The 47,068-nt window shown below is 56.7% G+C and carries 34 protein-coding genes and 1 pseudogene; 19 read left to right on the forward strand and 16 right to left on the reverse strand.

Features of this window, described 5'->3' with window-relative positions; genetic code table 11:
- Positions 1-172 precede the first annotated feature (172 nt).
- The 5 genes from QCE49_RS32925 to QCE49_RS32945 all read left to right on the forward strand — a co-directional run bounded on the left by QCE49_RS32925 (position 173) and on the right by QCE49_RS32945 (position 6,602).
- A complete protein-coding gene (locus QCE49_RS32925; protein ID WP_309806842.1) occupies positions 173-1,531 on the forward strand; it encodes an MFS transporter in 1,359 nt (452 codons plus the stop codon).
- Positions 1,532-2,114: 583 nt separating this feature from the next.
- Complete coding sequence (gene paoA / locus QCE49_RS32930) at positions 2,115-2,810, forward strand: aldehyde dehydrogenase iron-sulfur subunit PaoA (RefSeq protein WP_284508447.1); 696 nt, start codon at positions 2,115-2,117, stop codon at positions 2,808-2,810.
- Positions 2,807-3,754, forward strand: coding sequence for a xanthine dehydrogenase family protein subunit M (locus QCE49_RS32935; protein ID WP_250460145.1), 948 nt, complete (start codon positions 2,807-2,809; stop codon positions 3,752-3,754). The genes paoA and QCE49_RS32935 overlap by 4 nt, the downstream gene beginning before the upstream one ends.
- Positions 3,755-3,757: 3 nt before the next feature.
- Positions 3,758-5,959 (forward strand): aldehyde oxidoreductase molybdenum-binding subunit PaoC, encoded by a 2,202-nt coding sequence (gene paoC / locus QCE49_RS32940; RefSeq protein ID WP_250460143.1) that lies wholly within the window; start codon positions 3,758-3,760, stop codon positions 5,957-5,959.
- Positions 5,960-6,281: 322 nt separating this feature from the next.
- Positions 6,282-6,602 carry a hypothetical protein gene (locus QCE49_RS32945; protein ID WP_250460151.1) on the forward strand — a complete coding sequence of 107 codons (321 nt, stop codon included), beginning with the start codon at positions 6,282-6,284 and terminating at the stop codon, positions 6,600-6,602.
- Positions 6,603-6,900: 298 nt separating this feature from the next.
- Here QCE49_RS32945 and QCE49_RS32950 read toward each other — a convergent pair whose 3' ends face one another.
- Positions 6,901-7,158: a hypothetical protein gene (locus QCE49_RS32950; protein ID WP_250460140.1), complete on the reverse strand. Its 258-nt coding sequence runs from the start codon at positions 7,156-7,158 to the stop codon at positions 6,901-6,903.
- A gap of 351 nt (positions 7,159-7,509) precedes the next feature.
- Here QCE49_RS32950 and istA point away from each other — a divergent pair, with 351 nt between their 5' ends.
- From istA to QCE49_RS32975, 5 genes are all read left to right on the forward strand, one after another.
- Positions 7,510-8,733 (forward strand): IS21 family transposase, encoded by a 1,224-nt coding sequence (gene istA, locus QCE49_RS32955; RefSeq protein WP_250460131.1) that lies wholly within the window; start codon positions 7,510-7,512, stop codon positions 8,731-8,733.
- Positions 8,730-9,596: an IS21-like element helper ATPase IstB gene (istB, locus tag QCE49_RS32960; protein ID WP_053572918.1), complete on the forward strand. Its 867-nt coding sequence runs from the start codon at positions 8,730-8,732 to the stop codon at positions 9,594-9,596. The genes istA and istB overlap by 4 nt, the downstream gene beginning before the upstream one ends.
- Before the next feature lie 1,315 nt (positions 9,597-10,911).
- A complete protein-coding gene (locus tag QCE49_RS32965; RefSeq protein WP_250460129.1) occupies positions 10,912-11,586 on the forward strand; it encodes a hypothetical protein in 675 nt (224 codons plus the stop codon).
- A complete protein-coding gene (locus QCE49_RS32970) occupies positions 11,583-13,094 on the forward strand; it encodes a lysozyme inhibitor LprI family protein (protein WP_250460127.1) in 1,512 nt (503 codons plus the stop codon). Before QCE49_RS32965 ends, QCE49_RS32970 begins: the two co-directional genes overlap by 4 nt.
- 100 nt (positions 13,095-13,194) lie before the next feature.
- Complete coding sequence (locus QCE49_RS32975) at positions 13,195-13,464, forward strand: hypothetical protein (RefSeq protein ID WP_250460125.1); 270 nt, start codon at positions 13,195-13,197, stop codon at positions 13,462-13,464.
- Between the two features lie 211 nt (positions 13,465-13,675).
- On the opposite strand, the gene QCE49_RS32980 is transcribed toward QCE49_RS32975, so the two are convergent.
- Both QCE49_RS32980 and QCE49_RS32985 read right to left on the reverse strand, forming a co-directional pair.
- Positions 13,676-14,818 (reverse strand): FAD-binding oxidoreductase, encoded by a 1,143-nt coding sequence (locus tag QCE49_RS32980; RefSeq protein ID WP_250460149.1) that lies wholly within the window; start codon positions 14,816-14,818, stop codon positions 13,676-13,678.
- Complete coding sequence (locus QCE49_RS32985; protein ID WP_250460122.1) at positions 14,818-16,206, reverse strand: MFS transporter; 1,389 nt, start codon at positions 16,204-16,206, stop codon at positions 14,818-14,820. Before QCE49_RS32985 ends, QCE49_RS32980 begins: the two co-directional genes overlap by 1 nt.
- 122 nt (positions 16,207-16,328) lie before the next feature.
- Between QCE49_RS32985 and QCE49_RS32990 the strand changes: the two genes are divergently transcribed.
- Positions 16,329-17,201, forward strand: a complete 873-nt coding sequence (locus QCE49_RS32990) for a LysR family transcriptional regulator (RefSeq protein ID WP_250460120.1) — start codon at positions 16,329-16,331, stop codon at positions 17,199-17,201.
- 349 nt (positions 17,202-17,550) lie between these two features.
- On the opposite strand, the gene QCE49_RS32995 is transcribed toward QCE49_RS32990, so the two are convergent.
- The 4 genes from QCE49_RS32995 to QCE49_RS33010 form a co-directional block, all read right to left on the reverse strand.
- The gene (locus QCE49_RS32995) at positions 17,551-18,015 is read right to left on the reverse strand and encodes an HU family DNA-binding protein (RefSeq protein ID WP_250460118.1); all 465 of its coding nucleotides are present in this window, start codon (positions 18,013-18,015) and stop codon (positions 17,551-17,553) included.
- Between the two features lie 671 nt (positions 18,016-18,686).
- Positions 18,687-18,845 (reverse strand): hypothetical protein, encoded by a 159-nt coding sequence (locus tag QCE49_RS33000; RefSeq protein WP_250460116.1) that lies wholly within the window; start codon positions 18,843-18,845, stop codon positions 18,687-18,689.
- A 652-nt stretch (positions 18,846-19,497) separates the two neighbouring features.
- Positions 19,498-19,809: a DUF4148 domain-containing protein gene (locus QCE49_RS33005; protein ID WP_250460113.1), complete on the reverse strand. Its 312-nt coding sequence runs from the start codon at positions 19,807-19,809 to the stop codon at positions 19,498-19,500.
- A 95-nt stretch (positions 19,810-19,904) separates the two neighbouring features.
- On the reverse strand, positions 19,905-20,222 hold the full coding sequence (locus tag QCE49_RS33010) for a hypothetical protein (RefSeq protein WP_250460106.1): 318 nt from the start codon (positions 20,220-20,222) through the stop codon (positions 19,905-19,907).
- A gap of 467 nt (positions 20,223-20,689) precedes the next feature.
- Between QCE49_RS33010 and QCE49_RS33015 the strand changes: the two genes are divergently transcribed.
- From QCE49_RS33015 to QCE49_RS33030, 4 genes are all read left to right on the forward strand, one after another.
- Entirely contained in the window at positions 20,690-21,346 is a 657-nt protein-coding gene (locus QCE49_RS33015) for a hypothetical protein (RefSeq protein ID WP_250460105.1), read from the forward strand.
- Between the two features lie 209 nt (positions 21,347-21,555).
- Positions 21,556-24,573, forward strand: coding sequence for a DEAD/DEAH box helicase (locus QCE49_RS33020; protein ID WP_250460098.1), 3,018 nt, complete (start codon positions 21,556-21,558; stop codon positions 24,571-24,573).
- 131 nt (positions 24,574-24,704) lie between these two features.
- Positions 24,705-25,973, forward strand: a complete 1,269-nt coding sequence (locus QCE49_RS33025; RefSeq protein WP_250460096.1) for a serine/threonine-protein kinase — start codon at positions 24,705-24,707, stop codon at positions 25,971-25,973.
- 413 nt (positions 25,974-26,386) lie between these two features.
- Positions 26,387-27,358 (forward strand): H-NS family nucleoid-associated regulatory protein, encoded by a 972-nt coding sequence (locus QCE49_RS33030; RefSeq protein WP_250460094.1) that lies wholly within the window; start codon positions 26,387-26,389, stop codon positions 27,356-27,358.
- Positions 27,359-28,566: 1,208 nt separating this feature from the next.
- Here QCE49_RS33030 and QCE49_RS33035 read toward each other — a convergent pair.
- Positions 28,567-29,517, reverse strand: coding sequence for a dienelactone hydrolase family protein (locus QCE49_RS33035; protein WP_250460091.1), 951 nt, complete (start codon positions 29,515-29,517; stop codon positions 28,567-28,569).
- Between the two features lie 766 nt (positions 29,518-30,283).
- On the opposite strand from QCE49_RS33035, the gene QCE49_RS33040 reads away from it, so the two are divergent.
- Positions 30,284-32,293 (forward strand): hybrid sensor histidine kinase/response regulator, encoded by a 2,010-nt coding sequence (locus QCE49_RS33040; RefSeq protein WP_250460089.1) that lies wholly within the window; start codon positions 30,284-30,286, stop codon positions 32,291-32,293.
- Here the strand turns inward: QCE49_RS33040 and QCE49_RS33045 are convergent.
- Positions 32,256-32,954: a response regulator transcription factor gene (locus QCE49_RS33045; protein ID WP_309806845.1), complete on the reverse strand. Its 699-nt coding sequence runs from the start codon at positions 32,952-32,954 to the stop codon at positions 32,256-32,258. The two genes, QCE49_RS33040 and QCE49_RS33045, sit on opposite strands and share 38 nt — an antisense overlap.
- Before the next feature lie 1,687 nt (positions 32,955-34,641).
- Between QCE49_RS33045 and QCE49_RS33050 the strand changes: the two genes are divergently transcribed.
- Positions 34,642-36,261 carry an alpha/beta fold hydrolase gene (locus QCE49_RS33050; RefSeq protein WP_250460084.1) on the forward strand — a complete coding sequence of 540 codons (1,620 nt, stop codon included), beginning with the start codon at positions 34,642-34,644 and terminating at the stop codon, positions 36,259-36,261.
- An 838-nt stretch (positions 36,262-37,099) separates the two neighbouring features.
- Here the strand turns inward: QCE49_RS33050 and QCE49_RS33055 are convergent.
- The 4 genes and pseudogenes from QCE49_RS33055 to QCE49_RS33070 form a co-directional block, all read right to left on the reverse strand.
- Positions 37,100-37,492, reverse strand: coding sequence for a hypothetical protein (locus tag QCE49_RS33055; protein ID WP_309806846.1), 393 nt, complete (start codon positions 37,490-37,492; stop codon positions 37,100-37,102).
- 80 nt (positions 37,493-37,572) lie between these two features.
- Positions 37,573-38,256 carry a hypothetical protein gene (locus tag QCE49_RS33060; RefSeq protein WP_250460082.1) on the reverse strand — a complete coding sequence of 228 codons (684 nt, stop codon included), beginning with the start codon at positions 38,254-38,256 and terminating at the stop codon, positions 37,573-37,575.
- A gap of 1,294 nt (positions 38,257-39,550) precedes the next feature.
- Complete coding sequence (locus QCE49_RS33065) at positions 39,551-40,150, reverse strand: hypothetical protein (protein ID WP_250460076.1); 600 nt, start codon at positions 40,148-40,150, stop codon at positions 39,551-39,553.
- 2,414 nt (positions 40,151-42,564) lie between these two features.
- Positions 42,565-42,780, reverse strand: a pseudogene (locus QCE49_RS33070) (transposase); the annotation flags it as partial.
- Between the two features lie 564 nt (positions 42,781-43,344).
- Between QCE49_RS33070 and QCE49_RS33075 the strand changes: the two are divergent.
- Positions 43,345-43,824, forward strand: a complete 480-nt coding sequence (locus QCE49_RS33075; RefSeq protein WP_250460073.1) for a hypothetical protein — start codon at positions 43,345-43,347, stop codon at positions 43,822-43,824.
- Positions 43,793-44,437, forward strand: a complete 645-nt coding sequence (locus QCE49_RS33080; protein WP_250460070.1) for a hypothetical protein — start codon at positions 43,793-43,795, stop codon at positions 44,435-44,437. Before QCE49_RS33075 ends, QCE49_RS33080 begins: the two co-directional genes overlap by 32 nt.
- A 192-nt stretch (positions 44,438-44,629) precedes the next feature.
- Here QCE49_RS33080 and QCE49_RS33085 read toward each other — a convergent pair whose 3' ends face one another.
- The 3 genes from QCE49_RS33085 to QCE49_RS33095 form a co-directional block, all read right to left on the reverse strand.
- Complete coding sequence (locus QCE49_RS33085) at positions 44,630-45,046, reverse strand: hypothetical protein (protein ID WP_250460068.1); 417 nt, start codon at positions 45,044-45,046, stop codon at positions 44,630-44,632.
- 105 nt (positions 45,047-45,151) lie between these two features.
- Complete coding sequence (locus tag QCE49_RS33090) at positions 45,152-45,580, reverse strand: putative phosphothreonine lyase domain-containg protein (RefSeq protein ID WP_250460066.1); 429 nt, start codon at positions 45,578-45,580, stop codon at positions 45,152-45,154.
- Between the two features lie 253 nt (positions 45,581-45,833).
- The gene (locus tag QCE49_RS33095) at positions 45,834-46,451 is read right to left on the reverse strand and encodes a hypothetical protein (RefSeq protein WP_250460064.1); all 618 of its coding nucleotides are present in this window, start codon (positions 46,449-46,451) and stop codon (positions 45,834-45,836) included.
- Positions 46,452-47,068: the final 617 nt, after the last annotated feature.

Raw genomic sequence — 47,068 nt, forward strand, 5'->3', positions numbered from 1 at the left:
GGGTTTTTGTTTGGGGGGTTGGGGGGTTGTGGTCCCCCCTGGGGGGGGTGCGTCCCGCCCCCACCCCGCCCCTTTTTTTTTTGGGGGGGGGGGGGGGGGGGGGGCCGGCCCCCCCCCCCGCTACCCTTCACGCCGATGCTCAGTCCTGCAATCTTTCAATACGGAGTGAACCATGCCATCTGTTGTACAGGGAAGCGCCGGCGAAGTAGCGCTTGGCACACAAGGTAGTGCGGTGGAACGTGCGCAAACAGAGTCCTTGTATCGGAAGTTGACGGTACGCCTGATCCCGTTCCTTTTCGTTTGCTGGGTCATTAACTACATTGATCGCGTCAATATCGGCTTCGCAAAGATCCCACTATCGAAGGACCTTGGCCTAAGCGACGCTGCATATGGCCTTGGCGTCGGGCTATTCTTCGTCGGCTATATACTCTTCGAGGTACCGAGTAATGCCTTGATGGAAAAGATTGGCGCGAAAAAGACAATTGCCCGGATCATGGTGCTGTGGGGCGTCGTCTCGTGCAGCATGGCATTCATCACCACACCGACTCAGTTTTACATCGCCCGCACACTTTTGGGAGCGGCTGAGGCTGGGTTTTACCCCGGTATCATACTCTACCTCACATATTGGTTTCCTTCGGGTCGTCGGGCACGCATCACCTCGCGCTTTCTCCTGGCCATTGCCGTTTCAGGCATCGTTGGCGGTCCAATTTCCGGATGGATCTTGAACAACATGGTCGGAGTGCTCGAGTTTAGGAACTGGCAATGGCTTTTCGTGCTTGAGGGTATGCCCGCCGTAATTGCCGGTATCGTCGCTTATTTCTTTCTAGACAATAGGCCTCGAGATGCCAGGTGGCTGACCGAAATCGAACGCGAAATCATATTACGCAACCTAACGCTGGATGAGTCGGTGAAAACCAAGGCGCACGGACACCGCTTTCTTCATCTTCTTCGCGATCCCCGTGTATATCTGGTCATTCTCGGTTACACGACCGTGCCTCTTCTGGGAACGGTCCTAAATTACTGGACTGCGACGATTATTCACCAGTCTGGTATCGAAAACATATGGCATGTAGGACTCTTATCTGCGATTCCGTTCGTCGTCGGGGCGACGGCCATGCTCATCAACGCCTGGCACTCGGATCGAACACTGGAACGGAGATGGCATTACTTTTTCGCTACATTCATCGGCGCTACGGGATGTGTCCTTCTTACCTATTTCAGCAATGATTGGGTAATGGCGATTTCGTGTCTGTGCTTAGTAGGCGTGGCGTATTTTTGCGGGACCGGTACCTTCTGGACGATACCGCCAGCGTACTTCAGCGGGGCGGCCGCAGCAACCGGAATAGCGATGATTAGCAGCCTCGGACAGTTTGGTTCGTTACTCGCCCCGATGTTGCTCGGATGGCTTAAAACACATACGAACAGTATCTCGACGGGTCTGTATGTCATAGCGGCGATTAGCATCCTTGGTGGCGTAGCTATCGCGCGCGGTATTCCCAAGCAAGCATTGCGGGAGCGTCGACCAGACTAGAGGTCTTCTCCATCGAGAAGAGACAGGAAAGTAGTTGGCTATCTTCATTCGGGCAAGCCGACCGGCACGTCGTCGATACAGTGTCGGCAACCGGAACCGCCATTCTCGGACGATGCGATAAAGTAGCCGCTTTGGGCATCGCATATTCGCGGGCCCTCCAGCCTGGTGGCCCGTTCCCTGTTGGCGGCGGCGCCCGGCACACGCGAACAGCCGACGTCTCCGTCGCGGTGGTGCTCGACTTGCACCGTGCGCTTCACAGAGTCCGCGGCGCTTTCTAAGGGGTGAACCGCCGGCAGGTCGTTGCCATGCCGGATTTATTCTCGCCCCTCGAGGCAGAACCGAGGTTCGACCTCCACGTTGTCTTGTCCTGAGTCCCCGGTAAAACATTACTTGTACTTCAGCGCACCCGCGATCGGGGGCTTCCGCGTGCGCTGGTCGTGCCTTTTATCAGGTCAACTTTGTTCTGACTTTCAGTGCAATTGACTCGCTTGGTTCATCAGACCTATGCATGTGTCTCACTAATCTGCGCCTATTGCGGCCTTATAGTATGTGTTTCGCTCCCGCAGCTTCCAAGGGGAAATTCATGACCGACAAGGTAGGAAACACGAAACCAGTCGATGACGACGCTGCAGAGGAAAATGGCGGCTTCCGAATTAGTCGACGGGCTCTTCTCAAAATGGCCGGCTCTGGCGCGGCATCGGTAGGCATTATGTCCGTAACGAATGGATCAGGAGTGGCCCAAGAACAGCGCGGCGAAACAGACGCAGTTGTCTCAAGTGTCTCGCTGTTCATCAACGGGCAACAGCATCGACTTTCTTTGGACACGCGCACAACGCTACTCGACGCGCTGCGAGAGCATGTGCATCTAACCGGCACCAAGAAAGGCTGCGATCACGGACAATGCGGCGCTTGCACGGTCATTGTCGACGGCCGTCGCATTAACTCCTGTCTATCTCTTGCGGTTATGCACGAGGGTAATCACGTAACGACCATTGAAGGTCTTGGTACCCGGACGACGCTTCATCCGATGCAGGCCGCGTTCGTTAAGCATGATGGCTTCCAGTGCGGCTACTGCACGCCCGGGCAAATCTGCTCGGCCGTAGGCGTACTTGACGAGATCAAGGCCGGAATCCCCAGCCATGTCAGCGCGGACTTGGTCGCTGCACCTCGTGCGACAAATATGGAGCTCCGAGAGCGCATGAGCGGCAACATCTGCCGCTGCGGCGCTTATTCGAACATCGCGGAAGCAATGGCGGAAGTCGCGGGAGGTCAGTCATGAGGCCATTTACCTACGAGCGTGCGAGTACACCGGCGGCCGCTGCCGCCGCTGCCCGTCAACCTGGCGCTAGGTTCATCGCCGGGGGAACGAATCTTCTTGATCTCATGAAACTGCAGATCGAAACGCCGGTTCATCTCATTGACATTAATGGGCTGGCGTTCAACCGTATCGAAACAACGGCAGACGGGAGTTTGCATATCGGCGCACTAGTTCGCAACACGGATCTGGCGGCCGATTCGCGTGTGCGTCGAGACTATCCGCTGTTGTCGCGCGCATTGCTTGCCGGCGCATCGGGTCAGTTGCGCAACAAGGCGACAACTGCCGGTAACCTGCTGCAGCGTACACGATGCCCCTACTTTTACGATACCAATATGCCGTGCAATAAGCGCGCACCGGGCAGCGGTTGCTCTGCTATCGGCGGCGTGAGCCGTTCGCTCGCGGTTATTGGTGGTAGTGACGCTTGTATCGCGACGCATCCTAGCGACATGGCAGTGGCGATGCGGGCGCTGGATGCGACCGTTGCCACCGTGAGCGCCGATGGCTCTACGCGTGTGATCCCGATCGCTGACTTTCATCGATTGCCGGAAAACACTCCGCATCTCGAAGACGCGCTTCGTCCAGGGGAGCTCATTACAGGTGTCACGCTGCCGAAGCCAATAGGTGGCAAGCAGATATACCACAAGGTGCGCGACCGAGCCTCATATGCGTTCGCTTTGGTGTCGGTCGCAGCGATCGTGCAGAACGACGGAACAGGACGTGTCGCGCTTGGCGGGGTCGCTCCCAAACCTTGGCGAGTGGAAGCTGCTGAGGCACAGATGCCGCAGGGTGCGCGCATTGTTGCATCGCACCTTCTGTCTGGTGCCAAGCCGACTGACGACAATGCCTACAAGCTAAAACTCGTCGAGCGCACGCTTGACGCCGTGATGACCGAAGCAAGGAGCTGATTTATGAAGTTCGATACGCCCGCCGGGCAAAATCCGATAGATCAGCTCACACACGTTGGCCGCGCCACCGATCGCATCGACGGGCGCCATAAAGTCACAGGTACAGCGACGTATGCGTACGAATGGCACGACGATATGCGCAATGCTGCATACGGATTCATAGTTGGCGCCGCGATTGCCAAAGGCCGTATTGCATCTGTAGATCTTCGAGCTGTGAAATCGTCGTCGGGTGTCCTTGCGGTTGTGACTGCGGATAACGCCGGGCCGCTGGATAAAGGCGACTACAACACCGTGAAACTGCTTGCCGGACCTGATGTCGATCACTACCATCAGGCAGTCGCTGTCGTTGTCGCCAAGACATTCGAGCAGGCGCGCGACGCTGCACAAAAAATTGTAATTCGCTATGTCAGAAGCGAAGACGGTGACTTTGACTTAGCTGCTGCCAAGGATTCCGCGCCGATAGCAGGTAGCGGGTACTGGGGCAAACCTGCGACATCCGTAGGTGACTTCGACGGCGCATTGGCCGCCGCGCCTGTACGGCTCGACGCCACCTATACGACCCCCGACCAGGGCCACGCTATGATGGAGCCGCATGCGTCAATTGCCGCGTGGAACGGCGACAGACTGACCCTTTGGACGTCCAATCAGATGGTCGCGTGGGGTGCTGGGGACGTTGCGAAGACGCTCAAAATCCCACGTGAGAACGTGCGTTTGATCTCGCCCTTCGTTGGAGGAGGTTTCGGCGGTAAGCTGTTCGTGCGGGCCGACGCGATTCTTGCAGCGCTTGGCGCGCGAGCCGCAGGACGACCAGTAAAGGTTGCGTTGACACGGCCACTGATGTTCAACAACACCACGCACCGCCCTGCAACGATCCAACGAATCCGTATTGGTGCCACCAAGGAAGGACAGATCACTGCGATCGGCCATGAAAGTTGGTCTGGAGATCAGCCGCACGGCAATCCCGAGACCGCTGTCGGCCAGACCCGATTGCTTTACGCGGGAGCAAACCGAATGACTGCCATGCGTCTGGCAACGCTTCATCTGCCTGAAGGCAATGCCATGCGCGCGCCAGGTGAAGCGCCAGGATTAATGGCCCTCGAAGTGGCGGTCGACGAAATGGCGGAAAAGCTAAACATGGATCCGATCCAGTTCCGCTCAATCAATGACACCCAGGTCGATCCGGAAGACCCGAATCGGCCATTTTCGCAGCGCCAGCTTGTCGAATGTTTCCGGGTAGGTGCTGAGCGATTCGGCTGGAGCAAGCGCAACCCTGTACCCGGGAAGACGCGCGATGGTCGATGGCTGGTAGGGGTCGGGACTGCCGCCGCGTTTCGCAACAATATCGCTATGAAGTCGGGTGCAAGGGTACGACTTGATCGGCGGGGAACCGTCACTGTCGAGACCGACATGACGGACATCGGCACTGGGAGCTATACCATCATCGCGCAAACTGCCGCCGAAATGATGGGCTTGCCGCTCGCAAAGGTCGCGGTCCGACTCGGCGACTCGACATTTCCAGTCTCGTCGGGTTCTGGCGGCCAGTGGGGTGCCAACAGCTCGACCGCAGGCGTTTACGCGGCGTGCGTAATGCTTCGAGAAGCGGTTGCCAAGAGACTGAACATGTCAAGCGCCGATGCTGTGTTCGCTGACGGCTACGTTCGCGCGGGTGGTCGCCGCGTCGCGCTCGCTGAAGCTGCAGCGGCAGGTGAGCTCGTCGCTGAAGACTCGATGGAATATGGTGACCTCTCCAAGCGCTATCAGCAGTCCACATTTGGCGCGCACTTCGTAGAGGTGGGCGTCGACGCTGCGACGCTGGAGATTCGGGTGCGACGGATGCTGGCCGTGTGTGCGGCTGGACGAATTCTCAATCCGAAGTCGGCACGTAGTCAGGTAATCGGCGCAATGACTATGGGTGTGGGTGCTGCGCTAATGGAAGATCTAGTAGTCGATAAACGTTATGGTTTTTTTGTGAACCACGACCTAGCCGGCTATGAGGTTCCGGTTCATGCCGATATTCCTCACCAGGAGGTCGTATTTCTTGATGAGATCGACCCGACTTCCTCACCCATGAAAGCAAAGGGCGTCGGCGAACTTGGTCTCTGCGGAGTCGGTGCCGCGATCGCTAACGCAATTTACAATGCGACGGGTGCCCGAGTTCGTGACTACCCTATAACGCTCGACAAATTGCTGTCCCAAATGACTTAATGGGGAGTGACCGGGGCTCGTCAAACGGTCACTGGCGACGCTGAAAAGTTCTCGCCTCGCCCTGTGGATTGCTTGCGGGACGTCCTTAGCTGCAACGACCCGGTCGAGCGGCCGAAAAACTTAAGGTTGGTTGCCGGCGGCCCCATTGTCCGGGGCCGTGGAGTTTCGGTCTTCGGTGGCAGTTGAGCCTCGCTGCAACCCAGCTCGCCTATCTGATTCCTAGCCCGTTACGGTAAAGGTTCGATGTCAGATATAAGACTTGGCTGAGAGCTTTCCAGACCGGTCGGTGACCTTGCTGGCATTTATACGTGTACTCGAATCCATGCTTAAGGGGGATATTGTGAAAACGAAGATCGCAACCGTTGCTCTGTCATTGATCGTGGCCGCTGTGGGCACTTCAGCAGCCCAAGGCTCGTATGCGCAGGATACCGGGTCGGCCGCCACTGACACGGCGCAAGCTGCGCCGGCGACAAGAGCACAGAAAAAGGCCGCGCGAAAGCAGGCACGCGCGAAGAAAAATGCGGAACTGAAGAAGCTTGAGGACGCTGGCTACAATCCGGCGAGGGCTAACGACCCGAATTATCCCCAAGATATACAGAACGCGCAGAAGAAGGCTGGGGTGGGCGCCGGTGCCAGTCAATAAGCCTTTGAGCGGTCCGCTAAAAAGCTAGAAGAGGTTGCAATGAGGGGCGAATGACGAGACACGCCATCGGCGTGGAAAGAGTAAGCTCTCGACGATCGGTCCCAAGGCAAAAATCTGAGCAGCCTTGCTGGCTTTTTCTCCCACGGCGCGGTCGCGTTCATTGAGCGTGTACGCCTTGCGAGGTGCCCGCCAACCCAAGTCGCATGTCAACATCGGTGCCTCGATTTTCCGGCGAGCACCCGACCTTGGGCATCTTCGATACTCGACGCGGGCGGGGCGGATCGACGGTTGGACCAGATTATGGCGCTTCGCTTTGCTGCAGCGAAACCGCGTAAGCTTCCAGGTAGGCCTTCAGATCAGCCTCGGCAGGGTGCGTTCCCCATCCGCTCGACTGACTAACAGATGCGATAGCAAGCCAGGAGTCGGGAGGATCAAGCTTATGCAGCACCTTCGACCCGTCGGTGACACGCAACTGCCCTTTTGACGGGTCGAACTTCGCACAAATCAAACGTTCGGCAACATTGATGCACGACATAACGGAGCTAGAGGGGCGCATCACAACCTCCTATGGGTGGTGATGCTGCAACGCAGCAAGGTTCACGCCCACCTTCGCGTCAGGTGGATCACGCCGGCGTCCAAGTCCTCGACGATATTGCTAGTTGGCCACGCACAGTAAGCAGGACGTAGCTGCGCTTCGAGCGCAAACAATATCAAGTCTTTTCACGGTCGAAAGATCAGTTCAACCGATGGTGTCAGCGTCGGATAGATACTCCTCATTTTCGTCGAAGTAAATTTCCCCAGTTTTTTGTTTGGCGCCGCCGCGTAAGCGGTGGCGCCCCGTCGATCACCGACCATATATGCCTTCGCATCCGTCGGGGAGATATCGGTGGTCGAGCTGGGAGAGGTTATGACGATTCTGGAATTGCATCGGCAGGGGCTGAGCATATCGGCTATCGCCGCTCGACTACATATGGATCGCAAGACTGTTCGCAAATACATTAAGAATGGTGTGCAGGCGCCTCGTTATGGTCCGCGTGCGCCGCGTCCTTGTGTCGTCGATTCGTTTGTCCATTACGTGACCGAGCGTATGCGTGAGTACCCCGAGCTGAGCATCGAACGAGTTTTTCGCGAGGTTCAGGCGATGGGCTACGTCGGCGGTCGCACAGCATTGGGTGATTTGATCCGAGAAGTTCGTCCACCCAAGCAGCGTGGCTTCGAGGTGCGCTTCGAGACGCCGGCTGGAGCTCAAGCACAGGTGGACTTTGCTCACTTCAATGTCGAATTTGATGACGTCCCTGGACAGCGGCGCTCGATCTGGTTGTTCTCGCTCGTGCTTGGACACAGCCGTTATTTGTGGGGCCGCTTCGTCGAGCACCAAGACCTTCAAACGGTTTTGCGCTGTCACATGGAAGCGTTTGAGCACATCGGTGGTGTTCCTCGAGAGGTGCTTTACGACCGCATGAAGGCGGCCGTGCTGGGCGAAGTCGAGAAGCACATCGTCTACAACGCAAAGCTAGTCGCATTCGCGCAGCACTATGGCTTTGCTCCGCGCGCATGCAAGGCATATCGCGCAAAGACTAAGGGGAAGGTCGAACGCCCATTTCGATACATCCGTCAGGACTTCTTCCTCGCTCGACGATTTCAGAATCTTGCCGATATGAATCGCCAGTTACGTGAGTGGCTTGACTCAGTAGCCAATGTTCGTGTGCATGGCACGACGCACCGAGTTGTCGCGGAGCATTTTCTTGAGGAGCGCCCGACGTTGCAAGCGCTTCCCGCCGGTTTGTTTAATGGCGTGATCCGACTCGAGCGGCGTGTGAGTCACGAAGGACTCGTCTCAGTCGGCGGAAACTACTATAGCGTGCCCGATCGAACTCGCAAACGCACCCTCGAAGTTCACAGTCTGGCTCACGAGATCCGGATCTACGAGCAGGGCGAACTGCTGGCAGTGCACCCCGTGCTGGAAGGCCGACGACGAACGTCACTGCTGCCTGGCCACAGGCGCTCCGGTAAGCGCAAGCCGCAAACCGGACGCGCGCTGCCGTCTTCAAATGCAGGCGTCGCACGCCGGCCCCTATCGTTCTATGATCAGGTCGCAAAGCGCCTAGCTGACGTTGGGAGGCACGCATGAACAGCGTTCCAAGCTCGACTGTCGAGCGGATACAGCGTTACCTCGTTGGCTTGCGCATGCCACGCGCTCTCGAAGCTCTAGATGCCACTCTGAAGCGCTTTGAGCAGGGCGACAGCTCAATGCTGGAAGTGCTCGAGACGCTGCTGGGCGAGGAATTCACTACGCGCGAGACACGGCGTATTCGGATGGCACTACAGACAGCAAGACTGGGCACAATCAAGACGCTCGCCGGATATGACTTCAGTTTCCAGCCGAGCCTCGATCGTGATCGGATCATGACGCTGGCGCAACTGGATTTCATCGAGCGGCGACAGGCGGTTCATTTTCTCGGGCCGCCTGGAACCGGTAAATCACACCTTTCCATCGCGTTGGGTGTCGAAGCGGTTCGCGCCGGCAAGAGCGTGTACTTCGGCTCGCTCGCTGAAATCGTCAACTCGATGGCGAAGGCCGAGCGCGAAGGCAATCTGCCGCAACGCGTGCGCTTCCTCGCGCGCAACAGCCTGCTTATTGTCGACGAGATCGGATATCTTCCCATCGGCTCAAACGGCGGCAACCTGTTCTTCCAACTGATCAACGCCTGCTACGAGCGGTGCGCGATCATCTTGACTTCCAATCGCAGCTTCGGTGAATGGGGCGAGGTATTCGGCGACAGTGTCGTTGCAGCAGCACTGCTCGACAGGTTGCTGCATCACGCGATCGTGGTGCAGATTGAAGGATCTTCCTACCGTCTGCGCGAGCACGCCGATTTACTCCCTGACCATCTACGCAACCGCCCATCATCTCTACACTCGGCGTCCGCCGAAACGCCGCGCCGGCGCCCAGGCCGCCCCCGGAGGAGCTCACACGATCCTGAGAACGGCTGATCACCACGCAAATACAGGGTGGGGAACTTTACTCCGACAGTTTTGGGGAAACTAAGTCCGACGTTGACAGATGGTTTTGCGCAACGCCGATTCGTATCCCCCCCGGCACCTTCCCTGAAACCTGAGCCCCAGAAGCGACTGTTATCGCACAGAAGCCGTGCATTGGCCGAGGTCGTGAACTTTGAGTCACGACTCAGTTCGCAAAGACCGTTCGGCCCTGGCAGCCCGAAAAGACTGCCATACATGGACGGCTCTGTGAGCATGGGCCGTGGGCACGGCATTTCTGCTGTGTCGATGCACCGTGCATCGATGAACACACCAGCGTGTAGCCTGAGTCTCTCGTTCGCGGCGAACGACCTAGTCGCGTAGCGCCTCAGCAGGAAACCGTCATGAGCCGTCGTTTGCCTACCAAAGTCGGGTGGTGGAGGCAAGACATAGAGCTTCCATCGATGCTTCGTGCTGTTAAGAGTACGCGACAAGATTCATCGATGATAAAGCGCGACCGCTTGCTGCAAATCGAAGCACTCATGCTCAGTAGCCACCCGGCCTCGACTCGGCAGATCTCAGTCCGCATCGGGACCCGTCTGCCGCGATCTGCCAGTCGTATTGGCAATTGCCTTTGTACGAGTTGTCGTTCGTGCCACCGCCCCCGCCACCATGAGCCGCGAGCGCAACGACCCCGACGACGGCGACCACCGCGCCTACCGCTTGTGCGACGTGCACACGATTCAGACATTTTTCGCGGTCGTCACTGTTGTCGCACCAACTCGCGCACCCCGTCAATGACGCGACCAGCGCAATAATCACAACATGCTTCAAGGAGACGCTCCTCTCGTTACCGTTCGTCGGTCTAACGGCTGCGCATGGCGAACCTTGAGATCAAACCCAGGCTCCTTGAGTTTTGCCTCCGCGAACGGGAGTCCAACCGGTACTAGCGTTCTCGCGCACGTCGAAGCCAAGTGGTGCTCGGAGAGACGCTCGTGGATTGCATCTGCCGCGCCATCATCGGGTGTGGTGTCTCTCCCGCTCGGACCTTAGACCGTGAAGGAAGCGAACAGAAGGTCGCAGATCCTGTCGAGACGGGGCCTGCGTCGTGTTCTAAACGAGATGGTTTACGGCATTGGCTCGAGAAACTTTAGAGATTTCGAGAAACTTCGCTCACTGCGGCACGCAACATTCAAGGAATCGAAATTTTCTCAGTACATCGTTGGAAAACTGCCACGTGCACCGGATAGCCAGTTGGTCGCAGTGGATATATTATTTGCGCGCTGAATGCGCTTCACACTGAAAATTAAAAATTTATCCGAGGTAGACCATGAGTATCGTCGAGGGCTTCGAGCGAAAAGCGCTCTTTAATATCACGCGTGGGGTCGCATTAATCTGTGTGACGGCCTTTCTCCTCATCATCGCCGGAGGCGTCATTTACGGCTTGTCTGTTTGGCAGGAGCAGATTGACACAAAGGTACAGCCACAAGAGATTGTCGAACCGTTGAAGGCGCCACAGACCACGCCAGAGGAGGTCGCTGGCCCGAGGGGAGCACAGCCACCGGGACAGCAAGGACCGGAAGAAAGTCCGCTCGCAGGTTACAAGATTCCCTTCGCGCTCCAGAAGTACGTTTCCGGCGACAATGCCAAAGTGCTCAGGCGTCACCTCGACGACGCGCCTGTTGCTGAACGCCAAGCGTATCTCGACGAACTGGGCGCGGTCGTTACCGAGGCGGAGGCCAAGAAGGTTGACGTCGTTGCTGCGATCAACTCATACATGGAAGTGAAAAGCGAACGGTACAAGGCGGCTGCTGCGAAGAATGTGCAGAAATGGGAGACGTTGAAGGTCGTCGCAGAGGTTACGGCTGGCGGGCTCCTTCTCGTCGCGCTTTTCAGTCTGGTTCTTGTTCTTCTCGCGATTGAACGGAACACACGGTCACTGCGGCAATCGGACGAAAGAATTCGCGCATCCGCGGAACGTAAGCACGAGGTGGCGACGGCATGAAGCTGCTCTCTTCGTCGCGTCCAATCGCTCGTCTTGGTTGGGCCATTGTCGCGATCACATTTGGACTAGCTGCTTGTGGGAAGGAGGGGAGCAAATCGGCATCCGGTTCATCGAATGATGCGTATCCGGGATACCAGCAGGTAGGTGCCTCTGGAGATGCTGCGCAGTTGTGGTTTAACTCTTCTGACATCGCCCGAAGCGGGAGCAACTATGTCATCCATGCGTTGAAAGCCTTTCCGCAGGGCTACGCCCGCTTTGACGTCGCCACTAACTGTCGAGACGCGACTCGGAGGCTTTCGGGTACCCAGTATCGCGCCGATGGCACGGCGGAGAAGGAGTATCCCGGTAACGACGGCACGGTTAGCGCGAAGTCGGAGCCAGGCATGGCCGAGTTGATGTCAACGGCTTGCGGAATCGCGATGGCTTCGAGGTCGATCGCAGGTAACTTCAATGTACCTGCGGCGCTCGAATTGCTGTACGGTCCGTACGATCAGTCGAGCGGTTCTGCTCGATGGGAAGATGCGGCTGTTCCGTCCGATCTGGCGTGGCGGGAAAACCTCCAATTGCCGGCCGGAGGCGTGATGCGCGTGAAGGGCGTTGCAACGTTCGACTTCTTAGAAGCGGGGAAAACCAAGAAGGTATTGGTAACCGACTCGATGCCCGAAGACGGCGGCTGTCACGCGTGTACGGGCCTACTCGGTGTCGCCGTCTTCGCGAAGGACGGCGACAAGTGGAAGGTTGAGTCCAATCAACCGTACGTCGCTTCGATGGGGGCATTGGGCTCAGTAGGAGACCGTTTCGATTGGGTACCAGCCGGAGATGACTTGTATGCACTGGTGGTGGGCGGCGACGACATGCATCAAGGCTACCAAACAGTATCGACAACAGCGTTCGTGCGAACAAAGGAAGGTCGCTTTGTTAGCGCGATAGACGATGGCGATACCGGCACGTCTGATCAGGAAACGTTGCTAGCACAGACAACCTTTATCAAGGGCAAGAATCCCTCACATTACGATGTGAAGGTTGCGATTTCCTATCGCCTGCCAGGAAAAGCCGTGTACGTGGCGGACCACGTTTATCAGTATTCGGGTGGCAAGTACGTGCTCACGAAGAAGGACGATCCGCCGAAGTTCGTCGAAACTGCGGGGCCCGTCTCGGATGGTTCTGTTCAATCGGTGAACTTTAGCCCGTCTTCCTCGATCGGTCCAGCACCCGCTGTCGCAATTGCTGCTGCGATCGCTCCCAGCTTTGACTGCGCGAAAGCGAAGTCAGACGCGGAAAGGCTGATTTGTTCGGACGGCGACCTTGCGTCTCGTGACGTCGAGCTCGCGTCGCTTTTCGTCAAGGCAAAAACGGTGGTGAATGACAAAAGCGCGTTCAAGGAACGCACGCGGCAGCAATGGAACTATCGTGAAAATGTGTGCCACGACCGTGAGTGTCTTGTTCGTTGGTACGTTGACCAACTAACAGAGCTTTCCCACATTGCGGATACTGGTCGGATAGATTGACGAGGGAGTAGCGGTTTTAGTGTAGTTGACATGGTGGGAAAAGCCGTCGGTAGTTTATTGAAGACCGACAAAGAAAACTTATAGTTCGATGGGGACCAATATGATTTCGAAGAACATAATCGCTTTTGCGCTGTGCGTGATTTCGGTGACTTCGTTTGCGCGCGGCGGAGGCTACTCGGGAGGTCACAGCAGTTATCACTCGAGCGGGACCGGGGAGCACTACGTGAACGGGTACACGCGCAGCAACGGGACATACGTGGCCGGCCACCACCAGACAAATCCGAACGATACCAAGTACGACAACTGGTCGTCGAAAGGAAATGTCAATCCGTACACGGGCAAGGAAGGGACGATCGATCCGTCCAGGTGAGTGTTTCCTGTTAAGCACCGACGATCGAAGTCTTGATACGCACGCCGTTGAACAATTGCTCATGCTAAACGGCGTGAGCGTACTTATTCTCAAAGAGGAACAAATTGTGTCTTTGACCGCGAAGGTGCGGCGCGCCCGGGAGCCGCAATCCAGTGTGGCGTCGTTCACAAGCCTGGCAGCCAAAGAGATAGGACTAGAGGGACCGCCCGAGTCACACTGTTGCGTTCGCTACCGCTGCCTGATCGAAGCGTCCGGCGCGATACGGGTCTAGCTGACTGACGCTCACCCCATCGAGCAACTCGGTCGTGATAAGTTGCGAAAGTCCCGCAGCGAGGCTGATACCCGCGTTCGTCGTGATCGACAGGATGCCCGGCAACGAGGTCGAACGGCTCACGACAGGAAGGCCGTCGGCGGGAATCACACGCCGCGTCTCCGTTACTTTCTCGACGGACGCATCCTTCAGGCCCGGCAACACGCGCGCCGCGATGCGCACAAGCTCCTCCGGATCCGGGGCGCTCGGGTCGCCGACGGGCGAGCCCGAGAAATGCTTGGCGATCACCACACGGCCGTCGATTCGCTGGATCGCGTGGACATGCGCGCCGAGGATGACCGAATCGAAAAGACGCGGCAATGGGGCGAGATGTACAACGCTGCCCGTGCTGTGAGTGAGCGGTGCTCTCAATTCCGTGCCCTCGACGAGTTCCGGATTCGCGATGCCGCCCGCAAAGATCAAGATGTCCGCCTCTCGCTTGCCGCTCCTACTTGTGATCTCGTAGCCAGCCGCGATTTTCCGGAAGCCTTCATACGCATCGTGCGGTGAATAGTGCGCGCCGCGTGCGATGGCGGCCTCAAGCATCCTCGATGTGAGTTGTACCGGCGACATCATCCCTTCGTCGGGCGTGTAGAAGATGAACGACTCATCACCGGGCTCGAAGCCTGGCTCAATTTCCCGCGCTTCATCCGCGCTCACCCGATACGACGGGCTTCCCCAACGAATACGCCGGTCGAGCTCGGCCGCCAGCTCGTTGGCTTCGTCGCTGCCGGGTTCCGCGCTTTGGAAGCAGCCGGACCAGCGAATCGGCAGGTCGTCGATGACATCTTGCAAATAGCGCCAGCGCAAATGCGATAGCCGGTGCAAAGTGAAGTAGTCCCGTGCGGCTTCTTCGCCCAGCGAGTCAGCGTTGCGGAATTTCGTCTGGTTCGTAATCCACGCGAAGGAACCGGACGTTGCGCCTTTGGCAACTTCGTCCTTGTCGAGTACCGTTACGCGTGCGCCGCGGCTCGCGAAATCGTGAGCGAGCGTGGTTCCAATGATGCCTGCGCCGACGATGACAACCTTAGGTGCGGATTCGATCATGTGCGTGCCTCGTTTTCGTTAATGCCAGTGGTGGTGTTCGGAGCGTTCTGCACTCGATGCGATTGGCCGAGCGACATCCCGCGCGTCTCAGGCGCCATGCGCACGGATACGAGCAGCCCGACGACGCTAATTGCGCCGGCGATCAGTAGGCCGTTGGCGCTACCAAAGCGGGCCAGCGTCATCGGCAAAAGGAATGTGCCGGCCGCAGCGCCGATGCGGCTGGCAGACATCGCGAGGCCCATGCCGGTCGCACGAAGGTCAGTCGGAAAGACTTCGTTCGGATAGACGAACTGCAGACTCAAGCCGGCGGCTTCTGCGACCGTGAATAGGACGAACAAGCCGATGGCGACTGTTGCCATATTCGACAACGGCGTCGCGAGAAGGGTCAGCGAGAGGGTGGCGAGCACATAGGAAACAATGAGCAGCGGTCGGCGTCCCATCTTGTTGATGACAAGCATTCCGAGCGCAGTGCCGACGATCGCGAACGCGATGATGACGAGCGATCCAGCGAGCGCCTGCGTCACGCCGAGGGATTTGAGCAGCATCGGTTGAAAAGTCTTGATGGCGAACGACGGGGCGATCTGGCACATCCAGAAGATCGAGCAGAAGACGAGCATGCGTCCGTATCCGCGCTCCAGCAGTTCGCGGATACTCGACAGTCCGAGCCCGCGACGGTCCGAAGCGACGCGCGTTTCGGCGACTAGGCCATCGAAATCGGCGTGCTCGCCGAGATATTGCGCGACAACTCGGCGCGCTTCCTCCTTACGTCCCGCAGAGATCAGCCAGCGCGGCGACTCTGGAATGTTCATGCGCAGCAGCAGAAAGATTGCCGATGGAATTGCCGCACTCGCCAACACGTAGCGCCACACTCCGCTTCCCATACCGTTCAAGAACAGCCCGGTTGCGAGACTAATTGTGTAGCCGACCCACAGAAATAGCACGAGGCTCGACAGAATCGGCCCGCGCAGCTTATTCGGCAGGAACTCGGAGGCGAGGGCGGTGGCAATCGGATAGTCAGCCCCAAGCGCGACGCCCATCATGAGGCGCAGTAAGAAGAGAGTCGTGACGTCGTGCACGAACAAGTGCGCGATCGAGCACAACACGAACACCGCGAGATTGAGCACATACATCGATTGTCGGCCGAAGCGGTCGGTCATCGGCCCGAAAACGATGCCGCCAAGGAACATGCCGATAAGACTCGCTGCGCCGATGAGCCCCATCTGCACGGCGTCCAGATGCAAATCCTGCGCGATGAATGGCAAGGCCACGACTATGATGCCGAGCAGATAACCGTCGCAGAAAGGACCGCCGGCGGCGACCAGCGCAATCCTTTTGTGGAATGGACTGGTGGGCAGTTCGTCGATGCTGATTCGCGTAGTAGCCATGGAAGCTCCGGTGAGCAGACCGTTGAACAGGGACGACTTTCTTTGGACTTGCTTCTAGGCTAGAGACGCGCTAAATATCGGTCAATGCGTGTCTTTATTGACCAGATATCGAGGGCTTCGATATGTTGTTCAGCGATGAGATCAACACGTTTCTTGCCGTGGTCCGCTCGGGAAGCCTGTTGCAAGCAGCGGAGATCGTTTGCGCCACGCAGTCGACGGTCTCGTACAGGATTCAGTCGCTCGAGCGGCGCATTGGCCATCCGCTGCTTCTGCGGTCGCGCGGATCGCGCGGAATTTCGCTGACCACCGAGGGCGAGCGCTTCCTGGACATTGCCGAGCGCTGGAGCATGCTGGAAATTGAGGCTGAACAGTTGAAGGCGAGCAATGACCGCCATCTGGCAATCGGCGCAGTTGATGCCGTCGCGATTCACGTACTACCGCCGTTTTTGACGGCACTAGCAGATCAGCGACCTCCAGTTCGCCTACATCTGGAGAGCAGCCGGTACTTCCAGCTTTTCAACCGGGTGGCATCCGGGCATCTCGACGTCGCTTTCACACTGACGCCCGCTGATCACGTCGACCTCGTGTCGATGGAGATTCGTGACTACGCGATGGTTATCGCATATGCGGGCGACAAGCAGCTAGACGAAATGGTCGACCTGACGGACTTTGATCCTTCGCGGGAAATCTACCTGCCATGGTCGTCGACGTTCGATTTGTGGCGGGCGCGCCGCGGACTATCGCGAATCACCACGACCGTCGACAAGGGGCATATGCTGGCGCCGATTCTGAGCAATGGCGCCTGGGCGATCGTCGCAAACTTTCTCGCGCCGTCGCTGCAAGAGGTCACCGGCTGCACTGTGCATCGTATTGCGCTCGATGCTCCCGCACCCGCGACGCTGTACAAGATCACCCGGAAGGACGACAACTCAGTTCAAGAGCGACAGCAAAGGTTGGTCGATGCCGCGCTGGAGACATTGCGCCTAGTGGCGTGACCGATGGGTCGGGATGGCCAACATCACGACATCGCTACGCAAAGGCCTGCAAAGCAAATCCAGTGCGGAACGGACACAAAGGATTCGACCCACCGTGCTGTATTGGCTGCAGCGAACTCTCATGATTCTTGCTCGGCCCAAGGCCCTGGTTGCAGGACCGCGGGAAAGCGCCACGAACGCTGAGAACGAAAGCACGATAGACACTGCGCTGCATGAAAATTCAATATCTGCCATCGACCGCTGTTTGAGCCGAGGCCTTGATAGGGACTTTTAACGCGAGGCACGTGCACTGTGCGACAGACGAAAAAAAGGCCCGCACGAAGCGAGCCCTTGAACGCCGCGATCGTGCTTACGCCGCTGCGTCCTTCAGTTTCTTGAGCGCGCGCACCTTCAACTTCACCGTGGCGGGCTTGGCGTCAAACCAACGTTCCTGACCTGTGAACGGGTCCTTGCCGAACCGACGCTTCTTCGCCGGCACCTGCTGGACGTTAATCTTAAGCAAGCCCGACAGGGTGAACTCTCCGAGGCCCTTCTTGTGCACCGAGCCGAGAATCGTTTCTTCCAACGCAGCGAGCACGGCCTTCACCTGCTTTGGCTCAACGCCTGCTTGGGTTGCAACGTGGGTCGTGAGCGAAGACTTCGTGAACTGATCCTTCACAGGCTTGAGCGTGCCGGCAGTGACGACGGCCTTCTTCGCCGGCACAGTTTTTGTAGCTGCGGCCTTCTTCGGTACAGCGGCCGAGCGAGCAGTAGCAGCTTTCTTGGTGGGTGGGGGGGAATTCTTCGGTGCAGCAGCAGCTTTCTTCGTTGCCATTGAGACTCTCCTCGGGAATGAAATGCTGCTTAAGACGAAGCACCCCGGAGCGTCTAGGCCCAGCACATGCGCCGTCGTAAGCTGTCGGCTAGCGTAGCAACCGTCACGGCAATGTGCAATCGGAAGAGCCCTTAGAGCAAGGCACGTGTTTCATTTGTCTCTCAAAAAACAACGCCGTGGCCAAGGCGCCGGAAGAATAAGAATGCGGAGCTAACGACCCTTGCGAACGAATTACGGGCTGCGACCAGTAGCCTGAGGGCGCTCGCCAGTACGCACAGGAGCGCTTCGATGGGTTGTTTCGCCTAGTTGTCGAACTTCCCCGGCAGGGCCGGACAAGATACAAGCTAGATATTCGGATGGCTGCTGTCTTCTTATTCCAGTCGGCAAGCGCGAGACGTCGAAGCCGCGCTCAGCTACTAGGTTAGCAACGTGCTAGTCTCTTGGTGCAGCGCGAACGCCCGGTGCACGCGATCAAGGCGCATTTCTCTTGATGTGGCGGCGCCGGGGCTGCAAATAAGCAGAACGACCCGTCGCGAGGATGGGCCGAAATGGTTCAGAAGGCTGAGCACTATGCAAATGCGCTCGGAGACATGCTCGCTGGATCCGAGTAGTAAAACAAGATCCAACGCGACTTGTTTTTTTCGATGCGCGAAGCGCACTCTGAATGTCGCTTAGCGACGCTTTTCGTAGTGATCGCCGGTGCGCGAATTCTTGTAGTGGCCGCCCTTGTGCGACGAGCCGTGTCCGCCGGCATAGTGGCCACTACGCGCTTCCGCGATAACCGGCGCGACGAACGATATGCAGATCAGCGCGGCGATAAGTTTAGTCATTGAGTCTCCCCGGATGGTCGATTGCGCCGCCGACATCCGCGACAGTATTGTTGTCGGCAAACCGCGGCGTGACTTGATCGGTGGAAACCCGGCGAGCACTCTGCGGACTGCCGGAGGCTCGCGCAACCGAACAACTCGACTCGGCCCAGTGCTTGCAAAACGTTAGCGCCGAGACCGCCCTGCGGCGATAGCAACGCTCCACCGCCTTCGACAGGCGATTCAAAGCCGGTTGCCGCGCCATCGTATGCGGATGGTCGGGCAGTCGGGTCCCATGCAGCGCACGAACGGAGGGGCTCATTCCTTCGGGCGCTGGAAGCGATTGCGAGAACTGTTACCGTTTTCACGCGAGACTTGCCCGAAAGGCGTAACGGAGGCCCGCTTCCCGCGCTGCCTCGAGCCGCCTTTTGGAATGCCGGTGACCCAATTGCATGGCCACATGCAATCGCCGAGTTGCAGGAAGCAGCCATGCGAGGACCGAAAGCGCTTGCAAACGTCATATACGGGTTTATACTAAAGCCGTCTCCTCCATGTCTCACCGATGTGTATTCAGCCCGCCGAATGAGCGGGCTTTTTTCTGTGCTCGGCCGCCGGACCCGTGTATCGAGTTCACCGGAAGCGTGAAGCCATTGCTGTCCCGCTTCACGTGTGCCTTTCAGTTGGGTTGAGGCTGCTGGCACTCTGTCTGGAACCAATAGTCGACAAGTCGCTGTGCCGCCTGCAGATCGTCAGGATAGTAAGGGTCGTCATACCACGGCGACGGGTCGTAGCCAGCTTTTCGCAGCGCCCCTAGTTCACTTTGGTGTTGCGCCATGGTCGGCGGTGAATTGCTCCTCAGGGTGGCCAGGTCGTGACACTCTGTCGGACTTAGATGCCTGCCGGTGTATGGCACCCCGTCGGCGACGCATCCGGCGAGCAGAAGCGCGAAGGCGGGAAGGGTTAGTCGATGTATCGGAAGCGCGTCCACGATGCTTTCCTTTAGTCGATTGCCGCAGCCCAATTCGCTGGGCTTACGCGAATGGGTGCTCCACGCCTAGATGCATGAAGCGTACCGCTACCGCTTCATGTCGGCGGAAAAGGCTCGGCCTCCTCACAAGTACCCTCTAAACCTGACCGGCTGTCGCTTTCCTTTCGTGGCGCGACAGGTGCAGGAGGTGTTCGCCTTTTCGCCGGGTTCTTGGTATTGGCCATCTCTTTCACCCAGCGCCGTTTGAACAACACATAGCCCCGGTTAGCCGCGGTGCTGCCACAAGAGGTGAGCTTTTCCGGGATTGCTTCGATGGTCCTTGTCGGACCAACGGTGTCCCACTCGAGGCCTTTTCTGTCGCCGGCGTTGCAAAGGTGAACGAGAAAGAACCGCCGTCGTTCGAATTCGAGCATGAGATCCCGCCGGTCGAGAAAGCGGGCCGTCGCATGAAGGCGAGTAGAGGCCCTGGACGTCGAAGCACGCAAGCAGAACCGGGGCGACAAAAAACCGATGATTGTAGTTTCTATCGAAATAGTCGATCCATGCTTTTTGACTATATACACTATATATTGTGCTTTACTAGCGATTCACGTCAAAGTGTTGTGGACATTCGATCCGATCTGTGTTTATATACAGTGCCAAACAAGCGAACGCCTGACTCTGCTTAGCGCGGGTCAACCGAGAAATTTTTTCGAGATGCGACGATGACGAAGTTGCCGATCTTTGTGTTGCCTGTAGGTAAAGGGCGAGGCCTCCAGGCCCCGACGCGAACCGTTCACGGCGGAGTGACTGGCCAAAAAATGCAGCCCATCACTCGAGGAGCTGGTAATCCGAATGGCGATAAGCAAGGCGGCGAGAACTCGAAATAGCAGGCCGAGAGATGTACGAAGACCTTTGTGAGCCGGCGGACGATACCGCTGAGCGCAAACGCCTGTACGAGCGTAACCGGGACGATTTGTCGAAGCGCCAGATCTCGAACGCGGAGAATCTCGACAAGTCCATCCTGACGTATTCGGGTGCGGGCCTCGCTCTTTCGCTCGGGTTTTTGAAGGACTTCATTCCGATTCGTCAAGCTGAGTTCGCATGGGCGCTATACGGCTCTTGGTTCTTCTTCACGTTGGCGATGGTGCTCGTTATTGCGTCCTACGTCTTGAGCTTGCGAGTCGTGACCTTGCAATTGGATAGAGCTGAGAGGTACTACCTCAAGTCCGAAGACGAAGCGATGAACGAGCAGACGTGGTGGGATCATTGTGCGAATCATGTGAACCATTGGATGTCCGCAACTGCATTCGCTGTCGCCTTGATCTTCACGACATTTTTTGTATCAACAAATCTTCGAGGTGCGAACGCGGCCGGAACAAACAAGCTTATCTACGACGGAGTAACGGGAATGGCAATGCAAAAGGTACAGGGGCCGACAGGAACGGTGCAGCGTGGTTTGACTGGACTTCCGATGCAAAGTGTTAAACCCACACCGCCGAGCAGTCCCGCGCCGGCAGCGCCGGCGACAGGAAATACCAGCAAGAGTGGAAGCTAGAAGCCGTGGCAAAGTTCGATGACCCGGATAGTAGTTTCATCGAGGGGCCCGGTCGGTACCTGATAAGTGCTCTGAAGCGGCCTGTTGAGACCGCCTATAACCGTGTAGCAGTTACGAAACCGGAACAGCACGCCTTTCTTTCCGCATTCAGAATCCGCGTGATCCAGTCGGGCCGCGTCTAACTCTCAAAAGGCGAAGAGGAGCCCATCATGTCCATCAAAGGAATCTTCGTCGGCATCAACAAGCAACTCGATCCCAACATCGACGAACTCACTGGAGCAGTGCGTGACGCTACAGCGCTCAACGCACTGTTTCTTGATTCTGTACCTGGCTTCCGCGCAAAACTTCTGGTGGACGAACACGCTACCAAAGCTAACGTATCGGAGTCGATATTCGGTACTTTAGCAAGTGCTGCGGATGACGACGTCATCGTTATAAGCTTTGCAGGGCATGGATCGCCCGATGGAGGAATCGCGGTTTATGACACGCTCTGCTCCAACTTGCCGGGTACCACGCTATCAATGGCAGAGCTTGGAGATGCCTTCAAAGCCACACAGGCGCGAGCGGTACTTTGCATCCTCGATTGCTGCTTCAGTGGACACGCGCCGGCTCGCGTGCTAGAGGTTCCAGCACAGCCGAGGAGCGTCTTCGCACTCGAAGCTGTCGCCGGGGAAGGCAGGATTCTGCTCGCTGCATGCACCGCGCGCCAGGTTGCATGGGAGCAGCCAGGGACCGGCCATGGGCTGCTCACGCACGCCGTGATTTCAGCGATGACAGCGAACATGGTTGAGCAAGTCAGCTTTCCCGCGGTAGCAGATGAGATCGTGCAGATCGCACGTGTTGAGGCTGACCGAATCGGCGTAACGCAGACCCCCGTGTTCTTGGGCAGCATCCAAGGAGGACTTGTCTTTCCGCGACTCGAGTTTGGCCCGAACTACAGGGCAGCCTTTCCCACGCATGCCGTTGAGCAGATGGCTGGGCCCTTTGAGCAGCTGCTTGATAGCGGCTTTCCGTCATCGATCGTGGACCAATGGGTCGCGCGCTTTCCGGGCGGACTTAACGCCTTGCAACTGCGCGCGGTCAACGACTATGGCGTTCTTGCGGGTCGTTCGCTCATGACCGTTGCGCCGACGAGTTCGGGCAAAACGATGATCGGCGAGCTCGCCGCTGTCCAGTCCGTGATCGCGGGAAAGAAGGCCGTTTTTTTGCTCCCGTACCGTGCGATCGTCAACGAGAAGTTCGAGGAGTTCAGCGAGCGGTACGGCGCAGCTGGGTTACGCGTTGTCCGCTGCACCGGCGATGCGACCGATTCCATCGGGAACGTGCTGGCCAGTCGATACGATCTGGGCTTCCTTACATATGAGATGTTTCTGAATCTCGTCCTCGGCGCCCCGCACCTTCTCAATCGGCTCGGGCTCGTGGTGGTCGACGAAGCACAATTCATCACGGATCCTCGCAGAGGCATCACCGTCGAGTTAATCCTGGCGTTCCTTTTGAGAGCACGCGTTCAAGGAATTCGTCCGCAATTGATTCTCTTGTCCGCCGTCATTGGTCGCCTCAATGGTTTTGATCAGTGGCTCGACATTCCGGTGCTACTTTCACGGGAGCGTCCGGTACCTTTGATTGAAGGCGTACTAGACCGGCATGGGACATTTCAGTACCGCGACGTTGACGGCATGACCAAAGTTGACGCGATTCTGGCGCCGCACAGCATCCGCATACGGAAAGAGAAGCCCGGTTCACAAGACGTCATTGTTCCGCTGGCGCAAAAGCTTGTTGCCGCTAACGAGAAGCTTATCGTCTTCCGGAATCAGCGTGGGAAAGCTCAAGGGTGCGCTCGATACCTCGCCGACGAGTTAGGAAAGCGCCCCGCTACAGCGACCCTCAATGCGCTGCCAGCACAAGATCTTACCTCGGCGTCTCGTGACCTGCGGCGGTGTTTGAGCGGTGGTACGGCGTTTCACAGTACGAACCTGTTACGAGCGGAAAGAGAAGCAATCGAGCACGGATTTCGGGATCCAAACGGCGGCATTTGGGTCTTGGGATCGACGACGACCCTGGCGGCGGGGATAAACACCCCGGCGTCGACTGTTATTCTCGCGGAGCAGGAGTTCCGTGGTGAAGACGGACGACCGTTCACCATTGCCGAATACAAGAATATGGCAGGCCGAGCTGGTCGGTTGGGCTTCAACGAAATCGGTAAGGCCATTATCCTCGCGGCTACCCCGATTGAGAGGGTCCGACTGTTCCGCCATTACGTTGAAGGCGCGCCAGAAGACGTCACGTCTTCGTTTGCTGAGGCAGCGCTGTCGACCTGGGTACTTCGTCTGCTAAGCCAGGTTCGTGGTGTTAAGGCAACCGACATCCCGACTTTGCTCGTAAACACTTTCGGAGGCTATGCGGCAGCTCGCGCGAATCCAACCTGGGTTGCGATGGTCGAACCACGAATCGCAAGCTTTGTACGACACCTTTTGCAAACTGGGCTCGCTGAGCAAGAGGCCAACGACACCCTCCAGCTGACGATGCTTGGACAAGCTGTCGGTGGCTCAACACTCTCGTTCGAATCTGGACTGCGGTTGGTGGAATTGCTCCGCAGTGTTGACGTTACGACGACACCTCCGCTGCACATCTTGGCACTTGTGCAGGTTCTGCAAGAGATGTCGGACATCTACACGCCGCTGTTCACGCGAGGAAGGTCAGAAGCCGCACGAGTCAACGATGTCATCGTGCGATACGGCAACTCCATTCTGCGGGCACTGCAACGATTTGCAGACGGCGAGCACGAATTCTGGCGTCGATGCAAGCGTGCCGCTATTCTCTATGACTGGGTAGCGGGTGTTTCGGTTGATGCGATAGAGCAGCGCTACACGGCCAACCCCTATGTTGGGGCGATCCGGTACGGTGACATCACGAGCATTGCGGATGGGGCGCGGTTCCACTTGCGCTCGGCTCACCGCATCCTCGCCGCGCTCTTCCCCGACCAACCGTCATATCTCGAGGGAGTGGACGTCCTACTTACTCGGCTTGAGTTTGGGCTCCCGGAGTCTTGCTTGTCCCTCCGCAAGATTGATGCGGCATTGACACGTGGGCAGTGCCTTGCGTTGGCACAGGCGGGGGCCCAGACGCCCGAAGCCGTGCTCGGAATGAACGATGACGTGCTCGCAGCTTGCGTTGGCGATACCATGCTGCAGCGTCTTCGTTCGACTCGAGCCGAAGAGTCGATCTAACACAAAAAGCGAGTTGTCCCGATGGCGCGGCGACTTTCTGCTAGCCGCGTGTTGCAGCAGTAGATTGCTGGAAAAAAGTCGATCACTCTGACGCAAAGCCCCTTTTGGGGCGGAAAACCGTAATTTCACAAATGGCTAAAAATTCGAAAGAGACTGTCTTCGAGACGACATTCGCGCAATACACGACAGACAAAGTGTTGGGCGAGGGCGGGGCGGGCCGCGTTTTCCGAGTGAGGGATGAGGAAGGCAACGCTTTCGCGCTTAAGCTGTTGCATGGTCAAGGAGTGACCAGCGACAAACGCCGACGGTTCAAGAACGAGATTGGTTTCCTCCAAAACACCCGGCATGAAAATGTAGTGCGCGTGCTGGATCACGGAGTGCGGTCGGACGAAAAGGAAAGCGCGCCTTTCTATATCATGGACATGTACGATGGGAGCCTTCGATTGCTCATGGAGCAACGCAATGGTGTTCCCGCGGCGGAGGTATTGCCTTTATTCTGTCAGATTCTCGACGGCGTGGAAGCAGCGCATCTGAAGGGAGTCGTGCATCGCGACCTGAAGCCTGAAAACGTTCTTTACCGTTCGGCGACCCGACGGCTCGCGGTCGCCGATTTTGGCGTCGCCCGGTTTAGTGCTGAGGACTTGCTCACTGCGGTCGAGACAAAGCCGACGACTCGCCTGGCCAACTTTTTGTACGCCGCACCGGAACAGCGAGTACGAGGACAGGAAGTCAATATTCCAGCGGACTTATATGCCCTGGGACTGATGTTGAACGAAATGTTCACCGGCCAGGTCCCGCACGGTACCGACTATCGAAAAATCGGTGAAGCTGCGGTGGAATTCGCGTGGCTCGATCCGATCGTCGAATCGATGCTCCGTCAAGACCCGGCGAAACGTCCATCATCAATCGATGCACTCAAACGTGAGATTCAATTTCAGAACAGTGCGTTCGTTGGTCGCCAGAAGATCAGCCAGATCGACCAGACGGTCGTTCACGTAGATGAACTCGATGATCCGATTGCCGCAAAAGGAATGCAACTGACCGATGCGAAGTACGAGAACGGAGTCTTGAAGCTCCAATTGAGTCAGCCTGTCAATCAGACGTGGATAAATGCGATCAGGAATATGGGAAACTACTCATCTGTTATGGGGAAGGGGCCGGAGAGCTTCAATTTTACCGGCACCGAGGCCAGGATCGGCGCAAGGGAAGCTGAGATTTCTGATATTGTTCAGCACTTTAAGACTTGGCTTTCTAAGGCAACACAGGTGTACGCACAGATGCTGCATAAGGAAGCTCAACAGAGGGCTGCTGCAGAGCGCGCTAATTTGGAGAAGCAGCGCAAAGATGAAGAAGAAAGGCTGCGAATTCAGGATACCCTTAAAAGGTTAATAGATTCCTGAAGTTCCGGGACCTAGTCCGAGGCGGTGAGTATCGATGAACAGCATGGGTCCATCCCGATTCTCGCTACCGAACCAGCAATCGACGAGTGGACCTTCGGTGATTGGCCCGGGTGTTAGTCACGTGCCTTAGCTCCACTTTAGGGGTTTTCCAGTTTGGTATTGTTCCCGGCAGTATCTACTACTTGCCTTTGTCGTGATTCCACGCGTTCAGTGTCCCAAGAGGGGATGCCGATCCCTGTGGCGAGTCGTCAACATTCCCCACGACTAGTTGAAAGCTCGTGCAGTGGCAGCAGAGCCCACTGTCTAACACAGTGCGCAGCGCTTAGAGATACTGTCTTGGTTTGTCTCTATTAAAAGGGACTTACTGCCTTAGGTGTGGCATAGTGCTACCACAAATTTCCTGAGGAGCAGCCATGGTCACTTTGAAAGACATTCAGTCGAAGATTGCTAAGCTTCAGGCGCAAGCGGAAGCCCTTGCGAAGAAGCAAACGTCGGGCGTAGTAGAGAAGATTCACGACTTGCTTGAAAGGCACGGACTTACGCTCGCCGACATTGAAGACAGCTTGCGAAATACGAGTCGAAGTCGCAAGGCAGGTACTCAAAATTCTGCGAAGAATGCAGGCGCTGCAAAATACGCGGACCCAAAGACTGGAGCGACTTGGAACGGCCATGGACGCGCGCCCGCTTGGATCGCCAGCGCAAAGGACCGTAGCAAGTTCCTGATTGATGCCGATAAGGTGATGACCAAGTCGCCGGCGACGAAGCAGCCGAAAGCCGGCAACTATGTGCGTGGTCCACAAGAGCCGAAATATCGCGACCCGCAGAGTGGTGCGACGTGGAGCGGCCGAGGAAAGGCGCCCGGGTGGCTTGCGTCAGCCGCGGATCGCACAGCATTTCTGATTAATGCGTCGGGTACTACCTCTTCGGAACCAGCGGAGCCTGTTGCGAAGAAGGCGACTGCGAAAAAGGCAGCAGCGAAGAAGTCGGCAGCGAAGAAAGCGGTAGTCAAGAAGGCTCCGGCCCAAACGGCAGCCAAGAAGGCAGCCACCAAGACAGTGGCGACAAAGAAGGTCGCAGCCAAGAAGGTGGCAACCAAGACCGCCGCGACGAAGAAAGCGTCGGCCAAGAAGATTGCGGTGAAGAAAGGCGCTGCAAAAACGGCAGCAGTTAAGAAGGCGCCGGCCCAAGCCGCTGCAAGTGGGGCGAGCGAGGCTTCGGCAACCACTGCTCCCGCGAAGAAAGTGCCAAGCAAGAAGGCGGCGGCGAAGAAGGGCGCTGCAAAGAAAGTGGCTGTCAAGGTGGTACCTCAAGCTCCAGAGAGCGCGTCGCAGGTATCCGCGACGCACCAGGAAACCGGGGAGAGCAGTACGTCGGTATCGGAATGATCCACGTGACGCGCGACACGCTGTGGTCTCCCTACGCGCTCGCGCGCTGTCTTCTCCTGGCCACCAGAGAAATTGATATCAATCCGGCCGGAGCCTGGCTGTCGAGGTCCGACGTTCCTGCGCCATCCGGCGCGAGAACGCAAGATTACCTTGATTAGGGCGAGGCCATCTTTGTAGCAAAGACCGATCCGTATGCTTTTCGAGCTCGTGCTGACCGCTTGAGTCTCCTTGTGCATGCGGAAAGTGACGGAGGCGATCCTAACGGGATTTCGTATTGTTACAAAATTCTTCATCCGAAGCGGTTTGAGAAAACGCTCATCGAATAAAGGAGGATTTCACCGTGAATGAAATCCCGGAGCGGATCTTGGCCCACTCTTCGATTGGCAATAATCGACTTCGGTGTTATACATCAATAGTCACGCGTGGGCCGAGCACTGAGCCGCCCTACGTTAATGCCGCTTCTTCCGATTGAAGAACTCCGGCGGTGACCTCCAGCGTGGACGGGTGCGACCGGTGGCGCGCTGGGGAAATCGGACTACCACGGGGGTAGGTTGAAATAGTCCGGGCGGTGGCGAAGAGAGAGCCGCGACCTCGAAGTCTGTCGGAGCCATTTCAGAACGAGATGGTGGAAGGGGAACCTGCGGTGTTTGGCAGGGGCCCCGGCTATTCCTAGCTACTCTAAAGGAAGATATGCTCACTAGGATCTGCTTACGTGAGCGTGTTTTTCTATTCTCAAATGAGCATGTTTCACTTCAGCATGTGCTCAATCTTAGAAGCATATGCTTACGGAAGGCTATGCTTTGCTCTCGTGGTGGGCATCCTATGAGGGCCGCTGCGCGGCTGGCAGCCAGGAGCGGATGCTTGCAGCGAGCTTCCTTCTCCCGTTGCTAACAAACAAGCGCATTTGGCAGCGTGGCGCGCATCCTCGTCACTGGTCTGCTCAGAGGAGGACTGTCCCGCATGTTTCGCCTTTGATGCGGCCAAGGAGCGGATGTCTGCGTCGCGGATGCATCTCGCGTTGTCGACTGGCGTCCCGGGAAACAGCGCCGCTGTGGACGCTGTCCCGGATGAAGCATCGTCTGAACGTCGAGTGAGTCTTCGCGCGACAACCTTCGCGGCTCACGTTTCGTCGGTGCGCGCCTTTCGTGACTGCTTGACCTGGCTGCCGGGGTTCCGCAACAACGATGTCAATGACGATGAGGTTGGGACTAGATCGGGCGGCCTTGCGTGTCAAGGTTCTGATGCAGGAAGGCGACGACCTTGTCTAGAGCGATCCGAGTCGAATTAGGCTTAGTCGGGTCGGTGGGATCGACGTCTAGGGCTTCGTCGAATTCTTCGGTCAGCAGTGCATGCGGATGCTCATTCGCGCCTGAGTTTTTGTATTCGTCAAGCGTGGCGTTGTCACCGAATGCCTCGGCGATGCGCAAGGCACGATCACGTGGGCTTAGAAGGTCGCTTTCGAAGCGCTGAATGATGATCGGGATGCTATCGCGTGCACATCGACGGCTTGCAGTTCCGAGGTCCGTGTCGGAGACGTTGATCTCCCGCATCCATTCGCCCTCGCCGCGCGTTCCGCCAGACATTCGATAGCCCACCGAAAAAGGGATGGCTGGTTGCGAAATAACGCCTGCGCCTACACCTGGTTCTATCACCATGGGAATGACGAACGCGCCGGTCAGGCACATGCCGATCACGCCGATGCGAGGATTCGCGCTATGTTCGCTAAGCAATCGAGCCAGTGCGCGGAGCCAGTCGCAGACCGGTGCAGATCGATTCGCCCGCAGATTCGCAAACTCCGCGTTGATGCACCGAAGTCGCAAATAGTTCAGGTTAGGTGTGCTCCACAGCATCGAACCAAAGAGATGAGGTGCATGAACGCAGAAGCCTCGTGCAACTAGTCGATCCACAAAGTTAGCGGCGTGATCGTCGAAGCCGGGAAGCTCGTGCATCACGATCACAACCGGACCGGCACCCTTCGAATAGACCATGTGTTCATAAACGCCGTCACTAAATGCATAGGCGTCGAAGCCGAGCTTCTCGATGGTTCGATCGGGAGAGGTTCGCGTGACGCCCGGACCAACAGCATGCGTTGAATCCACCGCAACCAGCGTTCCGCCAGCGGCGAGCCTGAAGAATTTGCGTCTGCCGCTGCTGCGCATGTCATCTCCTGAGCTACATAGCGCTCACGAGCGTTATTGGTTGCTCTTCATGAGCAAGGAACCCCTGGAAAGCTTAGGCGAATAACTGGAAGATGCTGACATCGCGTTTCTACCAATGTCCGCTTTGATAGGTGCTTCGTCGCATCGGCCGTGTTGAACGGAGTAGATGCGCTAGGAAATTCCCGCCAAAAGTAGCGTTGTCAATTTCACGTTGATATCCTAGGCTGCTTTGTACAGCCCCTGTAAAGCCGATGGGGATCTGACAAGCATCGCAGCGGCAGTCGAAGGAGGTGAAGGCAATGCACTCTCTCGTCGTGTTACTTGCGGGTTTGACGTTCGCCGGGTCCTGCAACCTTCCGAGACCGTTCAGCAAACGGGAAAAGACTTTCTCCTTTGATTCCAGCAACGCTGATTTTCATACGGTACTTTGCTGCTCAAAAGGGCAAGCGCTAAATTATCCCGGATATTTCGTGGCATTGACGAAAATCCCGATAGGGAACGCAAATAGCTCAAGAATTGGGAACCTGCTATGCAAAAGCGCGAAATCTCAAGGACGAACGAAGTTTGCTGCTAACCTAAGCGTCTTCACGGTTTCGCTGAGTATGGCTTAGGAGCAGAATGGAGATTCCGCATTTTGGGGAATTGGCAATAGCAACGCGCGCTGTGATCCCAGAGCTCCCTTGGCTCCTTTTTTCCGACCATTCTCCAATAAATCCTTTCCACCGTCGTCACAAGATTCCGATTAAGAAACTAGCGCGGAGGTGCCATGCAACTATTCTCTCGCTTGAGACACCGGCCAGTAACCGGAATGACCGCGCCAAGCTTCAGTTGGTGGACTATCTTCACTCCCCCCGCTCGCTTTGACGCGTCGCTCGAACGGCAGTACCTGTCCTACTATGGCCCGCATTACGTAGCTTATCGCCAAGCGGCAGTAGTGCTATCACTCGTTACTTGGGTCCTATTTATCGGCTGGGACGCGATTTACGCCTACACGGACGGTAGTTATGCGCAAATTGCACCGGGAGTCGTGCTGCTTCGTGCTCTCGGCTTGATTGTAATTTTAGATTTTGTACGAAAGACTCGCCGTGGTTCGTTTGCTAACGAGGTCGAGGCTACCCGCCTTATCGTGTCGCACACCTTCGCAGTCTACGTTCTTAAATTAACAGTTTTCTATATTGTACCAACGGCTTATTTCGTTATTTACTTCTTTTGTGGGCCGTGCCTAATCCTGATATTTATATACGGGCTTTCCCGTCTTCTCTCAAGGCCTACGATTCACTTAAGCATTCTGTGCGGATCAGTTACACTGATAGCAATGTATTTGCGACGCGAAGATCCCGCTTTCGACAACACAGTCTTTCCATTCGCACCTTATTATTTTTGGATTTCCGCGAGTTATCTTGGTACGATTATCCTGGTGGGAATCGCCGTTGTCACAGAACTTGAGCGAACTTCACGTGCATCTTTTCTTCGGCAAAAAAAGCTTGATGCATCCAAGGCGGATGAGCAGGAAAAAAACCTTAAGCTTAGACAACTTAACCAAGAACTTCGCGATGCCCAGATGGATCTCGAGAACAAGACCGCTGCGTTGGTTAAGAGCATGGATGAACGCAGGCGTCTTGCCGAGGAGGTTAATAAGGAGAAGTCATTTTTTATATCGTGCGCTATCCACGATGTTAGGCAGCCCGCGACCGCAATGCTTACCTTACTACATCCTATAAAAAAAGCGCTGGATGACAAGCAATTCGACGTGCTCGCCGCACATCTAAAGAGACTCATGTACGCGGGCGAAATCATGAATGCCTCATTTAATAATGTACTTGATTTCTCTCGCATGGAGTCGGGATTGGTGACGCCGAGTTACTGCAGTGTGAACCCGAACCGCATTCTGCAGACTGTAGCTGATTCGATGCGCATCTCTGCGGAAAATTCGGCGGTTTGGATAAAAGTCAAGCCCAGCCGACACGATGATCTTATGGTTCGCACGGACCATTCTTTTTTGCATAGGATTCTATGCAACCTGATAAGCAACAGCATCAAGTATCGGGACGCATTCAAGTCGCCAAAGATAGTGATCAGTGTTGTCCGGTTGCGCCACTCCGCGAGAATTGATGTTATGGATAACGGAGTCGGAATAAGCGAGCGGCATTGGGAAGAGATTTTCAAGCCATTTTTTCAAATCAGTAATAGCTTAAACGACAACGATAAAGGAATAGGGCTGGGGCTTTCCTTGATCAATGCTATGATTTCTCGGCTCGATGAACATCGAATCGAGTTCCGCTCGGTCGAGGGCCGAGGCACGCGTTTCTCCGTGCATGTACCGATCATTAAAGCCTCATCGGAGGTACTCTTGGAAACGAATCGCAGGTCTTACGTTCCAAGGAGATTGCGTCACCTTCATGTTGTCGTCGTCGAACGCGATACCTTAGTGCGCGAGTGCATCACCGACTGCCTAAGTTCATTCGGCGCGATTGCCAGGGCGGTCGCTTCCTTTGCGGAACTGAATGACATGATGCGGAAAGCTGAGATGGCGCCGGACATTCTTCTGCTTGCTGTAATCGTGGGTGATCCCGAACCAGATATGCGCGAGGTTGAACGCACAAGCGCGTCTTTCGACGTCAAGATCCCGATCATTTATATTTTAGACGGAGCGGGACACCCTTCTTGGCTTTGTAGCTCGGCGTTGACGATCTCCAAGCCTTTCCTTCCGGAGGATCTGGTTCATAAGATGATGTGCGCTATTCCTCATTATGACGAGACACGGGTTTGGGAATAATCAAATTACGGCGGGAGACCTCGATTATCAACTCCGTACGCCGCGCAACACCGAAAATTCTGAAAAGTGCAGGATTGTAATCTTTCCGAACAGTGTCCTCCGCCACTCCCATCTTTCGGGCAATTATTTTATTGGGCAGGCCTTGACATAAATAATATAAAGCTTCCAGCTTTCTTCCATGCAACCCCAATGATTCAGTCGATTTTTTGGTCTGCGGTACCGTAACGCTCGGCGAGAACGCGCCACGTCCGAGTGCCGTTGCCGGAAGAAATATCCCTCCCTGGAAGACGACGTCTAGTGCTCTCTCGAAAAGACCAGCGGCATCCATCTCTTTTGTAATATATCCGCTTGCACCTGCATCGATGCAAGCGATAATGAGCTCTCGTTCGCGATAAGACGAAAGGATTATAGCGCGAGTATCAAGCTCCAAACGCCTCATCTCTCTCAAAACATCTAGTCCGCTATGCTCATCTCGAAGGTTGTAATCTAGAAAAGCAATATCGAATGAAAATTCGGAAAATCTTTTCATCGCTTCGCGGTATGAGTTTGCCTCGTATATTTGAGCTTTAGGGGCCGCCATTTGGATAAGCGCTTTCGTGCCGGCGCGCTGAATTCCTTCATCTTCGAGCAATAACACGCTCAGAGGCGCCTCCGGAGTCATGACCAGTTCCCTCATTCTAGTTGAGATCACTTTATCTCATTCGCTCGTCTATGGATATCCGACAGATGTCCTATATGAAGCATTCGACATCTGTCGGGGTAGGCGCAGGACATCTATCCGACATTGGGATGACAAAAAGGGGATTTCCGAGAGACCTCACTTATCCCACTATTCATACGTCGGCACTGATCGCCGATTAACCTGGGAGACGGAAATGAATCGGGTTTCAGTTGGAAAGACAATCGCAAACTATCGGACAGGATGCACGTGCAGTGCAATCAAATCTCGCAGAGCCCCGGCCGCAATCTCCGCGCTGGTGGCCTTTTCCGGACTGTTCACAGGCGTAGCGTTCGCTGAGGAAATGGATGTTCCACTGGGCTGGGGTAACATCACCCCGTGCTCGAAAGTAGAATGGAATAACAACGGGTTCGCCGGCCTCCCCTCACCAACTTTAAGGACGGCTGAGCAACGAGTCTACGCTTCCGCAAGAATCAACGCTCCTGACGCGGGAAGCATTCAAAACGATCTTCAGCAGTGTGCCGTACAAGGTGTCAGTGCAGCCGGCTTGACTGCCATTATCGCTTCACCCGGAGCGGCTATGCCTGCTTTCGCTGCGCAATTCGGCAGCTGCCTTGAATCGCGCGGTAAGAATTACTCTTCGATTAGTCTAAACGTCTCAGAGGGGCAATGTATGTGGTAGGAACGCTAGTCACTGAGTGAGGCGCTTGTGTTCGTGCGGTGCGCCGCGCTTCGAGATCGGCTCAATTCGCGTATGAAGAACTGGTCAACTATCGGTATCGACATGCGCACCGCCCAAATTGGAACCTTTCCCCAGTTCTCGCTACTCGACATCGAGCGGCGCTCGTCCTGTTTCACCCCGGTGCGGGTTTAAGCTACCAAAATTGGGCAGTTTAAACTGACCGTCCGGGGAGCAGGCCGCCGCTCGTTTTGATCGTTGGCGGCATGTACGGACCGATGAGCGCTCGTTGGAAGTCCAGATGTGAGCATCCGTGCCTAGTCGACTTGAGTACGGCGAACTGAGCGACATGGTCCCCGGATGATTCCTTGGTTGAACCGGGCTGTTTATTGCAGATGCCCATGTCAGATAGTCGCGAGATTCTCTCGGGCGTTCACGCGAGATTCAACAGAGTCATGACGACGAGACTTGAAGCAGTCACTCCTGCCTTCATCTGCGCCCAGGTGGTCCGGGATTCGTCAGCGTGTCAGGCACAAAGACAGTTCGCTGAGACTCCAGCGCGCGCCCGCGGCGGTGCTTTCCCCAAGTTGGCAGCGGATGGTATGCGCGTTCCTCTATCGCCCAGATAACATCTTCTGAGCCATCGGCAAGAGAAGGGGCCATTGAAGTCCACCTACGCCGAATTGTTGCGACGAGAGTCGTATCCCTGCCTTCAGTTCCAATTGCCAGATCAAACACTCGTTCTACCTGTAAGGATTGAACATTCTTGATACTTTCGAAAGCTATCCTAAACTTCCGGTTGGGGAGTTTAGTACGTTTCCTCTTCAAGCGGCAATTCCAAGTTGGCCTTTAGAAAGTGGTTTCAATGCAGACGCTCTCAAACGATGCTGCTGGCAGCGATCGAAAAATGCTTCGGAAGGAGTTTTGGCGGGCAGGACAGTGAAGCGTGGCCGCCTTGCGCATATGACCAGGTTGAAGGTGGAGCGAACAATGAAAGTAACCATCGCATCATCAATTCGCGTGGGTTTGGTCTGTGCCGCAGTTGTGCTTATCGCGATGAGCGGTTCATGCAGCCTCTACTCGCACGCGAATCGAGAAAAAAGCGCTGATCCACGTGTGGTGACTGTTATCGAGAAGGACAGTTCGAAATACCATTTGAGATACGTTGAAGCGGACGACCGTGGATGGTTCTGGCATCCCGAGCAGGCTGACAACGTGCTTTCTTCGATAAAAAGGGAGTCTGAGGCCGACAACATAATCGTCGTCTTGTTCGTGCACGGTTGGCATCATTCATCGGAGTGCTATGACGAAAATTTGGAAGCGTTCAAGAACGTTCTCGCACGTCTAGATACCGAGTTGGAAACGTACACTGTCACGCGCCTAGCGACAAGCAATAGCGTCGACTCGCGCCCGTCCCGAGATGGAGCAAAAGTACCGAAGCTGCGTATCTTTGGAATTTTCGTGAGTTGGAGAGGGCGCTCGCTGCCGAGCTATCTTGACTACGCTACTTTCTGGGGACGAAAAACGGCGGCTGAGACGTTTGGTACTCGCGATTTGCGGGAATTCATGCATCGATTGCAAATGCTCTACGATGAGCAAAACGCTAGGCAGAGTCCAAAGCCTTTCTTTGGCCTCGTGTCGATCGGGCACAGCTTCGGGGGGGCGGCTCTCCTAAAGGCTACCTCATTCGAATTTGAACGACAGTTAGAGTTAGTCAATGCACGCAGCGGTTTCTTGCGAAAAGGGATAGAAGGCGTGCCCGCTGTTCCGATACGATCCCCTGTTGCCGGATTCGGCGATCTAGTAGTGCTAGTCAACCCGGCCATAGAGGCGTCAGCCTACGAACGAATCAATCAATTGTCGCGAGGGCTATCGTTCCCCGATGAACAGTCACCGTTATTAGTCACATTCTCCGCAGAGAATGACTGGGTCAGGCAGCATCTCTTCAAGCCGGGCCGCATAGCCGGAGAACTATTCACGACTTCAGCCCATGTCCCGGATCCCACCGAGCGCAGTCTCGAACGCAACCCGCTTGGCGTTTATGACGAGACCCAGGTTGGAGCGACTCATGAGCTCAGACCCGCCGGAGATAGGACGGTTAATATCAAACAGGTGCAAATGACCCGAGACCCGCTGTGCACTGCATCTCACATCGGAGAAAGTCGGTCTCCTGACAGCGATCTCGCCTCAGGCTATTACGAGTGGTTGCAATGGGAGGAGCCAACGGGGCCGGATTCCGTAATCCCCGGTGAAACCTTTGGCCTACCTAACGATAAGAACCCGCTTGCTCAGCGCGATCTCGAAGGAGAGATCGCAAAGTTCGACTTCTCTGGGAATGTCCAGTTCGTTGGCGTTCGCCAAACCCGAAAGGAAGGGCGTGAGCCGGCTCCCGGGCGGAGCGCCGCAAAGCACCAGCCGTTCATGATTGTTGATGTCGACGACACCATCATCAACGGGCACAACGGAATCTTTTCTGAGCCGTTTATGAACTTCCTAATGCGTTACGTCGGACTGGCGGAGGCCAAACGATACCTCAACATGGCCCGGCGACCGGTGCCACCAACGCAGGCAGATAGCATCGAGCACCTCGTCGGCGGAGTCCACAAATAGTAAATGGAAACCAAGAATCACTACGCGGTAAGCGTCGACGGATCGACGTGCACTCCGGTTCGGTCGTAAGCTGCCAGAGTTCGACGCGCTTTCGCGACCCGCGCAAGGTCGACTTGGCGATGCCGACTTTCACCAGTGCTTCCTTGGCGCGCAGGCGATCGAACAGCGCCCGGGGCGCGTTGAGCCGTCTGTCCGGCGATGGACGCCTCACCCACTTTGGCCGACCCCGATCCAAACCGGCGTCGCGGAAGGTCACGCCTTCATCCGTGCAGACGGCGGACATGGCAGCCTCTGCACGACCGATGCCGCTGGCGCGGTCGGCACCGCTATGGGCCGTTTGGCGAAGTACAGTTCCTGGACGCAGGCGGAGGAGCGACCGGGCAGCCGCCTGCAGATGTAGCCTAGTGGCGGTGTATGCCATTCATCGAAGAGTTCGGGATCTAGCGAAGGCTCTGCGATCCTGACGTAGGGGTGTTCCTCCAGTCTAGCGCCGACGGATTTTGGCAGCCAGGTCGAACCCATTCGCCCTGCCGGTCCTCCGGCAGGGATCGCTGTGGGCGGTCGGCCGAAGCGGCCAGGAGCTCCGCGCACGGATCGTTTCGCTTCAGTTCGCCCATCGCCCATCGGACATCGCGTTATCGCCGACGATGCGGTCTGCGTCGGCGGACTATGTACGGCATGCACCTACACTAGCCGACATGAGTCCGGTTTTACGCCGCAGGCCGGGTGGAACTGAGCGGCGACTCGACTTGAGACGGACCGAGGCTTCCCTTGCAGGCGTTCGAACGATGCCGACGCGTGGGGCAATCGCGCGCGCCGCTGACGCAATGCCTCGGTGTCACCACCACCACGGACGCGAAGTACCGCCATCGCTTGAATCGGGGCCGTCACCGCGCCCCCCGCCATCCCGGCGGTCGCGCTCCTCGTCACGTTCTTCGCAGCGGTGCCCGGTTTTCGGCAGGCCGCTCACCTTACGAATGTATCCGGTGCTCCCCGCGGCTTCCGCAAAAAATAGATCGCCCTCGGGCCCAAACGTGAGTCCCCTAGGACCGCCTATGATGCCAGCTTGCGTCGAAGGGCCGCCGTCTCCGCGATGACCATCCATGCCACTCCCGGCGATGGTCGTGATGATGCCGGTGTGCCTATTGACTTGGCGCACGCGAAAGTTAAAGGTATCGCTGATCGTCAGGTTGCCCGCGCAATCGAATGTGATGTGCGTCGGAGAGTTCAAGAATGCGTCGGTCGCCGAAATGCCATCTCCGTTGTAGCACGCCGAGCCGCCCACCTGCTGGCACGTCACTCCTGTGCCGGCTACTTGGCTGACCTTACCGGTCGATGCCTCAAACCAGTGACGTTGGGCGGAGCGGGATCCACCATGTAAAGGGCGCCGTGCGAATCGAATGCCATGGTGACGATGTACGTGGCGCCCAACTCGACGACGGTAGAGATGATGCCTGTTCGATGGTCCACGCGCCGAATCCTGCCCGCTGCTGAATCGGCAATGTAGAGATCGCCATCCCGGTTCACCGCGACATCGTTGGCAAATACCGCTGCTTGCGTGGCCGGACCGCCGTCACCGCGGTTGGGCACATTGGGCGTACCCGGGCCAGCCACTGTGGTTATGAGGCCGGTGTCACGATCGACGCTTCGAACGACTCTCGCATTACCGGAATCGCCAATGAATACGTTACCGGCGCGGTCAAGCGTCACCCCTGTCGGATAGTCGAGTAGCGCCTGCGTGGCTGGGCCGCCGTCGCCGGTATAGCCGGCCTGCCCGGTACCGGAAATGATCGTCACCGTGACGTTTGTATGGCTAATCCGCCGAACAACGTGATGTGTCGGTTCGGCTGTACAAATGTTTCCCCATCGGTCAGCCGCGATGGCTTCGGCCTGAATTCCCTGAGCGCCGTCGTCGCCTGCGAATGTAGTGATGCCCTGGGCTTGGGTGGAGTGCGCGATCGCGACTAGCAGCAATCCGTGAAAGACTCGCAACATGGCAGCGAGCCTTTGGTCTATCCGCGTTCTGCGCGACATACGTGCTCCCTTCGGCGTCATCAAATCGCACGATCGTTCAAAAGTCGATGTGCGGAACGTAGGATGTTGTGGCCAAGGGGAAACAAGCCCGAAAGCGTCCAAACCGCCCGACACTTTATTCTAGTGGTGCGCTTCGAAAAGCGAATGATTGCTTGAAGAGAACGCGCCCGTCATCCCGTGGCATTGCCGTCGCGCCGGTCGAGCGTCGGAGGACGGAGCGCTTGCTGGGGCTTGACGCCGGCCGTCTGAAGCCCCATCGATGCGCGTAAGTTCCGCCTTGAAGTTGACGCGCCAGCGTGATGGGGGGTTGTCATCGTCTAACAGCGTCATGCCGAATGACCAGCGCATAGAGCGCAATTTTCGCTTCCCCACTTGGCTTGTTCCAAGAATCCAGTCGCTTCCATGGTGCGCCTCCATTCGGCAGCAACGCAAACCTTGCGCCTGGAGGCAGGAGTAGGCGTTTTCGCTGATCAAAATCGGTGCGCGATATCGCCGTGAAAACCTCGTTGGAGCGGATCACGGACGATCGGGCCACGGCATGGCGCGTTAGCCGCTATGGAGTCGAGCCGCGGCGACGGCTACAACATGCTTCGGCCGTTGACGAGTTCATGGCGGCCAAAGAAGAAAGCCCCTGTCGAAATATGTCTCTCACGATCAAGGAGCGCCTCGTTGACTCATGCGGTCGCGGGGCTGAGAAGGTCGCGCCGAAGAAATCCGCATTTTCCCTCTCCAGCCATGTGAAATTTTTGATGTACGCTTTCTACACATTTAGAACATACCTGCAAAGGTACAGCGAAGGCGGCGGTGCGTCGCCGCTTCGCTGAGGCTGAAACCTGAGAGACCATGCAGACCAAAAAACCGTCCCCGCACACGGGGCGCGGATGCGTTCGCGCGCCTCAAAGTGTCGACGCAGAGATCGACCATCTCGAGCGAGTCCTCGCAGGTGAGGGGGCCGATTCTATGTTCGGCCGAACATATTGGCGCGCTCGAGTCACCGAACTTCAGGCGACACCCGGTTTAGTTCCACATCAACATGAACGATTAGAGCGGCTTCTTTCACGTTTCCCCCAATGATGCGGAAGACATCGGTTAGGAATGCAAAGGGCTGGTCTTGCAAGGCTGCGGGTCGTTTCCTTCCTGGCTGCTTCGGCGCTGTCGCTGGAGCGGTTGGTTTCGACAACTGAAAAGCCGCAGTGTGAAGCGTACTGCGCGTGCCGTACCGCAGGTAGAGGGCCGAAATCCATCTCGGCATAAGTCATTGGGGCTTTTGCAGATGCCTTTTTCGCTCAGCCAACGCCCGGTTGCGCCAGGTCCGGGCGACGCTAGTTCCGATTCTTTCGAACTCTACGTCGTTCGCAGCGCACTCGAGGCAGTGCAATTCCTGCAATGCGGCTTCGCCGCAACGATTGCCATCGCGTTGCGCGAATCTCAGCTCCGCTTCGAGCTTCCTTTTAAGAAGCTCTGCGCGAATCCAACGGGAGGCTGCTTCACTGTCCGTTGGACGAGCGTGCTTGGGCAGAGCCATCAGCATCTCAGCGTTTGCTTCGTCAAACGCGTGGCAATGCAAAATCTCTTGAACTTGGCGCAATACTTCCTCGGTAGTCCGGTCGCGCCTCTGGACGGCAGAGCGCCAATTGGGAAAACGCTCTGACATGGCGTCGAGGAGCGCCGTCAAGTCGAAGTCGCGCCAGAATGTTGGAAGCGGTCTGTACCCGTATTCGAAGGCGAGGCTCAGATTCCCCGCGTTCACGTCGGCGTCTTGGAGGCCGCAGTCGGTCATGAACCCTACGATGGTTCTGGCCACTTCGTGGAAATTCTTCGTGGCGGTTTGTTGACTGAGTTCTGTGGTGCTCATGTTTTTGCGATTGGGTTGTGAGAGGTGCCAAGCCGCTTCGACGACTTTGTCGATCCTCAGGTCACACTGGCGATCGTCGTCGAGATTGAAGGCTACCGCGCCACGCGTGCTAGGTGCGATCGTTCGTAGCGCTCAATGCGAGAAAGATAACACAAAATTCTATGGCAAAGATAAAAATAAGTTGATAATTTTTATTTTACGGGGTTTTAAAGAGAAATATGCCAGTAAATAAGCGGTCTTTTTGCAGCAGGGTTGTTGTTCTCACGGTACGCGTCCGTCACGAAGACGGGCTGCATGGTCGAGATCGTCATCCAGTGCATGTGATCGCGGATGTGGAACTAGCAGCTCGCGGAGTTCATGCTGGACGGCAGGTCGCGCTGGCGGTCGGCCGCACCGAACGCCGGACACTTGCGGGACATGGGGGCGCGGCTGATGTCGAATATCGTGCGGAATGTGTGATGCTGCTGGCGCGGTGCGATGGTCACTCTGGAGGCCGCTCGGGCGAAGAAGTGCGCCGCAAAGACGGCGGTCGTGACGAACGTCGGTCGAAGAGCGCGGCGGCGGAGACCGTCAACGCGACGTTTGCGCCAAACAAGCCGGCAACCAAGAATGCGGCCTCGGTGTCGGCAACCGCGATGAGGGCGGCAGGGAAGAAGGCGCGGCAGCACGCAGAAAGGCGCCGGCGAGCGAGGTACGTCACTCCCTGGTTGCCAACGAGAAATCACGGGGTTTGGGACAACGGCGATACTGGCTACCCGTTCGTGGGATCGGCTCGCTCTTCCGCGCAACCGCGGTCCGTTCCGGTTACATGTACGTCCACGCAGCGTCGATCGAGGCATCAATGAGAGAGATGTCGACGCTCGGAGACGCCGGAGGTGGTACCGAGGCCTTAATGTACCCATAGGCTCGACACTTAGAGTTTTCGATCTAATCCGAAAATCGGGTAATAATCACCCGTAGTTTTTTCGCAGCGCGAATTGCCAATGCGTTTGCGCGTCGACACATATCTTTTCAAGTGAAATTCGCTCCCGTTAGAATTCAATTCATACCTGAACCAATCGATTCCCGATACATATGTCGTTTGGATTTCTTGAACAATCGTGAAGATTGAAGATGTTCTGCCAAGACATGTTTTTTCATTTGACCGCTATCAACACCTTCCTCGCAGCTCCTCGCTGACCTGAGGCGGTTCGTGCGTCATCGCGTTTGCGCCACGCGGGCGGGGCCCGATGGCCGGCTGGAGCGGACCGGCAGTATGTCGCCGGATGAGATAGCCAAGTTTCTGCCGAAGGCGGATTTCGATTGGCCACCGTCTGCTGCCACCAGGCGGCGCGGTCGCAATCGCCTGGTGCCGTGACTGCCGGAGGTCGTTCGCGCTTGTGTTTTGAGCAGCCAGGCCGCCGCCGAGGCCGCCGCAACTCCGACGTTTTTTCGAAGAAGCGGCAACGAAGATTTCTTGGCACTCTTTCCCGTTCGCCCTATAGCAGAGCTGATCGCCGTCCCATCTGAGATACGGCGAGAGCAAAGGACCGGCGGGAAGCTCGCACGTGCCCCATAGACCCTGCATCACGACGCCTCGCTGTGTTGAATGCGACCACGATGCGCTGCCTGCCGGCGCGACGGCGAGAACTTGAATGGGAGTTCGTCCAAATGCATCGTGCCATGGCGGCGGAGCTCGAATCTGCGCAGCGGAAGGAAGGCATCGGGGACAAAGACCACAACCAACAAAGTGTCTCGACATCAAAAAAGTCGGCGAACCACCCGCGGAAAACTCCTTCGATTCGCGGGAGTATTCACCGCCCAAAAAATCTCCCATTCTGCTCGTTAGTTTTTCGGCTCGTCATGCTCCCTCGATGGCGCTATACGACTCCAACGAGATTTACAACTGATATGACGAAGAAATATGCCAAGCATTCATGTAACTAGCGACCGTAGAGAGTACCTCGCAACTGCCGCCTTGGTACGATTGTCCTGTTTCGAGCAAAGGCCCGAGGGAACGGTCGAAATGTCGGATGCCACTCCAGTGTTGACATGCCGAATCGAATCCTCTGTGGCCGACCACATCAGGACGGATTGCAGTCCGTCTAACGTTTTCGTTGGCTATTTCGCAGTCGGCGAAAGTCGACTGATTCTGATTCGACTTCAGTTTGGCGATGTTCAGGTCTGTTGGCTTGCGGAATTAGCTGTTCCGGAAATCTTGGGAGCAGTGGATAAGTGGCAGCAGGAAGGACGAGTTCCTATGGCGTTTTACACCGGCGACGGCGAGCATGTATCGAAATCGCTTTGTGTAGATATGTCAACACCCGGCGTTTTCGAAGCTCGGCTACATCCGCTACCGCAATAGTCGGCCCTTACTCGGCGACGTGTGCAACGTCACGGTCAGCCAGTCCGGCGGGAGGTGGTTCGCCAGCGTCGGTGTGAATCGTCTGGACGCGGGCCTTGGCCTTCTTCCAGCTATGGCTGAATTTCTCTTTGCGCGCGATGCGTCGTTGATACCTCGCAAGGCGCTTCTCATGCTTCTTGACACTGTTAAGCGGGGCGATGTGCGAGCCGTCGCTCAGCGTGGCGAAGCGAGCGATTCCGACGTCTATGCCGATCGCGCTTGTGACCGTCGGCCATGGTACGTCGACCCCACAAAGCTTTCCCGCACAAAGCTTCTACAACGATCAGCAAACCCACGCGCTCGTATGAATCGAAGACCTGCAGGTGATCAGCATGAGCAAGTCGGCAAGGGATACCATTGAGCGACGGGCAAGTACATCCGGGCAACGGCCGAGCTCAATAAGTCCATTCTTGGCTAGGGCTGGCGCGAATTCCGCCGCCAGCTTCAGTACACGACGGCCTGGTCCGGCGGCATGTTGCTCGCGCGGCACCGGCGTACAACACGAGCAGCACGTGCCCGTGCGGTGCACACTGGCGAAGGAAAAGAACGCATCGGCGACACCGATTACAGCCAAGAAAATGGCTCAACAATCAAAAAAGTCGCCCAACCTGCCGCGAAAAACTCCGTCCATTTGAGGCTGTATTCGGCCTCCCAAAGATCTGCCGTTCAATTCGTCAGTTTCTCGCCCCGTTATGCCCCTCCAATCGCGTTATACGTTAGGCGACGTTTGATTCAGCTCGATCGTCGACGCGCCTTGCTCCCGACTCAACGCGGGCGGCGTGTTCTTAATCTCAATACATAGGAATGTGTCATGCCGGTGTTTTTCGTAGCACGCAAGGGTTTGAAAAAGTTGGATGGGAAGTTCAGTACGGACATCTGGGCGATGAGCGTGGACAATGTCGTCGAAGTGGTTGGCAATCCGGACTGCCCGCATGTCGCAGAGGGATTGGAAGTCGGCGGTGCGTACCAATTCCAGGAAGAGCGGTGGTTCGCGGTTGCGAGGAAGCGGCGCGAGTTTTCCAAACGCATGGAGCAGTTGGCGGGGCTCGTCGGCTATAACTGGCGCGCGGCGGCCTCAGATGCTCTGGGGCCGTTCCGCGAACTGTTTCGTCACCCGGGCGAATTCGGGACTATCGGCCCGATGACCTCGGCTAAGCTGGCCGCTGATTTCGCGGCGTGGGATGTTAGGGCGCTCGCACTCGGAAAACGCTTCTACTACTGGTTTGGCTTGATGCAGAAGATGTTCGAGTACGCCAAGAATGACGGGGCAGTTTGGTACCAATACCAGTAAAGCGACCTCTTGTTTCGCAATCGACACAAGCATTCAACTAAATGAGGGTTTCAATTCGATGTCTGTCTTTTTCCTCGCTTGCAAAGGAGTGGAAGCGATTGAGGTCGGCGACGGTTACCGGCGCCAACAAAAAAATGCATTCGTCGTCAGTCTCGACGGCGAACGACCCTCGCTCGCTCTAGGACTGGTGGGTGGTTGTCCCTACCGATACGAAGAAGAGCGCCTGTTCGTTGTTGCGGCAGGAGAGGACGAATTCAACGCGTACCATGACCAGTTGGCGAAATTGGGCGGATTTAACTGGCTGATTCACGACGTGGAAAGTCCGGGGCCATTTCGCGAACTGATTGGCTATTCAAGCGACTCCGGAATCATCGGTCAGATGGTGTCGGCGAAACTGTGTGACGACTTCGCTTGGTTCGACGAACGTGCTCGGGCGCTTGGAGATTGCGGCTTCTACATGTGGTTCACCGTCATGCGAGAGTTGTTCGAATTCGCTGGAAAGGACGGTGCCGTCCGATACGTCAAAGAACGGCATTTGCGGGACACACTTTCTCGGTTCACCCACCAGGACGGCATTGCCGCGTTGCTACATCGGCTGACGGCTTGGGCGTGAGAAGCGCTCAGGAACCGGCGGCGTGCGGTTGGAACGGGCGCAAAAGGGAGGTGACGCCCTTCACTTCTTCGGCCACTTAAGCCACGATTTCCGGAATCGTTTTCGGACTGCGTCTTTTCCCGCGAGCGAATCTTTGAGCCCGATCGCCGCATCGATTGAGGCGTGGGCCGGCCTAATACAAGCTCGAGGCGCTCATTCTTCATGGCTGTCGTCCCGAGGGTGGCTCGGGGTGTTCGAGTCTGATCCGACACGTGTTTGAGCCGCGTTAGCATCCGTCAAAATCTGGCGCGCGCGCTCGATCGTCCAAGTAACCTCCGCGGTCGAAAAGTCCCATATTCCGCTGTGGACCTTTTTGAATACTCCTGCCTCGACTTTGGACACCGCCGTCTGCAGGGACCACGCGTTCGCCGTCATCTTCCGGGACGCATACGCTGCCAGTTGCTGCGCGAGGTCGTCGCACACGATGTATCTGTCATACACCTCATCATCGGTCGGTCCCGCTTGGTACGTGTCACCGATTTTTCGCAGCAGAAGTTTGGGCTGCGCCCCGGAAATCGAGCCCTGCGCGGTCGTCCTTGGGAAGTCGGCGGGAAGATGCTTTTGGCTCATGTGTACACCTGGGCGCAAGTGAAGCGTCTACGTTATATGTCCGGCACGATTGGCAGCACCAGAGGCGTTTCCGGACTGACGACGTGGCGATCGCAAGCGTATGGGCTATACGCGTAAATACCACTCATCGGAGCCGGTACGGCCGTTCTGAGTATCAACGTCGCGCTTGTAGCCCAGTTCCTCCGTGAATCCCAACGTTCGCAAAACGTCGCGTGCGTGCATGAGATCTTGCAAGTTGGTCCAATTATCAGTGTACACGCAGATGACGTGAATGCTCCCGTGCGCCATGCTGTGTAGGGCGGTGGAAACCTTGGCACACAGCAGCTGATTGTGCTCGAGGGCGTGTTTGATTTTGTTCCACGCCGCATCGACGTCCGCTCGGGACACAAAGATGCACCATTTCCCCGTCATGTCGCCGGAGATAAACTTCTTGCAGAGCGGAGACATCTCGAGGTGCCAGCTGCGACTGAGGTCTTCTGAAGGCGTGTCTGACTTCCGGAGCAGGCGCGCGGACAGTGGTAATTGTTCGTTCACTTGAACCCACTTTCACGTGTTTGGGCCGCGATGGGTTGTGAGACAGATTCGGTCTGCCTTAATATGAGCTGGGCATGGCTGCTTCAGCGAAAGCAGCCGCGGAAGGTAGTAACCAAACGAGCCGTCGCAAAAACGGCATCGCCAAAGACAGAAGGTGAGTTCTGAGTGGTGACGCCCGCGCCGGAAGGCGAGGCCAACGAGAGCCTCGTCCGATCTCGGCCGGCCGGTGCACGTCGTCGGCGGAAAAGGCCCTCTACTCATGAATGAAAGCCGCCGCCGCCCGCAACACTGGTTTAAATTCGCCACTTATGAGTGCCTGCAACGGCGTGAGATCGCAGAGCGACACGTTCGGCGAAGTGAAGAACTCCCATCGGCGCCAGCCGGTCTGGCTTGCCAGGCGTCTCGCGAGCTTTGACAAGCTCTTTCGATCAAGCTCACGTACAAGGAAGAACGCCGGATAGAACGCTCGACCCTCAATGGTAACCTTGAAGATACGGCCGGACGCGACGTCTTTGCGAAGTTTCTTCTTCGTTACGCCTGACGCTAAGCGGAAGTGCGATGCGCGTAGCAACTTACCCTCGGCAACCAAATGGCGATGCGGGGACGTAGGGTGTTCGCTCTCGGGGGGTCCCGCTTGGGGTAGATCTCGAATGGACCGGAGGTCGAGGTTCAACGCAGTGGAAAGTCCGGCGACGTGCATAAGACGAATTTTGAAGAGTCGTCCGACTTCTGCGTCGGACAGCCTCAGAAGCGCGCAAGCCGCCCGATAATCGAACAAGACCGCCGACACGGCGGCGTTGCGCAGCGCTCGTAGTACCTGGGCATCACGAGCCGAGGGATCACGGTTCGTATCATCGGAATGCCGTGGCATCTCGTTCCTCTTCAAAACGTAGTCCGCTGTCGGTCCGTTATGCCGAAATGGAGCAGAGGCTAAGGCTTATCCAGCAACACAGGCCAGAATGCCGTATTCCATTGCTGGCTGAATGTCCCGTGCCTGCTGCAGTTTAAGGTGTCGCAACCAAGTTGGCACATCTCGGGTGAAGCTGATGACGCGGCGAACGCATGGCAGGCGCGAGCGCCTCCGCTACGCAATAGCGCGCAGCATCGCATACTGCGTTTGTACTCCACGAACATGACAGCGCGTGATCAGCACGTCGCCTTGCGATCTATGGCGGAGCGATATTCGCTGAAGGTCTGGCGTCGCCTGACGCGTTCACGAGGTCGCACCTACTCAGGTGCGTAGAGGAAAATGAGGGACATCGGAGACTCCGGATGCTGCAGGGGGCGCATTCGAACAGTCATCCCGCAGCGGGCGGACAACGTCAGACCTGTTTAGAGTTTTGCTTGATACGGTCTTTTGGAGGTACGCATTCTTTCTCACACCCCAAGTCTAGCAGGCTGTTGAAATACCCTCTGCGTGGGTCATCCGTGCGCAAGGGAGAAACGTTGATTCAAGGAATCGAACGACACTGAGACCGAAACGATGCG

The organism is Caballeronia sp. LZ008 (assembly GCF_031451435.1).
In the GTDB taxonomy this organism is placed as follows: domain Bacteria; phylum Pseudomonadota; class Gammaproteobacteria; order Burkholderiales; family Burkholderiaceae; genus Caballeronia; species Caballeronia zhejiangensis.

Excerpts from the sequence above, each read along its gene's own strand:
- QCE49_RS32985 (WP_250460122.1), bottom strand. The coding sequence starts at position 16,206 with ATGGCTACTACGCGAATCAGCATCGACGAACTGCCCACCAGTCCATTC.
- QCE49_RS33000 (WP_250460116.1), bottom strand. The coding sequence starts at position 18,845 with ATGACTAAACTTATCGCCGCGCTGATCTGCATATCGTTCGTCGCGCCG.
- paoC (WP_250460143.1), top strand. The coding sequence starts at position 3,758 with ATGAAGTTCGATACGCCCGCCGGGCAAAATCCGATAGATCAGCTCACA.
- istB (WP_053572918.1), top strand. The coding sequence starts at position 8,730 with ATGAACAGCGTTCCAAGCTCGACTGTCGAGCGGATACAGCGTTACCTC.
- QCE49_RS33065 (WP_250460076.1), bottom strand. The coding sequence starts at position 40,150 with ATGAGCACCACAGAACTCAGTCAACAAACCGCCACGAAGAATTTCCAC.
- QCE49_RS33025 (WP_250460096.1), top strand. The coding sequence starts at position 24,705 with ATGGCTAAAAATTCGAAAGAGACTGTCTTCGAGACGACATTCGCGCAA.
- paoA (WP_284508447.1), top strand. The coding sequence starts at position 2,115 with ATGACCGACAAGGTAGGAAACACGAAACCAGTCGATGACGACGCTGCA.
- QCE49_RS32945 (WP_250460151.1), top strand. The coding sequence starts at position 6,282 with ATGCTTAAGGGGGATATTGTGAAAACGAAGATCGCAACCGTTGCTCTG.
- QCE49_RS33045 (WP_309806845.1), bottom strand. The coding sequence starts at position 32,954 with ATGACTCCGGAGGCGCCTCTGAGCGTGTTATTGCTCGAAGATGAAGGA.
- QCE49_RS33075 (WP_250460073.1), top strand. The coding sequence starts at position 43,345 with ATGCCGGTGTTTTTCGTAGCACGCAAGGGTTTGAAAAAGTTGGATGGG.
- QCE49_RS32970 (WP_250460127.1), top strand. The coding sequence starts at position 11,583 with ATGAAGCTGCTCTCTTCGTCGCGTCCAATCGCTCGTCTTGGTTGGGCC.
- QCE49_RS33085 (WP_250460068.1), bottom strand. The coding sequence starts at position 45,046 with ATGAGCCAAAAGCATCTTCCCGCCGACTTCCCAAGGACGACCGCGCAG.
- QCE49_RS33060 (WP_250460082.1), bottom strand. The coding sequence starts at position 38,256 with ATGTTGCGAGTCTTTCACGGATTGCTGCTAGTCGCGATCGCGCACTCC.
- QCE49_RS32925 (WP_309806842.1), top strand. The coding sequence starts at position 173 with ATGCCATCTGTTGTACAGGGAAGCGCCGGCGAAGTAGCGCTTGGCACA.
- QCE49_RS33020 (WP_250460098.1), top strand. The coding sequence starts at position 21,556 with ATGTCCATCAAAGGAATCTTCGTCGGCATCAACAAGCAACTCGATCCC.
- QCE49_RS33010 (WP_250460106.1), bottom strand. The coding sequence starts at position 20,222 with ATGCTCGAATTCGAACGACGGCGGTTCTTTCTCGTTCACCTTTGCAAC.
- QCE49_RS33050 (WP_250460084.1), top strand. The coding sequence starts at position 34,642 with ATGAAAGTAACCATCGCATCATCAATTCGCGTGGGTTTGGTCTGTGCC.
- QCE49_RS32975 (WP_250460125.1), top strand. The coding sequence starts at position 13,195 with ATGATTTCGAAGAACATAATCGCTTTTGCGCTGTGCGTGATTTCGGTG.
- istA (WP_250460131.1), top strand. The coding sequence starts at position 7,510 with ATGACGATTCTGGAATTGCATCGGCAGGGGCTGAGCATATCGGCTATC.
- QCE49_RS33030 (WP_250460094.1), top strand. The coding sequence starts at position 26,387 with ATGGTCACTTTGAAAGACATTCAGTCGAAGATTGCTAAGCTTCAGGCG.
- QCE49_RS33015 (WP_250460105.1), top strand. The coding sequence starts at position 20,690 with ATGTACGAAGACCTTTGTGAGCCGGCGGACGATACCGCTGAGCGCAAA.
- QCE49_RS32990 (WP_250460120.1), top strand. The coding sequence starts at position 16,329 with ATGTTGTTCAGCGATGAGATCAACACGTTTCTTGCCGTGGTCCGCTCG.
- QCE49_RS33040 (WP_250460089.1), top strand. The coding sequence starts at position 30,284 with ATGCAACTATTCTCTCGCTTGAGACACCGGCCAGTAACCGGAATGACC.
- QCE49_RS32935 (WP_250460145.1), top strand. The coding sequence starts at position 2,807 with ATGAGGCCATTTACCTACGAGCGTGCGAGTACACCGGCGGCCGCTGCC.
- QCE49_RS33035 (WP_250460091.1), bottom strand. The coding sequence starts at position 29,517 with ATGCGCAGCAGCGGCAGACGCAAATTCTTCAGGCTCGCCGCTGGCGGA.
- QCE49_RS32950 (WP_250460140.1), bottom strand. The coding sequence starts at position 7,158 with ATGCGCCCCTCTAGCTCCGTTATGTCGTGCATCAATGTTGCCGAACGT.
- QCE49_RS32965 (WP_250460129.1), top strand. The coding sequence starts at position 10,912 with ATGAGTATCGTCGAGGGCTTCGAGCGAAAAGCGCTCTTTAATATCACG.
- QCE49_RS33080 (WP_250460070.1), top strand. The coding sequence starts at position 43,793 with ATGACGGGGCAGTTTGGTACCAATACCAGTAAAGCGACCTCTTGTTTC.
- QCE49_RS33095 (WP_250460064.1), bottom strand. The coding sequence starts at position 46,451 with ATGCCACGGCATTCCGATGATACGAACCGTGATCCCTCGGCTCGTGAT.
- QCE49_RS32995 (WP_250460118.1), bottom strand. The coding sequence starts at position 18,015 with ATGGCAACGAAGAAAGCTGCTGCTGCACCGAAGAATTCCCCCCCACCC.